This is a genomic window from Azospirillum canadense (genome assembly GCF_025961225.1).
Taxonomy (GTDB): domain Bacteria; phylum Pseudomonadota; class Alphaproteobacteria; order Azospirillales; family Azospirillaceae; genus Azospirillum; species Azospirillum canadense.
On the sequence record NZ_JAOQNG010000001.1, the window covers coordinates 950,546 to 1,007,011 of the forward strand.

A 56,466-nucleotide genomic window follows, 5' to 3' on the forward strand; every position below is an offset into this window, starting at 1 on the left:
TCATGCCGGGGGGTGTGGGCAGCGGCCGCGGCATCGCGCTCGTCGTCGGCCTGCTCGCCATCATCTGGCTGGCCAGCGGCATCTACCGCGTCGAGGCGGACGAGCAGGGGGTCGTCCTTCGCTTCGGCCAGTGGACCCGCACCGAGCAACCGGGCCTGCGCTACCACCTGCCGGCGCCGATCGAATCGGTGCTGCTGCCCAAGGTGACGCGCGTCAACCGCATCGAGGTGGGCTACCGGTCCGCCGGAGACGGACGGCGCGGCGACCGCGACGTGCCGGACGAGTCGCTGATGCTGACCGGCGACGAGAACATCATCGACATCGACTTCACCGTCTTCTGGGTGATCAAGGACGCGGGCCAGTACCTGTTCAAGATCCGCGAGCCCGAGGTCACCGTGAAGAAGGCGGCGGAAAGCGCCATGCGCGAGGTCATCGGCCGCACCGAGCTGCAGCCGGCCCTGACCGAGGCGCGCCAGCAGATCGAGACCTCCACGCGCCAGCTCCTTCAGGCCATGCTCGACGACTATCAGGCGGGCATCGAGGTGACGCAGGTGCAGTTGCAGAAGGCCGATCCGCCGGCGCCCGTCATCGACGCCTTCAACGACGTGCAGCGCGCCCGCGCCGACCGCGAACGCGCCCGCAACGAGGCGGAAGCCTACCGCAACGACGTCATCCCGCGCGCCCGCGGCGACGCGGAACGCCTGATCCAGGAGGCCTCGGCCTACCGCGAGCAGGTCGTGAACCTGGCGCAGGGCGACGCGGAGCGCTTCCGCAAGGTCTACGACGCCTTCTCGCAGGCCAAGGAAGTGACCGCCAAGCGCATGTATCTGGAAACCATGGAAGAGATCCTGCGCGGCGCCCACAAGGTCATCATCGACGGCAACGCCCAGGGTGCCCAGGGGGTCGTCCCCTACCTGCCGCTCGGCCAGCTCCAGCCGGCCCCGGCGGCCGTGCCGCCGTCTCCGGCCCGGCCCGGACAGCCCGCGTCGCAACCCGGCCCGGTGATGTCCGGCCAGCAGACCCGCTGAGGAGGCGACGACCATGAACCGCAGTCTCTTGATCGTCGGCATCGGCATCCTGCTGGCGGGCGTCATCGCCTCCGCCTCGCTCTTCACCGTGAACGAGGCGCAGCAGGCGCTGGTCCTCCAGTTCGGCGAACCGGTGCGCGTCCTGCGCGATCCCGGCCTGAAGGCCAAGATCCCCTTCATCCAGGAGGTGCGCATCCTCGACCGGCGCGTGCTCGACCTCGACCCGCCGGTGGAGCAGGTGATCCTGGCCGACCAGAAGCGCCTGGACGTCGACGCCTTCGCCCGCTACCGCATCCTCGACCCGCTGCGCTTCTACCAGACCGCCGGTACGGAAGCGGTGGCCGAGACGCGCATGAACGCCATCGTGAACTCGGCGCTGCGCCGCGTGCTCGGCAGCGTGACCCTGCTCGCCATCCTGTCGGACGAGCGTCCGCGCGTCATGAACGACATCCGCGGCCAGGTGAACGACGAAGCGAAACGCTTCGGCATCGAGATCGTCGACGTCCGCATCCGCCGCGCAGACCTGCCGGAGGAGACCAGCCAGTCGATCTTCGCCCGCATGCGCTCCGAGCGCGAACGCGAGGCGGCGGAGGCCCGCGCCCAGGGCCAGGAGCAGTCGCAGCAGATCCGCGCCCGCGCCGACCGCGAACGCACGGTCATCCTGGCCGAGGCGCAGCGCGACTCGCAGATCCTGCGCGGCGAAGGCGACAACCAGGCGCTGAAGCTGATCGCCGAGGCGACCTCCCGCGATCCGCAGTTCTACAGCTTCTACCGGACGCTGGAAGCCTACCGGAAGGCGCTGAACAAGGACGACACCACCATGGTGCTGTCCCCGACCGGCGAGTTCTTCCGCTACTTCGGCGACATTACGGGCAAGGGCCAGCAGGGGCCCGCGCCGACCAACGCGCCGGCCACGCCCGGTCCGGCGAACGCCGGCGCCGCGACGGCCCAGCAATAGGCAGACATCTTACCTAGCCGCCAACCACCTTCCACCGTCATTCCCGCGAAGGCGGGAATCCAGGGCACATCTGTCGCTTAGCGGCGGCGTTTCCTGGATCCCAGCCTTCGCTGGGATGACGGTGGAAAGGGGCTTTGCGTCCTATACGGTCCGATTTGTTGACGTAGGCGCCGGCCGTGGAGGTAGGGTGGAGACGTTCCGACCCTCCCACCCGAAATTCCTCTCCATGACCGACCTTTTCACCGCGCTCGCCCTCGTCCTGGTGATCGAGGGCGCGCTCTACGCGCTGTTTCCGAACGCGATGCGGCGCGTGATCGCCGAAGCGCTGTCCCTGCCGGAGAACCACATGCGCGCCGCCGGCCTCGTCGCGGCGATGGCTGGGGTCGGGCTGGTCTGGCTTCTGCGCGGGGCTTGAACGGGTCCGCGCAATAGGGGGAATGGGGGCCGAATCGCCGCGCGGTCTCTGGACCAACGCGCCATTTTCCGGCCATACTCGCCCCCCTATACTCAACCAGAGTATATTTGACCTTTTATATTCGCCGGCCGTCCTTGGCCCGAGGCGAGGTGGGCCGCGTCGAGGGGAGTGTGAGAGTTCGCGAAGCGCTTGGAGCCCTGTTTGCTTGAAGCGCCGTCGCGCACGGCTTACATCCGCTTCACACGGATCGGGTGGGCGCCCTCGGCACGCACGCCAAATGGAACAAGAAGCGGCCGGACGTCCGGCAGGGAGAGCTGAGTTGAACCCTAACCTTTGCACCAAGCGCGCCGTGGTCGCGGCTTCCGCCGACCGGCGCAACCGTCTGTCCACGCGGGCGGGTGTCGTTCCCCTGATGGCCGCTCTCCTGTGGGTGCTGACCGCCGTCGTCGGCAACCCCGCCGCCGCGCAGGCACGGCAGGCCCCCGGCAGCTTCGCGGACCTCGCGGAGAAGCTGTTGCCCGCCGTGGTCAACATCTCCACCAGCCAGGCGGCGCCGCAGCGCCCGCAGGGCTCGCGGCCGGAGCTGCCGCAATTCCCGCCGGGCTCGCCCTTCGAAGAGTTCTTCAAGGACTTCTTCGACCGCCAGCAGCAGGACCAGCCGCAGGCGCAGCGCAAGGCGACCTCGCTCGGCTCGGGCTTCATCATCGACGCCAAGAACGGGCTGGTCGTCACCAACAACCACGTCATCCAGGACGCGGACGAGATCACCGTCATCCTGCAGGACGACACCAACATCAAGGCGGAGCTGGTCGGCAAGGACACCAAGACCGACGTCGCCCTGCTGAAGATCAAGACGAACCACCCGCTGACCGCCGTCCCCTTCGGCGATTCGGACGCCATGCGCGTGGGCGACTGGGTGCTGGCCATCGGCAACCCGTTCGGTCTCGGCGGGTCGGTGACCGCGGGCATCATCTCGGCGCGCCAGCGCGACATCAACGCCGGCCCCTACGACGATTTCCTGCAGACCGACGCCTCGATCAACCGCGGCAACTCCGGCGGCCCGATGTTCAACCTGAACGGCGAGGTCATCGGCATCAACACGGCGATCTACTCGCCGTCGGGCGGCTCGGTCGGCATCGGCTTCGCCATTCCGGCCAACCTCGCCAAGCAGGTGGTGGCGCAGCTGCGCGACTACGGCAAGACCCGCCGCGGCTGGCTGGGCGTCCGCATCCAGGCGGTCACGCCGGAGATCGCGGAGAGCCTCGGCCTCCAGGCCCACAAGGGCGCGCTCGTCGCCTCCGTCACGCCGGGCGGCCCCGCGGCCAAGGCCGGCATCCAGGCCGGCGACGTGGTGACCAAGTTCGACAACCGCGACATCGGCGAGTCCCGCCGCCTGCCGCGCGTCGTTGCCGAGACCGGCATCGACAAGTCGGTCCCGGTCGAGGTGTGGCGCAAGGGCAAGGCCGTGACCATGCAGGTCAAGGTCGGTGAGCTTGAGGCCGCCGAAGAGTCCGGCCTGCTCGCCGCCGTGCCGGACGAGCAGCGCCGCCAACCGCAGCAGGCCCCGGCCCCGAAGCAGACCGAGGCGCTGGGCCTGAAGCTGACCGGCATCACCCCGGAACTGCGCCAGCAGTTCGAGATCAAGCCCGAGCTGAAGGGCGTGGTCGTGACGGAGGTGTCGAACAACTCGACCGCGTCGGAAAAGGGCATGCGCCCCGGCGACGTGATCATCGAGGTCGGCCAGGAGGAAGTCCGCAAGCCGGAAGACGTCGCCACCAAGATCCAGAAGGCCAAGGAGCAGGGCAAGAAGTCGATCCTGCTGCTGGTCGACCGCAAGGGCGACCTGCGCTTCGTCGCCATCCCGCTCGGCCAGGGCTGACGGGGTCTGTGTTCTAACGGGGGCGCTCCAGCAAAAAGGCACCGGCGGGAAACCGCCGGTGCCTTTTTCTTTTTCGTGCCTGCCCGGTGTTACCCCTCCACGATCTCGCCAGCGCGGTAGCCCTGGGCGTAGAGCAGTGCGGTCAGGTCGCTGTGGTCCACACGGGCGCGGGCCTGGGCGGCGACCGTCGGCTTGGCGTGGTAGGCGACGCCGAGCCCGGCGGCGAGCAGCATGGGCAGGTCGTTGGCGCCGTCGCCGACCGCCATGGTCTCCGGCGTCGGGACGCGGCGCTCGCCGGCGTAGGCGAGTAGGGCCTCCAGCTTGCTGTCCTTGTCGAGGATCGGCTCGACCACCGCGCCGGTCATGGTGCCGTCCACCACCTCCAACACGTTGCCGCGATCGTCGTCGAAGCCGACCCAGCTCCGCACCCGCTCGGTGAAGCAGCGGAAGCCGCCGGAGACCAGCACGCAGGTGGCGCCGTTGGTGCGCATGGTGGCGACCAGCGCCTTGGCGCCCGGCATCAGGGTGGCGCGCTGCCACACCTCGTCGATGACGCTTTCCTTGAGACCCTTCAGCAGGGCGACGCGCTCGCGCACCGCGCCCTTGAAATCGATCTCGCCGTTCATGGCGCGGGCGGTGATGTCGGCGATGTGCTGCTTCAGCCCGACATAGTCGCCCAACTCGTCCAACATTTCCTGCTGGATGATCGTCGATTCCATGTCGGCGACCAGCAGGCGCTTCTTCCGGTTGGCGGGGGCTTGCGCGATCACATCCACAGGCACGGGCACCGGCAGTTCGCCGAGCGCCCGGCGCACGGCAGCCTCCGCCTGTTCCGGGACCAGCCCGCGAAGCGCGATGTCGCAGGCCCGCCCGGGGGCCAGCCAGTCAAGCGTCACGGAATCCGCGCCCAGCGGGCCGAGGGCGGCGCGCGCGGTCTGCGCGGTCTGCTCGTCGAGCGCGAAGGACGTGGCGGCGATCAGGGTGACGACAGCGCTCATGGGGGCGATCCTGGAGAAAGTCCTGCGGGGAGGGCGCGCGCGCTCCCTACCACAGCCGGGGCACTCCGCCAACCATCGTGGCGTTGCATTCCGGCGCCGTCCCCTGCCATACGCTGTTTCCCCAATGGGGTATTGGTGGGGAACACGGGCAGGCGCGATGACGAAGGACATCGGAACGACGGGGGACGTGGTGGTGATCGGCGGGCCGACGGCGTCGGGCAAGTCGGGCATGGCGCTCGACATCGCGGAGGCGTTGGGTGGCACGGTGATCAACGCCGACAGCATGCAGCTTTACGCCGACCTCGACGTGCTGACCGCCCGGCCCGGCCCCGCTGACCTCGCGCGCGTGCCGCACCGGCTCTACGGCGTGCTGCCGGCCAGCGAGCGTGGCTCGGCCGCGCGCTGGCGCGACATGGCCCTGGCGGAGATCGCCGCGGCGCACGCGGCTGGTCGGCTGCCGGTGGTCGTCGGCGGCACCGGCCTCTACCTGCGCAGCCTGATGGAGGGGCTGAGCGCCGTTCCCGCAATCCCCGAGGGAATCCGCCGGGCCGCCCACGCCCGCCTGCAGGAGTTGGGCGGCGAGGCCTTCCGTGCGGAGCTGGTTGCCCGCGACCCGGCGTCGGCCAAGCTGAACCCCGGCGACACCACCCGCCTGACCCGCGCCTGGGAGGTGCTGGAGGCGACCGGACACCCGCTGTCCCACTGGCAGACCCAGGCGGCGGACGGCGCGCCGGAGGGGTTGGCCTTCACCGTCCTCGTGCTCGACCCGCCGCGCGACGCGCTCTACGCCAACTGCGACCGCCGCTTCGAACTGATGATGGGGCAGGGGGCGCTGGAGGAGGTGCGGCGGTTGGACGCACAGGCCCTAGAAAAATCCCTGGGCCCCGACCTGCCGGCCATGAAGGCGCTTGGCGTGCCGGAGCTGCGGCGATACTTGCAAAAGGAACTGTCACTGGAGCAAGCAATTTCACTGGCACAACAATCCACGCGGCGTTATGCCAAGCGGCAGGTGACGTGGTTCCGCCACCAACTCGCTGCCCGCCCTCCGAACTTTGTCGAAGGCGGGGTCGGCGGCAAAACCGCGCATGGCAGCCATACGATCAATTCGCTCTATTCAGGATCGCTTAGTGAAGCAATACTGACCTATCTTGAAACGACGTTGCGTCGATGAGCTTCAGGAGGACTTAAAGTGACGGTCGATTGGGGACAGGTGTTTGCCGGCCGCGTCAGCGGCATGGGGGCCTCGGAAATCCGGGAGCTGCTGAAGCTGCTCGAACGGCCGGAGATCATCTCCTTCGCCGGCGGCATTCCCGACCCGGATTTCTTCCCGACCGCGGCCATCGCGCGTGCCTATGAGAAGATCTTCCAGTCCAACGCCGGCGCCGGCGGCGCGCTCCAGTACACGATCAGCGAGGGCTACACCCCGCTGCGCGAGTGGATCTGCGCCTACATGGGCCGCCACGGCATCGAGGCCGGGCTGGACGAGGTGCTGGTCACCAGCGGCTCGCAGCAGGCGCTGGAGTTTGTCGGCAAGCTGCTGATCGGGCCGGGCGACAAGGTGGTGGTGACGCGCCCGACCTACCTCGGCGCGCTCCAGGCCTTCTCCCCCTACGAGCCCCACTACCTGTCCGTTCCCGGCGACGCCGAAGGTCCGGACCTCGTCGCCCTTGAGGCGGCGCTGGAGCAGAAGCCGAAGTTCCTCTACCTCGTTCCGGACTTCCAGAACCCCAACGGCACGACCATCACGCTGGCCCGGCGCGAGGCGATCCTGGACCTCTGCGCGAAGCACGGCGTGCCGGTTGTCGAGGACGCCGCCTACACCGAACTGCGCTACGACGGGGAGCGGGTGCCGCCGCTGGCCGCGCTGGACGCCGCGCGCAACGGCGGGAAGCTCACCAACGTGATCTTCTGCGGCTCCTTCTCCAAGACGATGGTGCCGGCCTTCCGCGTGGGCTGGATCAACGGCCCAGCCGAGGTCATCAACCGGCTGGTGCTGATGAAGCAGGCCGGTGACCTGCACACCAGCACGATCAACCAGATCGTCCTGCACGACGTGGTATCGGAAATTTTCGACAATCACCTTCGCCATCTGCGTACGAAGTACAAGGAGCGGCGCGACGCCATGCTCTCCGCCCTGGAGCAGTTCGCGCCGGCCGGCGTGCGCTGGACCAAGCCGGAAGGCGGCATGTTCGTCTGGATCGAGCTGCCGGAGGGCACGGACGGCGTCGCTCTGCTGGCCCGCGCAATCCAGGACGCCAACGTCGCCTTCGTCCCCGGTTCCGCCTTCCACGCCGACCGGTCGGGCAAGAACACGCTGCGCCTCAGCTTCTCCAACAACAACCCGGAGCGCATCCGCGAGGGCATCCGCCGCCTCTGCGGCCTGCTGGAAACCGTCGCGGCGTAATCACGCCTCTGAGACGGATCGGCCCGAAGGCCCGTCGCCGTTGCCGCGGTGGCGGGCCTTCGGCTTTTGAGCGTTTCCAGAATGCGAAATATTCGGAAAAACTGCGGCAAAAAAGCTTTTCGATCATTCGCAAAATGGGTTGACCACGGACCGGCGGATTGTCTAGGTTGCCGGTCCCGGCTTTCGCCTTTGGGAATAACCCCTTGTATTCACAAGAGGGCTTTTCCCGAGGGCCGTACGCCGGGGTTGAGCGAAGGAACAGGGCCGCCCGTGGAAAGAGGGGCCCTCATTGGAAGGTCGCAAGCTATGCCCGAACAGACGCTGACCGGCGCACAGATCGTCATCAAGTCCCTGAAGGATCAGGGCGTAGACATCATCTTCGGGTATCCGGGCGGCGCGGTACTTCCGATCTACGACGCTCTGTTCCAGCAGAACGACATCAAGCACATCCTGGTCCGGCACGAGCAGGCCGCCGTGCACGCCGCCGAAGGCTACGCCCGCTCCACCGGCAAGGTGGGCTGCGTGCTGGTGACCTCCGGCCCCGGCGCCACCAACGCCGTGACCGGCCTGCTGGACGCGCTGTGCGACAGCATCCCGCTGGTCTGCCTGTCCGGCCAGGTGCCGACCCACCTGATCGGCAACGACGCCTTCCAGGAGGCGGACACCACCGGCATCACCCGTCCCTGCACCAAGCACAATTACCTGGTGAAGGACGTCAACCAGCTGGCCCGCACGCTGCACGAGGCCTTCTACGTGGCCCGCAGCGGCCGTCCCGGCCCGGTGCTGATCGACATCCCGAAGGACGTGCAGTTCGCCGACGGCACCTACGTCCCGCCGACCGAGGTGAAGCACAAGACCTACCGCCCGCAGGTCAAGCCGGAGATCGCCCGCGTCGAGGAGGCGATCGAGCTGATCGCGTCGGCCAAGCGCCCGGTCTTCTACACTGGCGGCGGCGTGGTGAACGCCGGCCCCTTCGCGGCCAAGCTGCTGACCCAGTTCGTGAAGCTGACCGGCTTCCCGATCACCTCCACCCTGATGGGCCTGGGCGCCTTCCCGGCGTCGGATGCGCAGTGGCTGGGCATGCTGGGCATGCACGGCACGTACGAGGCGAACCTCGCCATGTACAACTGCGACGTCATGATCAACATCGGCGCCCGCTTCGACGACCGCGTGACCGGCAAGCTGTCGGAATTCGCGCCGGGCTCGAAGAAGATCCACGTCGACATCGACCCCAGCTCCATCAACAAGAACGTGGCGGTGGACATCCCGATCGTCGGCGACGCGGGTGCTGTGCTGGAAGACATGATGCGCCTGTGGAAGGCCAGGCAGAAGCGCGCCGACCAGGCCGCGCTGAAGGATTGGTGGAAGCAGATCGAGGGCTGGCGCGCCCGCAACTGCCTGAACTACAATCGCACGGAATCGGTCATCAAGCCGCAGTACGCGCTGGAGCGCCTGCGCGAGGCCCTGCGCGGCAAGGAGCACTACATCACGACCGAGGTCGGCCAGCACCAGATGTGGGCCGCCCAGTTCCTGCCCTTCGACCAGCCGAACCGCTGGATGACCTCGGGCGGGCTCGGCACCATGGGCTACGGCCTGCCGGCGGCCATCGGCGCGCAGCTCGCCCACCCCGACGCCATCGTGGTGGACGTGTCGGGCGAGGCCTCCTTCCTGATGAACATGCAGGAGATCGGCACCGCCGTGCAGTACCGCGCGCCGGTCAAGATCTTCATCCTGAACAACAAGTACATGGGCATGGTCCGGCAGTGGCAGGAGCTGCTGCACGGCTCCCGCTACTCCAACAGCTACTCGGAGGCGCTGCCCGACTTCGTGAAGCTGGCGGAGGCCTGGGGCTGCGTCGGCCTGCGCGCCACCACGGTGGCCGAGGTGGACGAGGTGATCGAGAAGATGCTGGCGGTCACCGACCGGCCCTGCATCGTCGACATCGCCGTGGACCCGAAGGAGAACTGCTTCCCCATGATCCCCGGCGGCAAGGCCCACAACGAGATCCTGTTCGGCCCGGAGGACAGCCCGTCCAACGCCACGCCGGAAGACGGCATGGTGCTGGTCTGATCGCGGCGACCTGGACAAACGGATAAGGCCCTCTGGCGGAGTACGGATCGTGGAAGACAAGATCGAGAAGCACACCATCGCCGTGCTGGTGGACAACGAGCCGGGCGTGCTGGCCCGCGTGATCGGGCTGTTCTCGGGCCGCGGCTACAACATCGAAAGCCTGACGGTGGCGGAGGTGAACAACGCCGACCACCTGTCGCGCATCACGCTCGTTACCTCGGGCACCCGCATGGTGGTGGAGCAGATCAAGGCCCAGCTCGACCGCCTCGTGCCGGTGCACAAGGTCCATGACCTGACCGACGAGGGTCCGTCGGTTGAGCGCGAGCTGGCGCTGCTGAAGGTCGCCGGCACCGGCGAAAAGCGCATCGAGGCGCTGCGCCTGGCCGACATCTTCAAGGCGAAGGTGGTGGACGCCACGCTCACCTCCTTCGTGTTCGAACTGACCGGCACGACGGCGGAAGTCGACGACTTCGTCGGCCTGATGGCCCAGCTCGGCCTCGTCGAGGCCAGCCGCACGGGTGTCGTCGCCATGTCGAAGGGAGCCACCGGCTTCTGATCCGGCACCAGGGGCGGTCGGCAATGACGGCCAACAATGACGGGGGGGACAACCCAGCCCGCCGTCCTTTATCAGCCGGCCGAACAGTGTTCTGCTTGACGCGGCCCAAGCGCCGGTGGAGTAATTCCGCTGCGCAAAACTCGCACCACCAGATCGAAAAATCCAAGGAAGCACACCATGCGCGTCTATTATGATCGTGATGCCGACGTCAACCTGATCAAGGGCAAGAAGGTCGTCATCGTCGGCTACGGCAGCCAGGGCCACGCCCACGCCAACAACCTGCGTGACAGCGGTGTGAAGGACGTGCGCATCGCCCTCCGCCCGGGTTCGGCCACCATCAAGAAGGCCGAGGCCGCCGGCTTCACGGTCATGTCCCCGGCCGAGGCCGCCGCTTGGGCCGACGTGGTGATGATCCTCACCCCGGACGAGCTGCAGGCCGACCTGTACCGCGACGACCTCGCCAAGAACATGAAGCAGGGCGCGGCGATGGCCTTCGCGCACGGCCTGAACGTGCACTTCAGCCTGATCGAGCCGCGCGCCGACCTCGACGTGTTCATGATCGCGCCGAAGGGCCCGGGCCACACCGTCCGCGGTGAGTACCAGCGTGGCGGCGGCGTGCCCTGCCTCGTGGCCGTGCACCAGAACGCCTCCGGCAACGCGCTGGACATCGCGCTGTCCTACGCCTCGGCCATCGGCGGCGGCCGCGCCGGCATCATCGAGACCACCTTCAAGGAAGAGTGCGAGACCGACCTGTTCGGCGAGCAGGCCGTGCTCTGCGGCGGCCTGACCGAGTTGATCAAGGCCGGCTACGAGACGCTGACCGAGGCCGGCTACGCCCCGGAGATGGCCTATTTCGAGTGCCTGCACGAGGTGAAGCTGATCGTCGACCTCATGTACGAGGGCGGCATGGCCAACATGCGCTACTCGATCTCCAACACCGCCGAGTACGGCGACTACAAGACCGGTCCGCGCATCATCACCCCGGAGACCAAGGCCGAGATGAAGCGCGTGCTGGAGGACATCCAGACCGGCCGCTTCGTCCGCGACTGGATGCTGGAGTGCAAGGCCGGCCAGCCGTCCTTCAAGGCCATCCGCCGCCGCAACGCCGAGCACTCGATCGAGCAGGTCGGCGAGAAGCTGCGCGCCATGATGCCCTGGATCGCCGAGCGCCGCCTCGTCGACAAGAGCAAGAACTAAACCGTTCTTGGCTTTGAGTCAGGAAAAGCGCGCCGCAAGGCGCGCTTTTTCGTTGTGGGGGGGCATCCGCGCCTTACTTCCCGCCGCCTTCCGCTGCTGTGGGTTTCGGCAGCTTCTCGGCGATGCCGTACAGGGTTTCCCGCCGGCGGATTTCGGCGAAGACGTCGTCCGGGGTGATGCCCATCGTGGCCCACAGGACAGACAGATTGTAGAGCAGGTCGGCGCTCTCGTTCACCACGCCCTGGCGGTCCTCGTTCATCGCGTCCAGCGCCACCTCGACCGCTTCCTCGCCCACCTTCTTGGCGATCTTCTTCGGCCCGGCCGCGAACAGCCGCGCCGTCCGGGAGGAGGACGGGTCCATCCCCTGGCGTTCCAGGATCGCGGCGTAGAGGCGGAACAGGTCGTCGGACATGACGGGACCAGACATAACGGGGCCGGGCAGCCTGTGGTTGATCCGATAACCTGACGCTTCCAACCGGCTATTTCCATTCCCCAAGCGGCTGGCGCCGTTTTCTGCGGCACCGAGTCGCGGGAATTGGCGGCCGCCCGCGCTCAGCCGGCGTCGCGGGAGCGGTCGGCCTTCGGCCGTTCCTCCAGCAGGGGGCGGCCGGTCGACACGAAATGCACCACTTCCGCGATGTTGGTGGCGTGGTCGCCGATGCGCTCCAGGCTCTTGGCGATGAACAGCAGGTGCATGTTCGGCGTGAACAGGCCGGGCTCATTCTCGGCGGCGCGGGTGATGCCCTCGCAGATGCTGGTGTACAGCTCATCCACCTCGTCGTCGGTGCGCCAGACCCCCATGGCCATCTCGACGTCGTTGTCCACATAGGCGTCGATGGCGGTGGTCAGCCGCTGGCGCACCAGCCGGCCGAGGTTCGGCAGGGCATGCGTGGCGGAGGTCTCGGGATAGCCGGCGATGGCCGCGGCGCGGCGGGCGGTGTTGGCGGCGTGGTCGCCGACCCGTTCCAGGTTGCCGGCGATCTTCAGCGCGGCAATGACCTCGCGCAGGTCGTCGGCGACCGGCTGGCGCAACACCAGCATGCGCATGCAGTTCGCCTCGATTTCGTGCTCGAACGAGTCGAGGCGGGCGTCCGATTCCACGATGGCGCGCGCGAGGTCCGGGTTGCGCTGGGCGATGCAGGCCAGCGCCTCGTCGATCTGGGTCTCCGCCGCGCCGGCCATCTGCACGATGCCGGACTTCAGCCGCTTCATCGCGTCTTCGAAGGCGGAAACGATGTGCGGGGCGGGGTTCCTCATGGGGGTGACCTTTCGGCGACAGGCCGGGCGGCTCTGACCATAACAGGGCAGGGCGGCGGGGCGGAAAATCGCGGAACCGTACAATGCCGGGCCCGCCAAGGCCAGCCCCCACCGCATCGGAAACAGCCGGCCACGCGGTTGATTTCATCCCCCGGCGATGGCAGAACGCAGCCGCAGCAAAAACGCCCTCCCTCTCTCCGACGCAACACGGATGCCGCCACCATGATCGAACGCCGCTTCGAGCAGATCATCTTCGCCAGCCGCTGGGTGCTCGCCCCCTTCTACCTCGGCCTGGTCATCTCGCTGGTGATGCTGCTGGTGAAGTTCACGCAGGAGATCCTGCACATTGTCCCGCACGTGCTGGAGATGCAGGAGAAGGACGTCCTTCTGGCGGTGCTGACGCTGATCGACCTGTCGCTGGCCGGCAACCTGCTGCTGATGGTGATCTTTTCCGGCTACGAGAATTTCGTGTCGAAGATCGACGTCGCCAACCACGAGGACCGGCCGGACTGGATGGGCAAGGTCGACTTCGGCGGCCTGAAGCTGAAACTGATCGCCTCCATCGTGGCGATCTCGGGCATCCACCTGCTGAAGGGCTTCATGAACATCGACCACACCAACAAGGACGAACTGATGTGGATGGTCATCATCCACATGACCTTCGTGGTGTCGGGCGTGCTGCTGGCCCTGATGGACCGGCTGGAAGGCGACCACCACGGCGCCAAGATCGCCGCCACGATCGCCGCCCCAGGCGAGTCGAAAAACGCGCATCACTGATGCGCGCCGGCGGCCCCCGGCTGTGCCGGCGACGGGTCATAAAGCCGTTGCGGCGGGGTCTGAATCAGCCTAGAGATACCGCCCTGCGCAGGCAGGGCCGATGGCCGGCCGGCGGGGCTTTCGGCCTTTGCCGTTGACGGAAAATTAACCCTGTTCAGCCAGTGTGACGGGCACCGGAGCACGGCGGATCGCCGGCACTTCGGGGCCTGACGGTCACCTGAGGGACCAGTCCTTTCCAAAGGCCGGTTCTCCATGGACAACCATCCGGATTGGCTGCGGCACCCGCCCCGCGGGTGGCCCCGGACCGGTTCGGTCAGGCGAGCCGGTTGCACTCTCCGCTTGAGCGCGAAGGGGCATTCGTCTATGGAACCGTTGGCGGGCGTGAGCTTCCCCACTGGGGCCTGCATGACCGTCGGCAAGGCCGTCTCAACCGCATTGAAGAGTTAGTCGGGTCCATGCTTTCCAAACTCCTCGGCGTGCTTTCCGCCGACATGGCGATCGATTTGGGGACGGCCAACACCCTGGTCTACGTCAAGGGCCGTGGCATCGTCTTGAACGAGCCCTCGGTCGTGGCCATCGCCAACGTCCGCGGCAAGAAACAGGTGCTGGCCGTCGGCGACGAGGCGAAGATGATGCTGGGCCGCACGCCCGGCAACATCCAGGCCATCCGCCCCCTCCGCGACGGCGTCATCGCCGATTTCGAAGTCGCCGAGGAGATGATCAAGCATTTCATCCGCAAGGTGCACAACCGGCGCAGCTTCGCCAGCCCGCAGGTCATCATCTGCGTGCCGTCGGGCTCCACCGCCGTGGAGCGCCGCGCGATCCAGGAGTCGGCGGAGGCCGCTGGCGCCCGCCGCGTCTTCCTGATCGAGGAGCCCATGGCCGCCGCGATCGGCGCCGGGCTTCCGGTGACGGAGCCCACCGGCTCCATGGTCGTCGACATCGGCGGCGGCACCACCGAGGTGGCCGTGCTGTCGCTCGGCGGCATCGTCTATTCGCGCTCCGTGCGCGTGGGCGGCGACAAGATGGACGAGGCCATCATCGGCTACATCCGCCGCACCCACAACCTGCTGGTCGGCGAAGGCTCGGCGGAGCGGATCAAGAAGGAAATCGGGTCGGCCTGCCCGCCGGAAGACGGCGAGGGCCGCATCCTGGAGATCAAGGGCCGCGACCTGATGAACGGCGTGCCCAAGGAGCTGATCATCTCCGAGCGGCAGATCGCCGAGTCCCTGGCGGAACCGGTGTCGGCCATCGTCGAGGCGGTGAAGGTCGCGCTGGAGCACACCGCTCCGGAACTGGCCGCCGACATCGTCGACAAGGGCATCGTCCTGACCGGCGGCGGCGCACTGCTGGGCAACCTGGACTTTGTTCTGCGCCACGCCACCGGCCTGCCGGTGTCGATCGCGGACGACCCGCTGTCCTGCGTCGCGCTGGGCACCGGCCGCGCGCTGGAAGAGATGAAGACGCTGCGAAACGTCTTGGTCAGCGCCTACTGATTGGTGTATTCCTCGATTGGATACCTCCGGCGCCTAGAACCTTTTTGTTCTCGGCGCCGGAGCGGACCGCGGATCTCGACGGGAACCTGGACGGGATGATCCTGTGAAGCCTCGCACCTCCGGATCCGTCGTACGCCTCGCCGCCCCGCTGCGGGCCCTTGCGCAGCGATTCTCCTTCCTCTTGCTGGTGCTCGCCTCCATCGCGCTGATGATGGTGGGCAAGATCGACGCGCTGTCCGTGGACAACGCGCGTGCCCGCGTGACCGACGCCTTCGCCCCCATCCTGGACGCCATCTCGCGCCCGGCCGCCACCGCCGCCCATGTGGTGGAGTCGGCGGTGGAGGTGCGCAACGCGTTCGAGGAGAACCAGCGGCTGAAGGCGGAGAACGCGCGACTCCTGCAGTGGCGGCAGGCGGCGCTGCGGCTGGAGGCGGAGAACACCAGCCTCCGGTCCCTGCTGAAGGCGACGCCGGAACCGCCGTCCACCTACATCACGGCGCGCGTCATCGCCGCCCCGGGCAGCTCCTTCCTGCGCACGCTGGTGGTCACCGCCGGCCGGCGCGACGGGGTGCGCAAGGGGCAGGCCGCCATCGCCGGGGCCGGGCTCGTCGGCCGGGTGGTGGAGGTCGGGGAATGGTCGGCGCGCGTGCTTCTGCTGACCGACATCAACGCCCGCGTCCCGGTGGTGCTGGAAAGCTCCCGCCAGCGCGCGGTGATGGCCGGGGACAATTCCGACCAGACCAAGCTGCTGTACCTGCCGCCCGACGCCGCCATCCAGGTGGGCGAGCGGGTGGTGACCTCCGGCCATGGCGGCCAGTTCCCGCCCGGCCTCGCGGTGGGCGTCGTCTCGTCGGTGGGCGAGCGGGGCGTGCGCGTCCAGCCGAACGTGGATCTGGCGCGGGTGGAGCACCTGCAGCTCGTCGATTTCAACATGCCCGGGGCCGAGACGGAACCGTCGCACGAGACGAAGTGACGTTGACGCGGCCATGACGTTGACGCTTTGGCAGCGGCTGGACAAGACGGGCCGCAACCTGGCGCCCTTCGCCGTGACGGTGATGCTGGCGCTGATCGGCCTGGTCCCGGTCCCGGCACCCGCCTATGGGCCGGTGGCTCCGTTCCTAACCGCGATCGCGATCTATTACTGGGCGATCCACCGGCCTGACCTGATGCGGCCGGGAACCGCCTTCCTGATCGGGCTGCTCCAGGACCTGCTCACGGGTGGTCCGCTGGGCGTGAACGCGCTGGTGCTGGTGCTGATCCACTGGACGGTGATGAACCAGCGCCGGGTGCTGATGGCCAGCAGCTTCGGCATGATGTGGGTCGGCTTCGTCCTGGTGATGCTGGGCGTGGCCTGCGTGCAATGGCTGGCCTTCTCGGCGCTGAACGCGACGGTACTGCCGTTCAACCCGGCGCTGTTCCAGGCTCTGTTGACGGTGGCGATGTTCCCGGCCGTGGCCTGGATCCTGATCCGCGTCCACCGCGCCTTCCTGCAGGGATGATGGGCTGTTGAGTTCCATGGACCGCGACACCGACCGCTATCGCCTCCTGACGCGCCGCGCCGCGGTGCTGGGGGGCATCAAGCTCGCCGGGCTGGCGACGCTGGTCGGCCGCCTCTATTACCTGCAGGTCGTGGAGTCGGCGCGTTACACCATGCTGGCGGAGGAGAACCGCATCAGCCTGCGGCTGGTGGCGCCGTCCCGCGGCACCATCGTCGACCGCTTCGGCACGTCGCTGGCGATGAACCAGCAGAATTACCGCGTCGTCGTGGTGTCGGAGCGTACGCGCAACATCCAGGACACGCTGGACAAGATCTCCAAGATCGTCCCGCTGACCGACGGCGACCGCCGCCGCGTGATGCGTGAGATGCACCGCAAGCGCCGCTTCGTGCCCGTCACCGTGCGCGAGAACCTGACCTGGGAGCAGGTCGCCACCATCGAGATGAACACGCTGGACATCCCCGGCGTGGCGATCGAGGTGGGCGAGATCCGCCATTACCCCTACGCCGACGCCACCGCGCACATCCTGGGCTACGTCGGCGCGGTGTCGGAGGCGGAGTTGAACGGCGACCCCGTGCTGTCGCTGCCGGGCTTCCGCATCGGCAAGGCGGGCATGGAGAAGTTCCACGAGAAGGCGCTGCGCGGCACCGCCGGCACCAGCCAGCTGGAGGTGAACGCCGTCGGCCGCGTCATCCGCGAGCTGTCGCGCGACGAGGGCCAGCCGGGCCGCGAGGTGCAGCTGACCATCGACATCGGCCTGCAGAAATTCGTGCAGCAGCGCCTGTCGCAGGAGGTCAGCGCGGCGGCTGTGGTGATGGACGTGCACACCGGCGGCATCTACGCGCTGTGCTCCCACCCCAGCTACGACCCAAACCAGTTCACCATGGGCATCAACGCGGAGCTGTGGGAAGAGCTGCTGTCCAACCCGGCGACCCCGCTGAACAACAAGGCGGTGGCCGGCCAGTATCCGCCGGGCTCCACCTTCAAGCCGGTGGTGGCGCTGGCCGCGCTGGAATCGGGCATCATCAGCCGCACCCATTCCGTCTTCTGCCCGGGCCACATGGATCTGGGCGACCACCGCTTCCACTGCTGGAAAAAGGGCGGGCACGGCACGGTGGACGTGGTCGGCGCGCTGCGCCATTCCTGCGACGTGTTCTTCTACGACGTGGCCCGGCGCATCGGCATCGACCGCATCGCGGAGATGGCGAACCGCTTCGGCATGGGCGCCCCCACGGGGCTCGACCTGCCGCACGAGCGCGGCGGCCTGATCCCCTCGATCGAGTGGAAGAAGGGCGCGCTCGGCAAGTCCTGGTCGCCCGGCGAGTCGCTGATCGCGGCCATCGGCCAGGGCTATGTGCTGTCCACGCCGCTCCAACTCGCCCTGATGACCGCGCGGCTGGCCAACGGCGGCTTCGGCGTGAAGCCGCACCTGACCAAGCAGATCAAGAACCTGATGACCGAGGCCTCCTCCTGGCCGGCGCTGGGGCTGAAGAAGGAGAACCTCGACCTCGTCATGCGCGGCATGTTCGAGGTCAGCAACGCGCCCAACGGCACGGCCTACAAGTCGCGCATCACCGAACCGGGGTTCGAGCTGGCCGGCAAGACCGGGTCGGCGCAGGTCCGCCGCATCACCATGGCGCAGCGCAACGCCGGCCTGAAGAAGCAGGAGGACATGCCCTGGCGCGACCGCGACCACGCGCTGTTCATCGCCTTCGCGCCGGTCAGCGCGCCGCGCTACGCCTGTTCGGTCTTTGTGGAGCATGGCGGCGGCGGTTCGACCGCGGCCGCGCCCATCGCGCGCGACATCCTGCTGGAAACCCAGAAGCGCGACCCCGGCCGCGCTGCCGTCGCCGAAGGCGTGCCACCCCCGGTCCCGCCGCTCGACCGCACGCGCGGGTGATCGCGCTTACAAAATTCCCAGGCGCTTCAGCACCGGGACGCGCCGCCGGCTGAAGCTGCCGAAGCGTCCGCGCAATTCCGCGACATTCTCCTCGGCGGAGGCCAGCCGCACGCCATCGCGTGACAGGGCCAACCCGTCGGTGGACAGGCGTTCCCAGGCGAAGGCGGCCGGGTCAAGGCCGCGGCGCTGCGCCACCAGGAACAGCGCCTCGACGCGCGACACGGCGACGCCTGACCCGATGACGGGGGAGGCGAGGGTGCCCAGCGTGTCGTCGGTGCGGTTGCGCTCCAGCACAGCGTCGTTGAAGCGGTCGGCGTGGGCCTTGCGCGCCGCCAGTCCGTCCTCCGGCAGGGCGGGGGAGGCCAGCGCGAGGCTGGTCAGCATCATCAGCGCGCGCAGCACCGCCTCCTCGCCATGGCGGGCGAGGGCGGGAAGCGCCGTCAGCTCCTCCAGCGACGGCACGCCGTCGGCCAAGGATTCGGCGAGCGGGCCGTAGAGGTCGGGCGGGAAGGGGAGGCGGCCCACGGGGGTGATCGCCACCTCCGGCACGTCCTCAGCCGGTACCAGCAGGGTAAAGCGCGTGGCGCGCAGCCGCTCCGTCCGTTCGGCCGGAGTCAGCCGCTCCGCCCCCTTCACGAACAGGTCGCGGCGGAAGGCGCGGTTGGTCAGCACGTCGCGCAGGGTCTCGCGGTAGGCGGGGTCGCGCGCCTCCTGGATTAGGGCGATGGCGGCCGGGTCCAGCGCCAGTTCGTCGATCTGCTCCATGGGCACGGACGGGCCGGCGAAGTCCAGCTTTGCCCCGGCCAACTCCCGCGCCACGTCGGCGTGGTAGAAGGCGGTCCAGTCGCTGTTCAGGTACTCGTGCGCGATGTAGTTGGGCGACTTGCGGGCCAGCGACTCCAGCCGTGCTGGCACCTCGTCCGTTTGCCGGAACCAGCCGGCGTTCAGCGCGGCGAGCCGCCCGGCGAAGCCAACGGCCTGCTCAATCTTTTCCGCCAAGTCGCCTGACCGGCCCCCAAGCTGATTGGCCGTGTGCTCCACCAGGATGCGGCGCAGCGGCATGTAGGCCAGCGTGCCGGGCAGGGCGTTGTAGCTGACGAAGACCAGCCCGCCGGGCTTCAGCCGGCGGCGCAGCAGGTCGACCAGAATCGCCCGGTTCTCCGCGCTGACCCAGGACCAGACGCCGTGCAGGGCGACCATGTCCAGGTCCTTGACTCCGGAGGCTGCGTGGTCCGCGAAGTTCTCTTCCAGGAAGGCGGCGTTGCCGAGCCCGGCCTCGGCGGCGAGGCGTTGGGCGCCGGCGATGTGGGCGGGGTTGAAGTCCACCGCCTCGAACCGCGCGGCGGGGTGGGCGGCGGCCAGCACGGCGCTGCTGACCCCGTGGCCGCAGCCAAGCTCCGCGTAGGCGAAGGCGCCGCCGAGGTCCGCCGGCGGGCGCCAGCCGCGCAGCAGCAGTGCGAAGGACAGCAGCGACGGCGACAGCTCCCGATAGAAGGCGCGGATGTAGTCGATCCCGCCCACGTACCCCTCGGTCCAGCCCGTCATGCCCAGCTCCCTCCATCGCCCTCCCATGGGTGATATCGCCGGCCGCTGAGCCTGTCAAAACAAGGCGGATTCCGCGTTGATCCGGGGCCGGAACGGACCCGTCAAAAAAATGCGGGCCTATCCATTTTGGTATCGACAAGGCCGGGGGCCTTCGCTATAAACCGCGCCACACCGGCCGGGACGACGGCTTGGCCGGACGGGAAGCTAGTCGATACCGCTTGGTGGAGACGACGCCTCCTCCGCCGGTGTCGATCATGTGATGGGCGCATAGCTCAGTTGGTAGAGCAGCTGACTCTTAATCAGCGGGTCCAAGGTTCGAGTCCTTGTGCGCCCACCATCACATGCTTCAGGGAATGGGCGCATAGCTCAGTTGGTAGAGCAGCTGACTCTTAATCAGCGGGTCCAAGGTTCGAGTCCTTGTGCGCCCACCATTCCCGCTCCAAAACACTCCGTGCACGAACAAGGCCGCCGTTGAGCGGCCTTTTGTGCGTTCGGCGGCCCGCCTATTCGGCCGGGGCGGTGGCGTCGACGCGGCGCGGTACCAGCAGGTTCGCCGTCATCACCTGCACCGTCTCGTTGTCCTGGTTGAAGGTCGTGGTGCGGACGCGGGCGATGCCGCGGTCCGGCCGCTTTTCGGAAACCCGAACCTCCAGCACCTCGCTTTCGATGCGCAACGTGTCGCCAGGGCGCGTGGCCTTCGGCCAGCGAAGCTCCTCCACCCCCATGCCGACGAACCCGCCGGCCAGCCGGCCTTCGCCGTTCACGATCATGCGCATGGTCAGCCCGGCGGTGTGCCAGCCGCTGGCCGCCAGCCCAGCGAATACGGTGTCCTTCGCCGCCTCGGCGTCGAGGTGGAAAGGCTGCGGGTCGAACTGCCAGGCGTAGGCGACGATGTCCTCCGCCGTCACCGTCACGGGGCCGCCGGCGAAGCGGTCGCCGGGCGTCAGGTCATCAAGATAGCGCATGGGGCGGGCGTCTCCCTATTTTGGCATCAGGGATGAGACAGGTCTGTCTCATTCTTGGCGATGGTGAGACAGACCTGTATCATTGTCAACCGGCCAGGAGTGGCGGCCAAGAGCGGCGGCCAGCAGCGGTGGCCGTGATCGTCGGGAAAGGAAACGGCATGGCGGAGGTGGGGCGCAAGACCGCGCGGGAGCGAATCCTGGAGACGGCGGCGGACCTGTTCTACCGGGAGGGCATCCGCGCGGTCGGGATCGACACCATCATCGCGCGCTCCGGCGTCGCGAAGATGAGCCTCTACCGGAACTTCGCCTCGAAGGACGAACTGGTCTGCGCGTATCTGGAGGACATCGGCGGCTATTTTTGGGCGTGGTGGGACCGCATGGCCGCGCGTCATCCCGACGACCCGCAGGGGCAGCTGGTGGGCCTGTTCACGTCGCTCGGCCACTGGATCGGGCATCCGAAATTCCGCGGCTGCCCCTTCATCAACACCGCGGTCGAGTTCCGCGACCCGGACCATCCCGGCCGCGCCCTGGTCATCGCCCACAAGCGCCGCGCGCGGGACCGGCTGCGCGCCCTTGCGGAGGCCGCCGGCGCCGCCGATCCTGATCAACTGGCGGCCCAGCTTCAGCTGCTGATGGAAGGCGCCTATGCGGGGGGGCAGACCCTGGGGTCGGACGGAACGGGGGAGGCGGCGGCTTCCGCGGCGGCGGTGCTGATCGACGCGGCCTGCGGTCGGCCCCGACAAGGATAAGACCGCCAAAAAAAATCGACGCCGCAGGATGGACCTGCGGCGGACGAATTCGACGGGAAGGATGGACCGGGACGGCTATTCCGCGGCCGTGCTGGCCATGCGCGAACGCACGGGCACCGGCTGGTTGCCGCGGTAGTCCTGAAGCCGCGTGGCCCGCAGGCCGCGCATGCCGTGGCTGTCGATCAGCCGCTGCCAGGACAGGAACTCCTCGACCGACAGGGTGTAGCGACGGCACGCCTCCTCAAGGCTGATCAGCCCCGAGCGCACACCCGCCACAACCTCCGCCTTGCGCCGCATCACCCAACGCTTGGTGTCGGGCGGGGGCAGGTCGTTTTCCGTCATCGGCCGTCCTGCTGGACCGATGATCGACGCTCCACTGGAGCCATCGTCGCTTAATTCAAGCTCGCGAGATGACATGCGCGGACGCTCCACCATCAGCAGTGTATTCCACGATTTCGTGGTAACCTACCTCTTCTCCGCTTAACAAAAACCTAAACGATAGGGTTAATGTTGCGCGCGTAAAGCATTGAAGGTGGTGGTGCTTTTGCCCGCTTTCAGGCGGTTCCAGCCCCTGCGCCACGCCGATTTGTCAAGGCGTGGCGGGTGTTGGGCGGTGCTGTGGTTGCGGCGGAGAGCCCGGCAAAGCCGGCCCGGGGAAAAAGCTGCCGGGCAGGAATTTCGGCGAATTCTGAATTTTCAATAGACTTTCGTCACATCGGACAGCGGGATGTCCTGGCTGCCGACGCTGACCACCGTCTCGCCGTCCTTGTTGGCGCCGACACCGTTGACGGTGCCGAAGGTGTAGGTGGTCGCCTTGATGATGTCGTCCTTCTTGTCGGACACCGGGGCGATGTTCAGGCGGTAGGTGCCGGGCTGCACCGCGTTGCCGCTGTTGTCCTTGAAGTCCCAGTTGACGACGTGCTTCTCGCCGGCCTTGGTTTCGCCGGTCATGGACCGCACGGTCTGGCCCTTGCTGTCCAGGATGTCCACGCGCACCGACTTGGCTTCCTTCTCCAGCTCGTAGGCGAGCGGCGCCTGGGTCATGCCCTGCGTGTAGTCGAAATTGTCGCCCTTGAAGCTGATCGTGCGGCCGAGATAGGCGAGGTTGGTCGACGCGGTGGAGGCGCCCTGCAGCTTCAGCAGCTTGTCCAGCCGGCTGTTGGTGCCGATGTTCTGCTCCACGTTGGCGAAGTCGACCAGCTGCCGCGTCATGTCGTTGGTGTCCATCGGCTTCAGCGGGTCCTGGTTCTGCATCTGCGTGGTCAGCAGCTTCAGGAAGCTCTGAAAGTTGTCGCCGAGGCCGGTCGCCGCCTTGTCCAGCGCCTGCTCGTCCGTCGTCTTCGACGTGCTGGACGAGTTGGTCGTCTTGTCGGTCGTCTTGTTCGTCGTGCTGTTGGTCTTGGTGGTGCTGTTGGTGTTCCAGCTGCTGCCGTAGTCGGTGTTGGTGGTGGCCATGGCGGGTGTCCTTTGGCTTGGCTGGAACAGATGGTTTAAATCAGGCGTGGATGTCGACGCGGCCGGGGGCCAGCGTGACGGTGTAGGCGGCCTTCACATCTTCGACTTCATCGCCGCCGCCAGAGCCGCCGCGGCCGCGTCGGCCATAGCCGCCGCCCTGGCGTCCCTCGTCCTGGAACGGGCTTCCGCCCTCGCCGCGCAGGCTGAAGTTGAGGCTGTTGCTGTCCGCCTTCAGTCCAGCGTCTTGCAAGGCCCGTTCCAGGTTGCGGCTGTCGCGCTGAAGAAGCTCCAGGGTCTGCGCCTTTTCCACGGCGACCTGGGCGCTGACCCGGCCATCCGACGCGATCTCCAGCCGGATGTCGATGCGGCCAAGCTCGGTCGGGCGCAGGTTGATGGTGAAGCTGTCGTTGCCGTCCGCGACGTTCTTGCGCATGTGGACGGCCACCTGCTCCTGCACGCCCATGGGCAGGCCGGCCGACCCGCGCGAGGGGCGCAGGTGCGCCAGGGCGGCCGGCGCGTCCACGCCCGCCGCGGCGCGCGGCGCTTCCATGGCGGCGATGACCGGGTGCGTCGGGGTGGCGGCGGCATCGGCCGGCTTCGCGGCGTCCGGCGCGACCGCGCCATCGGCTTTCGCGGCTTCGGCCGCAGCGGCGAGGAAGGCGGACTGGGCCGTCCCCTTCGTCGAGTCGGGGCTCGGCGGCGGTGTGGGCTGGGCCTGCATCGCCGCGTTGTTCGGGGTCTGGCCGTCGCCCTTGGCCCCGGCGTCGGACTCGCCCTTGCTGCCGGGCTTCGCCGCGGCCTTCGCTTTCGCCGCGGCGGCCAGTTCCGCCAGCGATTGGGGAAGGGGCGTGTCGTCGGACGGCAGGGCGCTCGACGCCCCATCGCCATCCGTCGTCCCGGTCGCCGCCCCATCCGCCGTCGTGGCCTTGGCATCGGCCGTTGCGCCATTTGCCGTGGCGGGGGTCTTGGCGTCGGCGCCCGCGGCTTCGGCGGCCTTGGCGAGCGCAGCCTTGAGATCCTCCGGCTTCAGGCCGTCGCCCTGGTGCGGATGCTTGCCGGCCTTGGTGCCGGCAACCCCGGTGGTCCCGTCGGTGGCCTGCGCCGCGGCTGCGCCGGCTCCGGCTTGGTTCTGCGTGGACGGCGTCCCCGCCAGGGCGGCCTGCTGCGCCGCGGCCAATTGCGCCGGGGTGAGCGGGGCGGCCGCGCCGGCTTCCCCGACGGGCGCGACCGCGTCCTTCTGCGCCGTCGCGGCATCGCTCGCGTCGGCGGTGCCCGTATCATCCACCGCCGCGCCCGGAGCCATCGCGAGCCCCAGGGCCAGCGCGGCGTTCGTGTCGGTCGCCGTGCAGGATTGGTCCGCGGAAACGACGGTGACCGTGGTTTCGGTGATCGTGAGGTTGACCTCCACCACGACCGCATCGTCACTGTCATCGTCCTGGTCCGCGTCCGTTCCGCCGTCGTCTTCGGACGCGGCATTGGTCTGCGGAGCGACGGCGCCCGTGGCGTCCTGCGAGGCTGCCGCATCCGCGTCCTCATCGTCGGCGTCCTGGGCATCCTTGTCCTTGGCGACCTTCGCGGCCTTTCCGTCCTTGACCGCCTTCGCGTCGTTGGCCGCAGCGGCGTCCTTGGATCCCGCCTTCGGGTCCTTGCGGGCCGGCGGCTCTGCCTTGTCGGCGACCGGCCGTGCGGAGTCGCGCGGGGCGGCGTCCGCCGCAGCGTCCTTGGGGTCCGCTTTCGGCTCGGGGCGCGGCGGCTCCTCGCGGCGCACGGCTTGCGGCGTGGCGGCGGCCGGGCGGGGGCGGGCCGGTTCCAGGCGGGCTGCCCGTGTGTCTGCTGCCCGTGTGTCTGCTGCTCGTGTGTCCGCCGCCTTGCGGTCGGCGGCCTTGCGGTCGGCCGCTTCCGCGGCGGCCTGCTCCTGGTCGCGCTTGCGGGCCGCGGCGTCGCTGAGGATGCGGTCCATCATCGACGCGAATGCGTCGGTGCGGGCGTTGCCGCCCTGGTGGGCGCCCTGGCTGCTGGCTTGGCCGGCCGCCTGGCTTTGGGCAAGGCTGTCGAACGCGGACGCGATCTTCGAGGGGATGTCCATGGGCCAGGTTCCTTGCGGGAGCAACGCTTCCCCGGGACTAAGCAACTCTGGGGCCAACTGGGAGGAGCGCCGGTCCCCGGTGTTTCAGCGAAAATCCGCCGCCGGCCGGCGGTGCCCGGCAGTTCCCGCCGGGAGTCGGCAAATTCCGCCGGGTCGGCCCTGCCGTTTCTGCCGCCCGGACGCCTTACGCGGACATAAAAAAGGGGCCGCCCTGGAAAGGCGGCCCCTGGTCTCGGTGCGGGCCTTGCTCCGGCGGTGTTTCCGGCTACAGCCGCGTGTTCAGCGTGGCCGAGGTGGCCGGCCCGTGGGTCGGGACGACGTAGGTGCTGCGCGGCGGGATCGGGGAGCCGTAGGCGACCGTCGTCACCTGGCGGGCGTGGTTGATGGCGTTGACGACCGTGTCCACCAGGATCTTCTGCGCCCCGCTGTTGCGGCGCAGAACGTCCGCATTCTCGGCGGAGGCGTCGTACAGGTCGCGCGTCGCGCCGCGCAGCTTGGCCTTGGTGTCGTCGGGCAGGTTCGCCATGCCCTCGCGGTCCACCCGCAGCAGGCGCGAGACCTCCTCGTAGACCAGCATCATCGGCTGCTTTTCCTTGGCGAGCCGGGCCAGTTCCGCCGTGTTGCAGCGGCGCTCCACCGCCTCCGCCTCGCGGCGCAGGTTGGCGCTCAGGCGGCCCATCAGCTCGATCAGGGCAGCCGCGCGCTCCTCGGCGTTGTTCGGCAGGTTGGCGGACGGCGCCTTCTTGCCGGGCTGCGGGAAACGGACATCGACCTTATCCATGGTTGACCTCCTGGGCGCGCAGAAGCTCGCGGTAGACCTGGTCGGCGATGCCGAAACCGCCGCGGTGGTTGACCTGCTTGGCGTATTGCTCGGTGAGCATGGAGCGGAACATCTCTTCGCCGTGCCCGCCGCCGAAGGTCTCGTCGACCTCGATGCCGTCAAACATGTGGCCCAGCATCTGGGAGACGAAGACGTTCTCGAAATCGTCGGCGGCCTTGCGGATCTGGGCGTGGGTTTGGGCGCGCTTGGCGGGATCCGCCTTGCTGTCGTCCAGAACGGCGCTCCGGGCACCCTGCGCGGCGCGCTCGGCCAGCGCCGGCATGCCCAACGCCGATATACGGGGGGTGGGAAGGCTGGGAAGGGGGAGGGCCGTGTCCATCAGATCACCTCGATTTCCGCTTGCAGGGCGCCGGCGGCCTTGATCGATTGCAGGATGGCGATCATGTCGCGCGGGCCCACTCCCAGCGCATTCAAGGATTGTACCAACTCCTGGAGCGTGACCCCGGAATTCATCACGGCGAGGCGGTTGTTGGACTGGTCGTCCACCTGGATGTCGGTGCGCGGCACCACCGCGGTCTGGCCCTGGCTGAAGGGGCCGGGCTGGCTGACCTGCGGCGTCTCGGTCACGCGGATCGTCAGGTTGCCCTGGGCGATGGCGACGGTGGAGATGCGGACGTTCTCGCCCATCACGATGACGCCGGACTTCTCGTCGACCACCACGCGGGCGACCTGGTCCGGGGTGATGCGCAGCTGCTCGATCTCGGTGATCAGGCCGACGATGTCGCCACGGCGGGCCTCCGGCACGGTCAGCAGCACCGACGACGGGTCGGTGGCCTGGGCGCGGTTGCCGCGCAGCTGCATGTTGATGGCGGTCGCCACGCGCTGGGCCGTGGTGAAGTCGGGGTTGCGCAGGGACAGGCGCAGCACCGGCAGCTCGGCCAGCGAGAACTGGATCTCGCGCTCCACGATGGCGCCCGACGAAATGCGACCCGAGGTCGGCACGCCGCGCGTCACGCTGGCGCCCTGACCCTGGGCGGAGAAGCCGGACACGGCGATCGGCCCCTGGCCCACGGCGTAGACCTCGCCATCGGCGCCCAGAAGCGGGGTGACCAGCAGCGTGCCGCCCAGCAGGCTCTTGCTGTCGCCCATGGCCGACACCGTCACGTCGATGCGCGTGCCCTGGGCGGCATAGGGCGGCAGGGTTGCGGTCACCATCACCGCCGCCACGTTCTTGGTGCGCAGGTTGGTGCCGCGGGTGTTGACGCCCATCCGTTCCAGCATGCCGACCAGGCTCTGCTCGGTGAAGGGGGAGTTGTTCAGGCTGTCGCCCGTGCCGTTCAGGCCGACCACCAGGCCGTAGCCAATCAGCATGTTGTCGCGCACGCCCTCCACGTCCACGACGTCCTTGATCCGCGCCGACGAGGCGACGGCATGATGCGGCAGCGCCACGAGCGCGGCGATCAGCAGGGCGGCGGCCAGCAGTTCGGTGGCGGAGCGGAACAGGGCAGCGGCTCGGGTCGGCATGGCGGGGGCACTCCACAACGGGTGCCCGGGTCCATACAAAAGCCGTGCCAGATCAGTGGGGCGCAGACCAACCAAGGGGAGGCGGTGCCTCTTCCCCGGGCGCCATGGAGAAGTCCGGAAAAACGCACCGCGGATCACCGCTTTGTGTCACACAAACGAGGCAATTTTTGCCGGATTGCGGCAAGCCTTGACCAGATGTTAATGTCAATCCATCTAGAGTGTCAGAATTACCGAAACCGGTTGCACGGAACATGAAAGTCGAAGGCCCCGGAAAACTTCGCGGCAGCTCCTCGGTCCGGCGCACCGGAAAGTCCGAGGGCTCGTCCGGCGCATCCTTCTCAAAGCAGCTCGTCGGCGAGACGGGGGCTGCGGCGGGGGTGCATGCGTCGGCGCCGCTGGCCGGCATCGCCAGCGTGCTGGCGCTGCAGGAGGTCGACGACGCCGCGGCCCGCGAGTCGCGCGGCAAGATGCGCGCGGAAGACATGCTCGACAAGTTGGAGGAGATCCAGCACGGCCTTCTGGCCGGCACCCTGTCGGCGCAGAAGCTGATGGATCTCGCCAAGGTGGTCCAGTCGCGCCGCGCCCAGGTCGACGACCCCAAGCTTGCCGAAATCCTGGACCAAATCGACCTGCGCGCGCAGGTCGAGTTGGCGAAATTCACGCCCTGACCGCGAAGCCTACGCCCGGCCGTTCCGCATCGGCCATTCGGCCGGGCCCGACGCGTCTGCCAAGTCTTTGCATCTCAAAGAGTTTGTTCGCGTTCCGCAGGGCGAACCGCGGGGTTGCGATTGCCGATCCGGCTACCTATACTCCGCGCCGCCCGGATCACCCTTTTGCGTTGGATGCTCTCGGATGACGTCGCCGCTTCTGCCCAAGGACTACACTCCGTCGGAAGACGAAGAGTTCATGAATCCCGTCATGCGGGAGTATTTCCGCCAGAAGCTGCTGCGCTGGCGCGCTGAGCTTCTGCAGGAATCCAACGAGACGCTGAACAGCCTCCAGGAAGGTGGCATTCAGGAGCCGGACATCGCCGACCGCGCGTCGGCGGAAACCGACCGGGCGTTGGAACTCCGCACCCGCGACCGCGAGCGCAAGCTGATCTCCAAGATCGACGCGGCGCTGGAGCGGCTCCAGAACGGGGAATACGGCTACTGCGAGGAAACGGGGGAGCCGATCGCGGTCCGCCGCCTCGACGCCCGTCCCATCGCCACGCTGAGCCTCGAAGCCCAGGAGCGCCACGAGCGCCTGGAGCGCACCCAGCGCGACGACTGACGGCGGGTTTCCGCCAGTTGATCCGAAGAGCGATCAGCCCTCCGCCGGCACCGGCGGGGGGCTTTCTTCGTGGGCGAAAACCGTGCCTCCGCTGGCAAGCGCGTCGATCCGGCGCAGGGTGTCGGCGTGCCGTTCGCCGGCGCGCAGTCCGGCGCGCGCCAGCCCGACGAATCGCGGCCCGAAGTCCTGCCGCTCCTCGCACTCCCGCAAGGCCTCCTCGATCGCGGCCAGCTCGGCGTTGAGCCCGGCCAATTGGGCGCGCAGGGCGCGCAGGTCGGTGGTCGCCGGCAGGTGGCAGGCGGCGCTGCGCTCCAGCGCGGCGAGGTCGGCCTCCAGGCTGTGCCGGATCGCCGCATCGTCGGTGTCGGCCAAGCGCAGTTCCAGAGTCGTGATGCGGTCCAGCAGTTCCCCGGGGCCGACCGCGACCGTGATCGTGGGGGGCTTGTTCCCCTCCTTGGCCCCCAGCTTTGCGGACGCGAGTCGGGCCAGCTTCTTGGCCATCCGGGCGAACACCGCGTCCCAGTCCCCGATGGCCGGCTGCCGGAACAGCCGCATGGACGGGTACCAGGGGCTGTCCTCCCGGTCGCGCAGCCAGCGCCAGTCCGCGGCGAAAGGCAGCAGCATCCAGACCGGCCGGCCGAGCATCCCGGCCAGATGGGCGACCGAGGTGTCCACGCTGACCAGCAGATCCAGCGCGGCCAGCGCTGCCGCCGTGTCGGTCCAGTCGCGGAGGTCGGGGCCGAGCGGCGTGACGACGTCGCCCAGCGCCTCAAGCACCGCCGTGTCGGTTGGGCGCACATCCTTCTGGAGCGCGTAGAAGCGGACGCCGCGAATCCGCAGCCAGAGCGCCAACCGGTCGAGCGGGATGGACCGGTTGTGGTCGTTCTTGTGCGATGGGTTGCCCGCCCAGACGATGCCGACGCGCAGCGGGCCATCCGGTATGCGGGCGCGCCAGCGGTCCACGCGGTCCGGCGCGGCGCCCATCAGGGGCAGCGGGGCGGGGATCGTCTCCAGCGTCGTGGCGAAGGCGCGCGGCAGGCTCATCAGTGGGCACTGGGCGTCGCAGGGGGGCAGGGGATCGCCCCCGGCTACCAGCGTCACGCCAGGCATCGGGCTGAACAGGCCCTTCAGCGGGGGCGGCACCTCGAAGACGACGTTCCAGCCACGCTCCACCGCCATCGGGACGTAGCGCGCGAACTGGATCGTGTCGCCCAGCCCCTGCTCGCTGTGCAGCAGCAGCGTCCGGCCCTCGCCGCGCTCCCCGGTCCACAGCGGCTGCGCGAAGCCGCGCGCGTCGAGGCCCGTGCGCGGCCGGCGCCATTCGTAGGCCTCCCAGCCCTCGGCGAAGCGTCCTTCCAGCAGCAGGGTAAAGGCGCGGTTCAGATGCCCGTCCAGGTAGTCGGGGCGGGCCGCCAAGGCCCGGTGGTAGAACCGGAGGGCACCGAGGGAGTCCCCCAAGGATTGCAGCGAATTGGCGACATTGTTGAGAACCTCCGGCAAGTCGGGGTTCAGCAGCAGGGCGCGGCGGTGGGCGTCCAGCGCCGCGCTGCTGCGTCCCAGCGCCTGCAGCGTGTTGCCGAGGTTGTTGGCCGTCTCCGAGGCGTCGGGCTTCAGCCGGAGCGCGGTTCGATGGGCGGTCAGCGCCGCGTCGAAATCGCGCCGGTCCTGCAACGCGGTGCCGAGCAGGAAATGACCTTCCGCGTGGTCGGGGCGTAGGGCGAGCGTCCGGCGAAAGGCGGCGACCGCCTCGTCGGGGCTCTTAAGGTCGCGGAACACGTTCCCGAGGCCCTGCGCGGCGTCCGCATGGTCGGGTCGCAGCGCGAGCGCGGCGCGGAAGGCCACGACGGCCTCTGCCGGCCGCTTCAGCTTGCGCAGGGAGACGGCGAGGTCGTGATGGGCCTCGGGGTTGTCGGGAAAATGGCGCGTGGCTTCGCGGAAGGCGTCCGCCGCCTCTGCGATCCGGTCCAGCCGGAAGAGCGCGGTGCCGCGGTTGAAGAGGATGCTGGTGAAGGCGGGCTGGAGGGTCAGAGCGCGGCCGTAGGCGACAGCGGCCTCCTCCAGCCGATCCAGCGCCTTCAGGGCGTTGCCGAGGTTGTTCTGGGCTTCGGGGTAATCGGGGCGAAGGGCCAGCGCGTCCCGGTAGGCGGCCATCGCCTCCTCTGCGCGGCCTGCCCCCTGGAGTGCGTAGCCGAGATTGAAGAAATAGGCGGGGTCCTTCCGGATGGCGATGGCGTCGGTGATCAGCACGGCCGAGCGCTCGAAGTCCCGGCGCTGGTAACAGGCGACCCCCAGCAGGTGCAGCGCCTCGCTGTTGCGCGGGTTCGTCTTCAGCAGCCGCGCGTAAATGGCCTCCGCGCCGGCGATGTCGCCAGCCCGATGGAACTCGATCGCCTGCGCAAGGTCGCGTGATTGCCTGTCCGTCGCCCGCATGTCCTGTTCCGAACCCCATCCGCCGGCCGCACCACCCAGGGGCGAGCACCTTAAGCCAGCCGGCATCGGGAGTCAGCGGACAATTGCATGGCGTGGGAAGGGCCGCGCTACGCCGTCGCCTCGTCCCACACCACGCGGTTCCGTCCACCGTTCTTCGCGCGGTACAGGGCCTCGTCCGCGCGCGCCAGCAGGGCGCTCACCGCCCCCTCTCCAGCCTTCTCCCTGGCTTTCTCCCCTGGGCGCAGCGCGCTGACGCCGATGCTGACGGTGAAGGTCACCGCCCCGCCGCCGGGAAGCCGCACCTCGGTCGCCGCCAGCGCCACGCGCAGCCGTTCGGCCAGCAGCGCCGCGCCCTGTTGCGGCGTGTCCGGTAGCAGGATGGCGAACTCCTCGCCGCCCAGGCGGCCCAGGATGTCGGCGCCGCGCACCAGCGTCCGGCAGACGCGCACGACGCTGCGGATCGCCTCGTCGCCGGTGGCGTGGCCATGGGTGTCGTTGATCTTCTTGAAATGGTCGATGTCCAGCATGATCGCCGACAGCGGCTGGCCGGAGCGCTGCGCCCGCGCCACTTCGCCCGCCGCCCGCGTCATGAAGCGGCCGCGGTTCAGCGCGCCGGTCAGCGAATCGGTGGTGGCGAGGCGTTCCAGCTGCCGTTGCATCTCCACCACGCGCGACGCGGCAAGCAACCGGGCGCGCAGCCAGACCAAGTCCAGCGGCTTGCGCAGGAATTCGTCGGCGCCGTTCTCCACCACCTCGAAGAACTGGTTGGTGATGCTGCCGGGGATCATCAGCATGAGGTAGAGGTGCTTCGCCCCCTGCGCCGCGCGCAGGTGCCAGCACACTTCCACGCCCTCCATGGCGCCGACGCGGAAATCGACCAGCGCGACGTCGAAGGACTCGTCGCGGCAGCGGGTCAGCGCTTCCTCGTCGCTGGCCGCAAAGGCCGTCTGATGGCCCAGGCCTTCCAACTGCTGGCACAGCACCATGCGCGCCATGCGCGAATCGTCAACGACCAGGATCCGCATCCCGCCTCCATGCCCGACAGCCCAGTGAAGCACAGGGTCTTGAAGGAAGCGTTACAGCGGTATGGAATTCTGCGGAACGTGAAGACGCGAGAGCCCCGACCAGTGAGGGACCGTTCGGGGCTCTGGTGCGACGTAAGGAAGCGGCGTCAGCGCTGGATGCCGAAGGCGTTCTGCTTGGCGAAGTTGCCGATGCCGGCGGCCAGGTTGTTGGCCTGGAACTGGTTGCCGCCGCCGAAGGGAACGCCGAGCGGGCCGACGCGCGCGGACTTCTGCAGGACGGTGCCGTTCTGGACCGCGAGGTTGCCGACGCCGGCCGCGGTGTTGCCCATGCTGATGATGTTCGGGCCGCCGAGGAAGCCGCCGCCCGACTGCTTGGTGAAGGCGTTCTGCACCGCGACGTTGCCGACGCCCGCGGCGGTGTTGTTCAGGCTGGTGATGTTCTGCGCCATGGCCGGGGCGGACAGCAGGGCGAGCGTGGCGAAACCGGCGAGCAGCGAGGTGCGGATCATGGTGGTCTCCTGGGTGTGAGGCCAGGGCCCGCGCCCCGGCGTTGTCGATGACCAGACCCTACCCGCAGCCGCCCGGCCGGGCTGTGAGCCGGTCCACACCGGGTGCGCATTTCCCTCCGGAGGCGGAAAGCGGCAAAGGGGGCGCGGCAGAAGTGGCCCACCGGCAGGAACTTCCCACCCGGACACGCGAAGGCAGGGCGGGAACCGGAATTCCCACCCTGCAATCCCCAGACTTTTGAAAGGCGTGCTTTAGAACGGCATGATGATGTCGAACAGCTGCTGGCCGTAGCGCGGCTGCTGCACGTCGGTGATCTGGCCACGGCCGCCGTAGGAGATGCGGGCCTCCGCCACCTTCTCGTAGCTGATGGTGTTCTGGGCGGTGATGTCCTCCGGCCGGATGACGCCGGTGATGATCAGGTCGCGCACCTCGTAATTGACGCGCACCTCCTGCCGGCCCTGGATCACCATGTTGCCGTTGGGCAGCGTCTGGGTGACCAGCGCCGCGACCTTCAGCGCGATCTGCTCCTTGCGGTTGACGCTGCCCTTGCCGTTGTTGGAGGTGGTGCTGGACAGGTCCACCAGGCTGTCGGCGCTCACGTCGTCGGGCAGCACGCTCTTCAGGGCCTTGGTCTGAAAGCCGAGGAAGGCGGGCAGGCCGGCCTTGTCGGAGTTGTCGCGCGACCGCTTGCTCTCGTTGTTCAACTGCGCCTGGTCGTTGATCTGGATGTCGACCGTCAGCAGGTCGCCCACCTTGCTGGCGCGCTGGTCCTTGAAGAAGGCCTTCGACCCGTTGCGCCACAGCGAGTTCGGGTTGCGCTCCGTCGGCAGCGGGGTCGGCATCGGCAGGCTGACCGGCTGGTAGCCGGGCTGGGCGTGCGGGTCCTGGATCTTGGTCAGCTCCGGCGCGGAGCCGATGTCGGCCACGCGCTGCATGGCGTTGCAGGCGGGCAGGCCGGCCGCGACGGCGGCGAGCAGAGCGATGCGGAGGGCTCCTTGAATCCCAGGCTGAATGATGCGCGGGCGGGACACGGACGGATGGGCGGTCATTGGAGCTTTCTCCTCACTTCATCGCGATCACGCCGGGCTTTGCCACGGCGACGATGTTGGGGCCGGCGACCGTCGCTTCGACGATGCGGTTGGATTGGGTGTTGACGACGCGGATGACGTCGCCCTTGCCGCCGTCCTGCAGGGCCTTGCCCTGGGCCGACAGCGTGATGTTGGCGGTGACCAGCGTGATGGTGACCAAGGCACCCTTGTCGATCAGGCGCGGCGACTGAAGGTCGCGCAGGCGGACCGGCATGTTCACCGGCACGCCGCGCTTGGGCGTCATGCCGATCAGCTGCGCGTCGGTGGCCGCAATGTCGCTGCCGGTCTGGTCGGTGCGCACGTCCTGCCAGTCCACGTCGGCGGCGCCGATGATGTCGCCGGGGACGACGCGGCGGGCCAGCACCGGCACCTGCACCACGCCGAAGGCGCGGCCGGCGACCGGCAGGCGCACGGCCGGGCGGGTGTCGGTGATGACGATCTCCGCGGCGAAGCGGCCCTGGATGGGGTTGTAGTAGAGGTTCTCCACCGTCAGGCCGCCGGCGCCCTGCGGAGCGCGCATCTCGATGGCGCGGCTGTCCAGCTCCATCTGCAGGCGGCCCACGGTGATGTAGCGGGCCAGCGCCTCCGACAACACCGCCTCGACGTGGGTCGGGCCGTAGACGGCGGCCTGCGGCTTCTGCGTCTCGCCCACCATGGCGTCCGACGGCATCTGCGCCAGGGCGGACGGGCCGGCCAGGACGGTGGCCGCAAAAACGGCGGCGCGGGCGGTGCCGAGGAGGAGGGAGGCGAAGCGGGGCATGGCGGTCGGTCCTTACGGGTGCGGGAGCGAAATGTCTGACGGCGTCAGCGCATCTGCGCGGCCTGCTGCATCATCTCGTCGGTGGTCTTGATGATCTTGGAGTTCATCTCGTAGGCGCGCTGGGCGGAGATCAGGGTGGTGATCTCCTGCACGATGTTGACGTTCGACGTCTCCAGCGCGCCCTGCGTCACGCGGCCGAAGCCGGGGTTGCCAGGGTTGCCGGTCACCGACTGGCCCGACGCCGGGGTCTGCAGGAACAGGTTGTCGCCGACCGCTTCCAGGCCGGCCGCGTTGGCGAAGGTGGCGAGCTGGAGCTGGCCGGCGTTCTGCGTCTGCACCTGGCCGTCCAGCTTCACCAGCACCTCGCCCGACGGGTTGATGGCGACGTCCACGGCTTCCGCCGGGATGGTGATGTTGGGCTGCACCGGGTAGCCGTCGGCGGTGACGATGATGCCTTCCGGCGACAGCTTGAAGTTGCCGGCGCGGGTGTAGGCGGTGTCGCCGCTGGGCAGCGTCACCTGGAAATAGCCCGACCCGTTGACCGCCAGGTCCAGCTTGTTGTCGGTGACCGTCAGGTTGCCCTGTTCCAGCACGCGGGCGACCGCGGCGACGCGCACGCCCGCACCCACCTGCACGCCGGTCGGCACGATGGTGCCGGCGTCCGACGAGGTGGAGCCGATGCGGCGGAAGTTCTGGTACAGCAGGTCCTGGAACTCGGCGCGCTGCTTCTTGAAGCCGGTCGTCGTCGCGTTGGCGATGTTGTTGGAAATGGTTTCGACGTTCAGCTGCTGGGCGATCATGCCGGTGGCGCCGATGGCGAGGCTGCGCATGGTCCGTGCTCCTAAAACTCGTTCGGTCAGGCTGTCGGATCGATCCGTTGGATCAGACCGTGCGGCCCAGCTTCTGGATGGCGTTGCGGATGCGTTCGTGCTCGTTCTCGATCATCCGCTGGTTCGACTGGTACTGGCGCTGGATGTCGATCATCGCCGTCATCTCGACCACCGGCTTCACGTTGGAATTCTCAAGCATTCCCTGTGCCACTTTCGTGTCCGCCGGGGCCGGCTGCGGCTCCTCGTCGCTGACGTACAGGCCGGACCCGACCTCGGTCATCAGCTGCTCGTTCTTGAAGGTCACGATGTTCAGCTTGCCCACCGGGCCCAGCTCCGTCGCGACCGTGCCGTCGCCGCTGACCTTGATGTCGCGGGTGCCTTCCGGGATGGTGATCGGCTGGCCATTGTCGGCCAGCACCGGCAAGCCGCCGCCATCCACCACCTGCCGCTGGTCGTTCAGCTGGAAGTTGCCGGCCCGCGTGTAGCGGGGGCCGTTCGCCGTATCGACCGTGAAGTAGCCGTGACCGGTCAGCGCGACGTCCAGCGGGTTGCCGGTCTGCGTCAGGCCGCCGGTGGCGAGGTCGCGCACCACGGCGCGGTCCTGCACGAAGCTGACCTGCTCGTGCATGCCCGGCCGCTCCAGGAACTCCGTGAACAGCATGCGCTGCTGCTTGAAGCCCGTGGTGTTCATGTTCGCGATGTTGTTCGAAATCACGTCCAGCTGACGGCGCAGGGTCATCTGGCGCGACAGGGCGACGTAAGTCGGGGTTTCCATCGGCGACCTCACCTCATCTCGGGCCGGCGGGCCTTCCCGGCCGGCGTTTGAGGCATTGCACGGCGCGTGCCAACCGTACCGGTACGCCCTTGGGGCTGGAGTCCTGGCGTGCGCCGTCCTTTCGGCGCCGCCGCGGCAGCGCCTGCCGGGCAATTCCTGCCGCGGGGTCGGAAAGCCCTGCCGGTGGGCGCCGGGCAAAAGGATCCCGGTCCCGCGACGCCGGAACGGCGTGCGGGGGCTCCAAGCCTTCATCCGCCGAGGGCGGAGAGGGTGGTATCGGGTGCGAAAAGCGTGGATCAGGGGCGTGGTGCCTGCGCGGTCCTCCGGCTGGAATCGGTTCTCCGCCGCAGCCCCAATCAAGTTTCGTGCCGAAGCACAGGTTGCCGCACGGTCACAGGCTCGCCCAGTCGTTGTAAGGCTTTGTTAACTATCCGAAAGATAGGGTGTCACATGCCGGTAAAGCCGCCGGCAAGGCCATCCACCGCCACCGCTCGCGCTTAGGACTCCATGACCGCGCACGCTGAAGACGACGCCGGCGATGTTTCGACCGATGGCCTGCCGCGCAAGAAGTTCAGCGGCAAGAAGCTGGTCCTGTTCATCGTCCTTCCGCTCGTGCTGCTGATCGGCGCGGGTGCGGGCGTGTATTTCAGCGGCCTTCTCGACAGCCTGCTCGGCAAGAAGGAAGAACACGCGGAGCATCCGGCGGAACCTGCCCAGCCGGACCCGCACGCGGCCCCGGTCTTCTACGACCTGCCGGACATGCTGGTGAACCTGAACAGCAGCGGCAAGCGTCCCGCCTTCCTGAAGATCAAGATCTCCATCCAGCTGACCAAGGGGGAGGACCAGCCGGCGGTGGAGCATGTCCTGCCGCGCATCATCGACAACTTCCAGGTGTATCTGCGCGAACTGCGGCTGGAGGACCTGAAGGGGTCGGCCGGCATGTACCGCCTGCGCCAGGAACTGCTGATGCGCATCAACGCCGCCACCTTCCCGACGAAGGTGAAGGACGTTCTGTTCAAGGAAATGCTGGTCCAGTAGGCGGGGCGGCGGGGACGACGGATGAGCAACACCGAAGAACTCAGCGAAGAGGAACGGCTTGCCGCCGAATGGGCCGCCCTCGCCGAAGACAGCGGCGACATGGCCGACATGGGCGACATGGGCGGCGGTGGGGGCTCGACGCGCGTCCTGAACCAGGACGAGATCGACAGCCTGCTGGGCTTCGACCAGGGCGGAGCCGGGGACGGCGACAACTCCGGCATCATGGCGCTGGTCAACTCGGCGCTGGTCAACTACGAACGCCTGCCCATGCTGGAGGTGGTCTTCGACCGCCTCGTCCGCATGATGTCCACGTCGTTGCGCAACTTCACCTCCGATAACGTCGAGGTCAGCCTCGACCAGATCTCGTCGGTGCGCTTCGGCGACTACCTGAACTCCATCCCGCTGCCGGCCATGCTCTCCGTCTTCAAGGCGGAGGAATGGGACAACTACGGCCTGATGGTCGTGGACTCCGCGCTGATCTATTCCATCGTGGACGTGCTGCTCGGCGGCCGGCGCGGCACCGCGGCGATGCGCATCGAGGGCCGCCCCTACACGACCATCGAGCGCAACCTCGTGGAGCGCATGGTCCATGTGGTGCTGTCCGACCTGTCCGCCGCCTTCGACCCGCTGTCGCCGGTCACCTTCCGCTTCGACCGGCTGGAGACGAACCCGCGCTTCGCGACCATCGCCCGCCCGGCCAACGCGGCGGTGCTGGTCAAGCTGCGCATCGACATGGAGGATCGCGGCGGCCGGCTGGAGCTGATGATCCCCTATGCCACCCTCGAACCCGTCCGTGAGCTTTTGCTCCAGATGTTCATGGGTGAGAAGTTCGGCCGCGACTCCATCTGGGAAACCCACCTGGCGTCAGAGCTGCTGGTCACCGACGTTGACTTGGCCGCGGTGCTGGACGAGGTGACGATGACGCTGCACGACGTGCTGAATTGGCGGGTCGGCACGCGCATCCTCTTGAACGCGACGCCCGACGGCGCGATCGAGCTGCGCTGCGGCGACGTGTCCATGTTCCAGGGGCGGATGGGGCGCAAGGGCGGCCACATCGCCGTGCGCATCGAACGGGAATTGCCCAAGCAGGAGGTCATGCGGCTATGAGTCCGATCATCACGATCATCCTCGATCTGGTGATCGTCGGGCTTCTGGCCGCGACCATCGCCTACGCGATCATCCTCAACAAGCAGATCATCCGCCTGCGCGAGAGCCGTGGCGAGATGAACGACCTGATCCAGGGCCTGAACGAGGCGATGGGCCGGGCGGAGACGGGCGTGCGCGGCCTGAAGAAGACCGCCCACGACACCGGCGAGGATTTGCAGCGCACGGTCGCCAAGGCCCAGACCCTGCGCGACGAGCTGGAATTCATGATCGAGGCGGCCGACGCGCTGGCCAACCGCCTGGGCGCCGTCGCCGGCGACCGGCAGAAGCCGGGCGGTGTCCCGCAGCGTCCTGCCGCCGGCCGGCCCGGCCTGTCCGTCCGCCCGACGATGGCCCCACGGCCGCTGATCGAGGATGACCACGACGACCACGAGGAGGACCACGACGACGGCCCCCTCGGCGGTCCGCTGGGCGGGCATCTGGGCAATGGACTTTCCTTGCGCGGGGAACCGCTGCGCGCCGACCCGCCGATGCGGCGGCCGGCGCCGCCGGCCGAACCGCGCGATCCCATCGTGCGCGAGGGCGAGAGCCTGTCGCGCGCCGAGCGTGAACTGCTGCAGGCGATCGAGAACGCCGGCAAGGGGGTCGGATGAGCGACGCATCCTCCGCAAAGGGCAGGCCCGCCGCCTTGGGCGCGGGAGCCGCCGACGAGAAGGTGGTGATCCGCCCGGCCGGCGCGGTCCCGACCGGCGTGCGGCCGGGGCCGTCGGTGACGTCCCAGGGCGGCGCCCCCCAAGGCGCCGCTGCCGCCACAAGCAGAACGGCCGCCCAAACCGCGGCGAAGCCGGCTGCCAAGGGGAAGCCGAAGGCGAAATCCAAGGCGAAGGCCCGCAAGCCCGCGGTGCCGCGCCGGCCGTTGTCCGAACGGCTGCGGGAGCGGATGCGCGGGCTGCGCTTCCGTTTGCTGCCGCTGACCATCTTCGTCGCCGTCCTGATGCTGGGTGTGCGGGTCGGCGACCTGTGGCGCGTCGCCACGCGCGAGGCGCGGCTTCCCGACTTCCCGGCGACCTTGGCGCAGGGGCAGGGAACCGTGGCGCCCTCGCTCCAGATCGCCGCCAACACGCCGAAGACCAACCCGCCGCCCGCAGCCCCGTCGCCCGGCGGCTCCAGCGGCGGCCCGGCGCCGTCCGCGGCCCCGCCGCCGGACAACGCGGCGCTGGGTCCAGTGAAGAATGAGGAACTGCTCCAGCACTTCGCCGAGCGCCGCGCGGAGATCGAGAAGCGCACCAAGGAGATCGAGCAGCGCGAGGCGCTCCTGAACGCCGCGGAGAAGCGGATCGACCAGAAGGTCCAGGAGATGGAGAAGGTCCGCGGCGACATCCAGAAGCTGATGCGCCAGGGCGACGAGAAGCAGGCGGCGCAGCTGGAAAGCCTCGTGAAGATTTACGAGACGATGAAGCCCAAAGAGGCCGCGCGCATCTTCGAGGAGCTGGACATGTCCGTGCTGCTCGGCGTGATCGAGCGCATGAAGGAAACCAAGACGGCCCCCATCCTGGCCGCCATGGATCCGGTGAAGGCCAAGGAAGTCACCTCCGCCCTGGTGGAACGGCGCGGCCTGCCGTCGGCCCCGACGAAGTGAACCGGTTCGATCCTCCGGTCTGAACATTTGGTCGCAGCTTGTGCCGTAAAGTGCCGAATTGTTTCGGCTTAACGGCGTGTTAACCGTCCGAAACTAGGTTAAATCAGGCTGACAAAGCTCCGAGTCGGCGGCTGCTGCGCAAGGGCGCGACGTTGGGTCATTCCAGCGTCGGCGGGCCGTGCCTGGACCATGCCGACGGACCCGAATGGAACGCCGGCCCGACCAGATATCGGAACCCACATGCCCCCGACCGTCTCCTTCTCGCTCGCCGAACAGAAGCATCTGCGCCAGCAGATCGACGCCGCCCACGCCGAAGCGGCCCAGCCGCTGTCGCGCGAGGAGGTGACGGACATCGTCCGCTCCATCCTGTCCACCATGGACGGGGATATTTCCGTCACGGACCTGCGCCTCTACAAGGAGGTGGTGGACCTCGCCCGGTTCATCGAGAACGCCAAGGGTGAACTGGCAGCGCTCCAGCCCGCGGAGATCCGCGACCAGCACATCCCCAACGCGACGGATGAGCTGGACGCCGTGGTTGGGGCGACGGAGCAGGCGACCTTCGCCATCTTCGACGCCTGTGACGCCATCTCCGGCATCGCCGGCCAGATCGAGGCGGAACAGGGGGCGAAGCTCACCGACCAGGTCACCAAGATCTTCGAGGCCTGCAACTTCCAGGACATCACCGGCCAGCGCATCTCCAAGGTCGTGCGCACGCTGAAGCACATCGAATCGAAGGTCGACATGATCGTCGCCGCCTTCGGCGACGAGGTGCGCCAAAATCATACGCCGGGCCACACGCGGCCAGCCGCCGCCGCCGTGCCGCACGCCGACCCGGCACCGAACTTCGCCACCGACCGACCGGCCGATGACCCGGAAGCGGTGCTGCTGCACGGCCCGCAGAAGACCAGTGCCGCCATGGACCAGGACGAGATCGACCGCCTGCTGGCGAGCTTCGACTAGTCCATGGCAGCGCCCGGCCACAGACATCTCGCCACGACCAATCGTCCTGGGTCGAGCAGCCGGCCGAACCCGAACAACGGCAGCATCGTCCTTCTGCTGTCCTTGTTCCTGCTGCTTCTCGTGTTCTTCATCGTTCTAAACGCCCAGTCGGTGCAGACCACCCACCGTGTCCGCACCGTCCTGGGATCGCTGGAGCGCAGCTTCCAGGCCTTCTTCATCGACCCTCGTCTGCGCGAACGGACCGACCCCGTGGCGTCGCGCGCCGGCACGGTCTTCGCCGTGCAGCGGCTGGAAGGCGTGGGCAACCTGTTCGCCACCGCGGTCGCCGTGGCGAAGGTGGAGGCGGTGACCCCCGGCCGTCTGCTGGAGGTGCGCCTGCCGGCGGACGAGCTGTTCGTGCCCGGCACCGCCGACCTGCGGCCGGACCGCCAGGGACTGATCGACCGCGTTGCGGCAAGCTTGCTGGAGTCCCGCCCCGGCGAGCGGATCGAGCTGGATGCGCTGCTGGCCATCGGCACCACCTCCGTGCCCAGCCAGCCGCCCGGCCCTGTGGTGCGCGCCGGCGCGCTTGTCCGCGCCCTGGTCGCCGACGGCGCCCCGGCCGGATCGGTGACGGTGGGCATCGAACGCGGCGACCCTGGCGCCGTCCGCCTGCTGTTCAGCCTGCGTTTGGCCGACGAGCCGCGCGGGGAGGGGCGTCGATGATTCGCCTGCCGAAGCTCCCCAAGGCCGAGGACAAGAGCGGGGGGCACAACCGCACGATCTGGCTGATCAGCTTCACCGACCTGATGTCGTTGCTGCTGGCCTTCTTCGTGCTGATGTATTCCATGAGCGAGCCGGAGGCGCAGCGCTGGACCGGCCTGTCGAAGTCGCTGTCGTCGGCCCGCTCCACCGCCACCAGCCCGTCCGGCGCCGCGCCGGAGCCGAAGGCGGCCTTCAACGCCGCGACGGTGGAAACGCAGTCCGCGATGAACCTCGACTATCTCGGCGCGCTGCTGCGGACCCAGACAGGCACCAACGAGGACTTGGCGTCCGTGGAAGTGCGGCGCGAGGACGATCGCGTGGTGATAGGCCTTCCGGGCAGTCTCATGTTCGACGCGTCCGGGGTTACCTTTACGGATCAGGGGCGCCGCGTGCTGTATCTCCTGGGCGCGGCGGTCGGCCGGATCGGCAACCGCATCGAGGTGGTCGGCCACGCCGAGCGCGAGGACCAGGCCGACGGGCGGGCCTGGGAGCGGGCGCTGACCCGCTCGGTCGCCATCGCGGCGGCCCTGCGCGAGACGGGGTATAAGCGCGACCTCGTGGCACGCGGGGTGATGGCGGCGTCCCCGACCTCGACGGGCGGGGCGCGGGTCGACATCGTCGTGCGCGACGAGGCCGAAGGTTAGGGTGTAGTATCAGGGGCGAAGGGGCAGGTTTATGGGTGGTGGTCCGGCATACCGGCGGTGGCTGTGCGGCTTTGTGGCCGCCACGGCTTTGCTCGCCGTCACGCCGGCCGTGCAGGCGGTGGAACGGGCAGTGGATGTGCCGGTGCGCGCCGCCGCGCACAAGACCTTCGGGCGCGTCGTCTTCGATTGGCCGCAGCAGGTCGGCTACAGCGCGACCCTGGAGGGCGACGCGCTGGTCGTCACCTTCGACCAGCCGATCAACGCCGCGCTGGACCGCGCGGTGTCGGCGCTGCCCGCCTATCTGTCTGGCGTGCGCATCGGCGGCGACGGCAAGTCCGTCACCTTCGACCTGAAGCGCCCCGTCGCGCTGAAGAGTTTCCGCAACGGCAACGCCGTCGCCCTCGACCTGACCCCCGCCACCGAATCCAAGACCGCCGAGTCCAAGACCCAGGCCGCGAAAGGCGACCCCGCGAAGACCGAGCCTCCGGCCCCGACCCAGGTGGAGTTGCAGGCGCAGCTCGGTGGCTCGTCCGCATCCCCAGCGGCGGGAAAGGAACCCACGGGATCCGCGGCGGCGCCGTCTGGCGGCAAGGTGGCGGTGCGCGCCGCCGACACGCCGGCCGAGAGCCGCATGACCTTCACCTGGCCGGGCAATGTGGATTACAAGGTCCAGCGCGAGGGTTCCGCCGTCACCGTGCTGTTCGACCGCGCCGGAACCTTGGACCTCGCGCCGCTCGCCAAGGCCAAGCTGCGCAACATCGATACTGTGGAGCAGTACCGGCAGCCGAACGGCGCGCTGGCCGTCACCTTCGCCGCTCCGCAGGACGCTGAGATCAGGGATTCCAAATCCGGCAAGGCGGTCACGCTCAACGTGCTGAACGCCGGCACGCGCAAGGCGGCACCAGCCGAGGGCACGCCCACGGCGGCCCGCCCGGACCAGCCGTCGCAGCAGGCCGCCTCGCCGGCCGTCGCGCCGCCCGGCGCCACGACCACGACGGTGCGCCCGCAGCCCGCCAACACCCCGTCGGCCAACACCCCGTCGGCCAACGCGCCCACCGCCCCCGCGCCGACCGCACCCCCGCCGCCCAAGGAAGCGCCGAGCCTCGCCTCGGCCACGTCCGGTGCCGCCGCGACTGGGGCCAACGCCGCGGTGGCGACCAAGCCCGCGCCCGCCGTCGCATCGCCCGCCCCCGCGCCTGCCCAGGGTCCCACGCTCGTGTTCGACGCGGGCGGTCCAGCCTCCATCGCCGTCTATCCGCGCGCTGGCCACCTGTACGTCGTCTTCGACAAGCCGCTGCCGATCGGGGCCGGCAAGGCGCTCGGCGGCGGGACGGAGATGCTGGGGGCCATCGAGCCAGTGCCGGCCACCGGCGGCAGCGCCTTCCGCACCCGGATCGGCCAGATGATCTGGCCGAACATCGAACGCCAGGGGACGATGTGGCGGATCACGCCGACGACGCGCCTGACCGGCACGCCGCCCTTTGAACTGCGCATCGACCCGGAGCCGGACTTCCTGCTCGGCGCGCGGCTCGTGGTGCGGGCGGGGGATGCCGCCTCGGTGGTGACCATCTCCGACCCCGACGTCGGCGACCGTTTGCAGATCGTGCCGCTGCCGGTGCCGGGGAACGCCATTCCCGAAGCGCACCGCTACCCCGACCTGGAGGTCCTGCCGTCCTACCAGGGCGTCGTGGTGCGGCCGGTCGCCGACAACGTCACTGTCCGCCCGGTCAAGGAGGGCGTGGAGCTGACGACGGCCGGCGGCCTGCACCTGTCGCCCATGGCCGACACCGGCACGCGCCCCGGCGGCTCCTCGTCTTCCCCGCCGACTCAGATGGCCGCGGCTCCGCAGGCCCAGGCGCCCTCGCCGGGCGGCGCCTCGCCGCGCGCGCTCACACCGCCGTCCGATCCCAAGCCGTCGCCGTCCGGCCGGCGCCTGTTCGACCTGCCGGCTTGGCGGAAGGGCGACCTCGACCACTTCACCGACAGCCGGCAGGAGCTTCAGCTCGCCATCGTCAACGCCCCGGATTCGGACCGGCCGAAGGCGCAGCTCGACCTCGCGCGCTTCTACTTCGCCAACGGCTTCGGGCAGGAGGCGCTGGGGCTGATGGAGGTCCTGCTCCAGAACCAGCCGGACCTGGAGGGCTGGCCGGAATTCCGCGCCCTGCGTGGGGCGGCTCGCGTGCTGGCCGGTGACGACGACGGAGCGGCAGAGGATCTGGGCCACCCGACGCTCGCCAACAACAGCGAGGCCGCCCTGTGGCGCGCCGCCATCGCCGCCGACCGGGCCGATTGGCCCACGGCCCAGGCCGGCTTCAAGGCGGCGGCGCCGATCCTGAATTCCTACCCCGACCCGATTCTGACCAAGCTGGCGGCCCGCGCGGCCGAGGCGGCGCTGGAAACGCGCGACGCCCCCTTCGCCAAGCGCCTGCTCGACCGCATCGTGGAGCGCGGCGGCGCCGACACGGAGGAGCGGCCGGACATCCAGTATCTCCGCGGCCAACTCCTCGCCCAGACCGGCGAGACCGACCGCGCGGTGGAGCAGCTGAACGCCGCGTTCAACAGCCTCGACCGCTTCTACCGGACCAAGGCCGGGCTCGCGCTGGTGAACCTGCAGTTGGCGGAAGGTCGCATGTCGCCGCCCGCCGCGGCCGAGCAGCTGGCCGGCCTGACCTTCACATGGCGCGGCGACGACCTGGAGATGAAGGTACGCCAACGCATGGGCGAGGTGCTGATCGCCGCCGGTCAGTTCGCCGACGGCTTCAACGCCATGAAGGAAACCGCCGCGCTGGTTGCCGACACACCGCGCGCCGAGGCCATCACGCGCGAGATGTCGCGCGTCTTCGCCGACCTCTACAAGGACGGGGCGCAGCGCCTGCCGACCATCGACGCGCTCCAGCTCTACGACCAGTTCCGCGAGCTGACCCCGGTGGGGGAGGCCGGCGACGAGGTGATCCGGCAGTTGGCCGAGCGGCTGATCTCCGTGGATCTGCTGAACCGCGCCGCCGACCTGTTGCAGCATCAGGTCGAATACCGCCTCGCCGGGCAGGACAAGGCCCGTGTCGGCACGCGGCTGGCCTCCGTGCGGTTGCTCGACAACAAGCCGGACGACGCGCTGAAGGCGCTGGAGCTGTCCAACGTCCCGAACATCCCGCCCGACCTCGCGGCGGAGCGCCGCCTGATGCAGGCCAAGGCTCTGGCCGAACTTGGCCGGGGGGACGAGGCGCTGCTGTTGCTTGCCCAGGACGACAGCAAGCCCGCCAACCTGCTGCGGGTGGACATCGCCTGGCGCGGCCAGAAGTGGGAGGCGGCGGCCTTCGCGCTCAACAAGATCATCGGCGCGCCGCCGTCCGGCAACCAGCCGCTCGACCCGTCCACCTCGCAACTCGTGCTGAACCGCGCGGTGGCGCTGGCGCTGGCCGGCGACGGCACGGGCCTGAACCTGCTGCGCAAGGATTTCGGCGTCGCCATGGCCGCCGGCCCGGACGCCGACGCCTTCCGCGTCCTGACCCGGCCGGAGCAGGCGCTCGGCCTGATCGACGTGAACACCGTCCGCTCGCGCGTGGCGGAGGTGGACGTCTTCCAGAAGTTCCTGAAGAACTACAAGGGCAAGCAGAGCGCCGCGATCAATTGAAGCCCGGACGGGATCCGACTTTCGTGATTCGACCGAAGGCTGAAACGCTTCCGTCCTTGCAACGCTGTACGCGCGTTGCCCGCGGAGACAGGCTCCCACCGCCTGAGTGCAGTTCGTAGTTCGTAGGTTGGGTAGAGCCGCAGGCGCAACCCGACATCGTTTGCCCTGCGGCCTGTGTTGGGTTGCGCTGCGCTCCACCCAACCTACGTGCCCGTGGCCTCTCACCGCTTCTTCTTTCCCCGGCCGGACGCGTGGCCGTCCATGAACTCCGGGGATTTGCGGGCAACCCAGCGGACGAAGGACGCGATCTCCGGATGGGTCCGCAGGCTCTCCACGGTGTGATAATGGTCGCGCAGGTCCTGCTCGGTCAGCACCGCGTGGATCTTGGCGTGGCAGATGCGGTGCATGGTCACCGTCGCGCGCCCGCCATAGGTGCGGGGCACCAGATGGTGTTCGTTCAGGCTCGGCCCCGGCACCATGGGCCGGCCGCAGAGCGGGCAGGGGGGCAGATACGGCTCGGCAACGGGCATGCGGTCTTCATTGCGCCGCCAGGACGGACGGAGCGGCCAGCGTGCCGCGGATACGGGCCAGCAGCTCCTCCGCCCGGTAGGGCTTCTGCACGATGACGAGGCCATCCACCGAGGCGGCCTTCGGGATCTCGGCGTAGCCCGTCACCATCAGCACCGGCAGATCCGGGCGGCGGGCGCGCAGCGCCCGAATCAGCTCCAGCCCGGTCATCCCGGGCATCGCATAGTCGGTCAGCACGAGGTCCACCTCCGGCTCCCGCTCCATCACCTCCAGCGCCTCCGGCCCACTGGAAGCCTCCATGATGCGGAAACCGGCTTGCTCCAGGACCGTCGCGGTGCCCATGCGCACCAGCACCTCGTCCTCGACGACCAGGATGGTGGCGGAGCGTTGCGGCGGCGGGCTTCTCGCCAGGCTCACCTCGCCGGACACGGTCGCGTCCTGCGCGTCTGCGCGCGGCAGGTAGAGCGTCACGGTTGTCCCGCGGCCGGGTTTCGTGTCGAGCGTGACCGTCCCGCCGGACTGCGCGGCCAGCCCGTGCACCATGGACAGGCCGAGGCCGGTGCCGTGCCCGACACCCTTGGTGGTGAAGAAGGGCTCGAAGGCGCGGGTCGCGACCTCCTCGTTCATGCCCTGGCCGGTGTCGGTAACGGCGATGCGCACGCAGTCGCCGGGCGCGAGATCGGCCGGGCGGCCGACGAAGCCGTCGGGGCAGTTGGCGGTGGCGATGGTCAGCGCGCCGCCGTCGGGCATGGCGTCGCGCGCGTTGATGGCCAGGTTCAGGATGGCCATCTCCAGCTGGTTCGGGTCGACCCGCGCCGCCCACAGGCCGGGCGAGGACTCCGTTGCGATGCGGATGGTCCCGCCGAGCGTACGTTCGAGCAGGCCGCTCATCCCCTCGACCAACTCCCCGACGTCCACGGACTTCGGCTCCAGCCGCTGGCGGCGCGAGAAGGCCAGCAAATGCTGGGTCAGCGTGGCGCCCTTGCGGACCGCTTCGGTCGCCATGTCCAGAGCCTTGGCGGTCCCGGCCCCGGCGGATCCGCCGTTGATTCCGCCGTCCTGGCCAGCCTGGATCAGGTAGAGGGCCGACCCGATGGCCTGAAGCAGGTTGTTGAAGTCGTGGGCGATGCCGCCGGTCAGCTGTCCGATCGCTTCCATCTTGCGGATCTGGTGCAGCGTCTCCTCCGCCTGACGCAGCGCCTCCTGGGTGCGCTCCCGCTCGCCGACGTCGCGGGCGACGCGGAAAGCGCCGATGCGCCGGCCGCTGGAATCGACCATGGTGCCGAAGGCCAGCTCAAAGCGCTGGCGGCGAAGGGTTGGGTTGCCGATCTCCTCCACGGTCGTGAAGGTTTCGCCGGCCAGGGCGCGGCCCCACAGGAAGCGCGCCCGCTCGACGGCGTCGGGCACCCCGTCCATCAGGTCCAGAAGGGACCGGCCGATCTCCGGGCGCCGGCCGTACAGCGACTCGATCTCGCGCTGGTAGGCGCCGTTGAACAGGAGGATGCGCAAGTCCTGGTCCACCGCGACGATCAGGTCGGTGGAGCTTTCGATGATGGCCGCGAACAGGCGGCGGTCGGCGGCGTGCCGCCCCGCCAGCTCGCCAAGCTGCTCCTCGTGGGCGCGGCGCCGCTCGGTCACGTCTTCCAGGATGCCGACGGCGCGGGCGGCGCCGGGCGCGGCCTCGGCGAGGAAGGCGCCGCGCATCACGAGCCAGCGAACCCGACCGTCGGGGAAGCCGACCGGGAATTCCGTCTCGAACTCGCCGGTGGCTGGACCGTCCCGGTAGAACGCGCTGCGCAGGCCGCTGCGATGGTCGGCGGACACGTTGCGGATCCAGGCTTCGATCGACGTTCCGTCAGCGGCGGCGCTGCCGAGCAGCTCCGCCGTCCGGTCCGACCCATAGAACCGCCCGCCGCGGGCGTCGAAACGCCAGATCCCGAGACCGACCGCCTCCATGGCGAGGCGCTGCTGGGCCTCGCTGTCGCGCAGCCGCTGGGCCGTGCTGGCCAGCGCGCCGGCGACGTCGTTCACCTCGCGGATCGGGGTGCGCTCGATGATCCCCGTGGTGGCCGACGGGCCGTGCCGCCCCAGCGCGCGGGCCGAGTCGGCGAGTGCTGCGACCGGACCGGCGATGCGCCGCCCGACGGCGAGCGCCATCATCAGGCTGAGCGTCAGGAGGATCCCGCCGCCGGTCAGGACCAGCAGGACGGACTGGGTCAGCGGCTCGCTGATCACCGCCTGGGGAACGCCGACGGTGACGGTCCAGCTGGACGCGCCCGAGCGGGCGAAGGCGTTGAAGAAGCGGACGCCGTCCCGCGTGACGAAGGGAAACGTTCCCGACGTCGCCGCGGCGGTGACGCGGAGCACATCGGGCGGGACCGGCGTGCCGGCGCTGGACTGCGGCGCGGCGGTGCGCGTGATGAACAGACCTTCCCGGTCCCACAGGCCGGCGATCCAGCCGTCCGGCAGTTCCTGGCGCTCCAGGACGCCGGCCAGCACGTCGGTCGGCACGCTCATCGACAGCACGTGGGTCGCCTTGCTGTCCTGCACCACCGGAACGGCGACGGCGACCAGGAGCTGGCCGGCGACGGCGCCGCGGAACACGCCGGAAATCTGTGTCTGCCCGGTGTCCGCCGCGCGGCGGATCAGTCCGGCGATGGCGGCGTGCGGAAGCGGCTCCCCATAGGGGCGGCGGGTGTTGGCGATCTGCTGGCCGTTGGCCTCGCTCAGAACGATGTGGATGCCCTCACGCCGAACATCCTTGCTGCGCAGAACCTCGATCGCCGTCGCGTGGAAGGCGGCGTAGTCGCCGGACCGCAGGGAGGGGGAGGTCGACAGCACCTGGAGCGCCGTCGCCATCGCGGTCAGCTCGCGGTCGATGGCGACCGCCAGCATGCGCGCGGTGTCCTGGCCCGACCGCTCGATGGCCGCGCTCTGCGTCTCGGCCATGCGGACGACCATCCAGCCGACGAAGGCAAGGACCGGGAGCATCGCCGCGGTCACCAGTAGGACCAGACCGGCACGCAGCGACAGTCCATCCGATCGGCCGCCCACCCTTCCGCGATGAATGGGGGGACGTCGGTCGGGCTTGGGGCTGCTGTCTTTGTCCGCCTGCGGCGCGGGCACCGGTTGCATACTCCCGTATTACTGGTGAATTATGCTTTGTTTACCATCGCAGACTTCGGGTTCGAAGGACACACCTTTAATTGCACGTACCCAAAGGATTCGGAACCGTGCGGGAGGCCCGCTGTTGGCGGAAGGAGGGGCAGCCGAACGATGGGGGTGCCATCATGAACGACCGAAACCCTGAACGGGCCCGGCCTGAAAGAATTGAGCCTGAAAGAATTGGGCCTGAAGGGACCAGGACCGGCACCGCCGGTCCGAACAACATCGGGGCCGGCCCTGGAACCGGTGACCCAAGGCCCGATTATCCGGGCGGGTCGCCCGTCGACGTCCGGGACGGCACCTTGCGTCGTCACAGGCCGCTCGGCGACACGGATCCGCGCGGCGGCGGGCCGATCCCCGGCCTGTCGTCCGAAGCGGCGTCGCGCAACGCCATCCACTCCACCATCACGCCGTCCTCGACACGCGGCGGCTGGACGGCGGGTGGCATGGCGATTCCGGCGCTGCTGATCGTGGTGCTGATCGTCGCCCTGGCGGCTCTGTTCTTGTGAGGTTGCCTCCCGGAGGAACCGAAGGAGGGAACGAGCATGTCCGAGAAACGAGGCGACGAGCGCGAAGGGCCGATGACGACCCAGCGCCCGCAGCAGTCCGGCGACAAGCCCGAGGGCGGAAAGCCCGCCGGCCACAAAGAGGGCCGGAAGGCGGAATGCGACAACACCGAGTTCGGCCAGGCCGCCGGCGCGCCGGGGGGACGCGGCGGTGCCACGCCCTACGGTGGGATCCAGCGGGTGAAGCCGCGCACCGAACGCTGAATCAGGGGCAAGAACGCGAAAAGGAGCCGAAACCGGCTCCTTTTCTTTGTGCGTGCAGTGGTACGCCGCTTACGCGGGCTTCTTTTCGGCCATCAGTTCGACGAAGCGGTCGAACAGGTAGTGGCTGTCCTGCGGGCCGGGCGAGGCCTCCGGGTGGTACTGCACGGAGAAGACCGGCTTGCTCTTCAGCCGGATGCCCTCGTTGCTGCCGTCGAACAGGCTGACGTGGGTCACCTCGGCGTCGGCGGGCAGGGTCTCCTCCATCACCACGAAGCCGTGGTTCTGGCTGGTGATCTCCACGCGGCCGCTGGCCAGGTCCTTGACCGGGTGATTCGCGCCGCGGTGGCCCAGCGCCATCTTCTTCGTCTTGGCGCCCAGCGCCAGCGACAGCATCTGGTGGCCGAGGCAGATGCCGAACATCGGCAGGCCGGTGTCCAGCAGGCCCTTGATCGTCGGCACGGCGTATTCGCCCGTGGCGGCGGGGTCGCCGGGGCCGTTCGACAGGAAGACGCCGTCCGGCTGGTGGCGCATCACCTCCTCCGCCGTGGCGCTGCCCGGAACGACCGTGACCTTGCAGCCGGCGGCGGCGAGGCAGCGCAGGATGTTGCGCTTGGCGCCGTAGTCGATCGCCACGACGTGGAAGCGCGGGTTCTCCTGCTTGCCATAGCCCTGGCCCATCGTCCAGGCGGCCTCGTCCCAGTCGTAGGTCTGGCGGCAGGAGACGTCCTTGGCGAGGTCCATGCCCTCCAGCCCCGGCCAGCCCTTGGCCTTGGCGACCAGCGCGTCCAGGTCGAACACGCCGTCCGGCGCGTGGGCGACGACGCCGTTGGGGGCGCCCAGGTCACGGATGCGGCGGGTCAGGCGGCGGGTGTCGACGCCGGCCAGCCCGATCAGGCCGTAGCTCTTCAGCCAGTCGTCCAAGTGGCGGGTGGCGCGCCAGTTCGACGGGTCGGTGATGTCGGCGCGCAGGATCAGGCCGCGGGCCGCCGGGGTCACCGTCTCGATGTCCTCCGGGTTGGCGCCGACGTTGCCGACGTGCGGGAAGGTAAAGGTGATGATCTGCCCGGCGTAGCTGGGGTCCGTCAGGATTTCCTGATAGCCGGTCATGGAGGTGTTGAAACACACCTCGCCCACCGAATCTCCCACCGCACCGATGCCTCGGCCCTTGAAGACGGTGCCGTCGGCCAGAACCAGGACACCGGTGTAAGCGCCGGCATCGCCCGCCGGGAGAGTCGATTGAGCCATCCTTCAGACCTTATCAAGAGCCGCCGCGGGCCACACACATCCAAGTTACGGAACGGCGACGGCGCTTTCGTCCCGCGGGCGCACGCGTCACCGTTCGCTCCGGGTTCGGCCGCACCCCCTTGCGGGCGGTCGGCTGGAGCCTGGATCGATTAGTCGGGTCGGGTGGGCCGGTCAACCGTATATGACGATTGGGCTTGCGATTTCCAGCGGTCCGTTTGCATGGGGCGCCTGCGTGGGCGGTGGGAGGCTCCCACCGGGCTCCCGCCAGGCTCCGGCTGGAGCGCCGCGGAATAGCCATGGCAATTCACTGGGAAATCGGGGAACATCCCAGGTTCGCGCCGCCCGGAGTCACACCGGACGCCCGTGTCGGCGCAGGACCGTTGCGATCGAGATGTGAGGATACAGGTATGCTGCGCACGCGGCTGAACGAGGCCCTGAAGGAAGCCATGCGCGCCAAGAACCAGCGCGCGGTGTCCACCGTCCGCCTGATTCTGGCGGCGCTGAAGGACCGCGACATCGCGGCGCGCTCGCGCGGCGTCATGGACGGCATCGACGAGGCCGAGATGCTGTCGATGATGCAGTCTATGATCAAGCAGCGCGGCGAATCGATCAAGATGTACGAGCAGGGCGGACGCCCGGAGCTGGCCGAGCAGGAGCGCGAGGAGATCGCGGTCATCGAGGGCTTCCTGCCCAAGCAGATGTCGGACGAGGAGACGACCGCCGCCATCCGGACCGTCATCGGCGAGGTCGGCGCCGCCAGCATCAAGGACATGGGCAAAGTGATGGCGGAGCTGAAGGCCCGCCACGCCGGCCAGATGGACTTCGCCAAGGCCGGCCCGGTCGTCAAGCAGCAGCTGTCGGGCGGCTGAGGTCCGGCGCCTCGTCCCACCAGCTGCCGATGTTACGGCGGTGTTAGGCCAATCACGGGCGGAGCCGTTGGGGGGACCGGCGGCGTTCCGATACCGGGCTCCGCCACCCCGATGCTTCCTGTCCGTCATTCCCGTCCGTCACCGGTAACGCCCCACCATGGCCTTCCCGCCACAATTCCTGGAAGAGCTGCGCACCCGTCTGGCCCTGTCCGACGTGGTGGGCAAGCGCATGCGCCTGATCCGCGCGGGGCGCGAGTACAAGGCGCCGTGCCCCTTCCATCACGAGAAGACGCCCTCCTTCTACGTGAACGACCAGAAGGGCTTTTTCCATTGCTTCGGCTGTGGGGCCCACGGCGACATCATCGGTTTCGTGATGCGCCACGACAACCTGGCCTTCCCGGAAGCGGTGGAGGCGCTGGCCGGCGAGGCCGGCATGCCCGTCCCCCGCCCCACCGAGGAGGACAAGCAGAAGTACGAGCGGCGCAAGACGCTCCACGATCTGGTCGAGCAAGCCGCCCGCTGGTTCGAGCAGCAGCTCTACGGCCCCGCCGGACGGGCCGGGCTGGAGTATTTCCAGCGCCGCGGCCTGGACACCGACATCATGGCGCGCTTCCGCCTGGGCTTCGCGCCCGGCGATTCCGGGGCGTTGCGCCAGCACCTGCTGAAGCTGAACTATGGCGAGGAGGACATGATCACCGTCGGGCTGCTGCGGCGGCCGGACGACGGGCGGACCCCGTACAGCTTCTTCCGAAACCGCGTCATCTTCCCGGTGACCGACCGGCGCGGGCAGGTGGTCGCCTTCGGCGGCCGCATCCTGGAAGGCGACGGCCCGAAATACGTCAACACCTCCGACACGCCGCTCTTCCACAAGGGCACGCTGCTCTACGGCCTATCGCGGGCGCGGCAGGCGGCGGCGGACGGCAAGCCGGTGATCGTCGCCGAAGGCTACATGGACGTCATCGCACTCGTCCGCGCCGGCTTCGAGGGGGCGGTGGCCCCGCTCGGCACCGCCCTGACCGAGACGCAGGTGCAGGAACTGTGGAAGCTGATCCCCGACGCGGAGAAGGTGCCCTTCCTCTGCTTTGACGGCGACAACGCCGGCCGGCGCGCGGCGTGGCGCGCGGTGGAGCGCATTTTGCCGCACCTCGCCCCCGGCCAGTCCGCCCGCGTCGCTTTCCTGCCGGAGGGCGAGGACCCCGACAGCCTGCTGCGCCTGCACGGCCCCCGCGCCATGCAGGAGGTGCTGGGCGAGGCGATCGCGCTGTCCGAGGCGGTCTGGCGGATGGAGACGGAAGGCAAGCCCACCGACACGCCGGAATCAAAGGCGGCGGTGAAGGCGGCGCTGGAGGCGCGCGTTTCCACCATCGCCGACCGCGACGTCCAGGTCTTCTACCGCACGGAAATGCGCCGCCGCGTGGACGAGGCCTTCGCGCCGCCGCCGCGCCAACGATCAGGCGGCGGCAACTGGGGAGGCCCCTGGGTGCCGGGCCAGCGCCCCGGCCAACCGCTGCGCCGCCATGTGCCGGGAATGCCGGGCCTGCGCACGGCCCCGCCGCCCGGCCACCGCCGCCGCAACCCCGGAAATCTGGCCGCTGCGCGGGAACGCGTGCTTTTGGCCGTGATCATCAACCACCCTGACCTGTTTGATGAGTTGGGAGAGTCCCTCGGGATGCTCCCGTTCGCCGACCCGGCGCTCGATGAACTGCGACGCGCGGTCATAGAAGCGTTGGCCGGCCAAACCGGAAACGACTCGGCTGGAAACGACTCGGGACTTGACGCCGCATCGCTTTGTCGCCACTTGTCATCCGCCGGCTTTGATACCATTGTCGGCGCTCTGCTAAGCGAGTCGACCTATGTCCATGGCGGATTCGCGCGGCCGGAGGCTTCGGCCCTGGAGGCGAAGAAGAAATGGTGGCCGACCTGGAGGCATCTGCATCACAGGCAGGTCATGGTCGATTTGACGGAGGCAAAGGCGGCGTTGGCTCGTGACAACAGCGAAGCGAATTTCGCGCGGGTCGTGGCCCTTCAACAGGAGGTCATCAGGTCCGGAATGGGAATGACGGATGACGAGGATCTCGAGGATGCCTAGCTGCCACGGCGGCTGGGCGGTGGAAGGCAGGGCCAAGGTGGACCCGATCGGGCCGTACACGGTTCCGGGCGGTACACAACCGAGTTAAGCAGGTGCGGATCGTCGGCGGGGGGCCGCCGCGGTGCGCGCTTTGGTATTTTCTTATTGGGGTAATGCGGGGGCATCGATCGCATGGCCACGAAAGCTGCGAACAGCGTGGAAGTTTCGGAAGCCCGGGAAGACACCGGTGACGGTCCGCTCATGGACGGCATGGGTCTTGCCGTTAAGAAGATGATCGCCCGCGGCAAGGAGCGCGGCTACGTCACGTATGACGAGCTGAACGCTGCCCTGCCGCAGGATACATCGTCTTCGGAGCAGATCGAAGACACGATGGCCATGCTGTCCGAAATGGGCATCAACATCGTCGAGTCCGAGGAGCAGGACAACGAAGGCGCCGCCGCCGCCGATGGCGAGGGCGAGGGCCGTTCTGCCGGCAACCTGGACGACGACGACATCGGCCGTACGGACGACCCGGTCCGCATGTACCTGCGTGAGATGGGCTCGGTCGAGCTGCTGTCCCGCGAGGGCGAGATCGCGATCGCCAAGCGCATCGAGGCCGGCCGCGAGATGATGATCGGCGCGATCTGCGAATCGCCGCTGACCATCCGCGCCATCCTTGAGTGGCACGACGCCCTCATGGAAGGGAAGATGCTGCTGCGCGACATCATCGACCTGGACGCCACCTACGGCGGCGGCCCGGACGGTGAAGAGATCCCCGAGGGCCTCGCGGAGGTGGTGGAAGCCGCCGCCGAGACCGAGGAGACCGAGGAGGAGCGTCCGCCGCGCCCCGAGGGCGAAAGCGAGGAGGAGGGCGACGAGGACGGCGAGAACAGCCTGTCCCTGTCCGCCATGGAAGCCGCGCTGAAGCCGCAGGTCATCGAGACCTTCGAGAAGATCAAGGCGACCTACGACAAGCTGCACAAGCTGCACGAGGGCCGCATCGCCGCCATCCAGCGCGGCGAGGACGTGGTCAAGCAGTCGGACAAGAAGTACGACAAGCTCAAGACCGAGATGGTCGAGCTGATGAACACGGTCCGCCTGAACAACCAGCGCATCGAGCAGCTGGTCGAGCAGCTCTACGCCTTGAACCGCAAGCTGACCGGCTTCGAGGGCAAGCTGCTGCGCATGGCGACCGACTGCCGCGTGAAGCGCGAGGACTTCCTGAACCACTATTTCGGCCACGAGCTGGATCCGAACTGGCTGGAGCGCGTCCGCGGTCTGAATCCCAAGACCTGGGGCAAGTTCTACGACAAGTACGAGAGCGACATCCGCAAGACGCGCGAAGGCGTGTCGGGCATTTCGGATGAAGCCAAGCTGCCGATCAGCGAGTTCCGCCGCATCGTCTCCACCGTCCAGAAGGGCGAGAAGGAAGCGAGCCGCGCGAAGAAGGAGATGGTGGAGGCCAACCTGCGCCTCGTGATCTCCATCGCGAAGAAGTACACGAACCGCGGCCTGCAGTTCCTGGACCTGATCCAGGAGGGCAACATCGGCCTGATGAAGGCGGTGGACAAGTTCGAGTACCGGCGCGGCTACAAGTTCTCGACCTACGCGACCTGGTGGATTCGCCAGGCGATCACCCGCTCCATCGCGGACCAGGCGCGGACCATCCGCATCCCGGTCCACATGATCGAGACGATCAACAAGCTGGTCCGCACCAGCCGCCAGATGCTGCACGAGATCGGCCGCGAGCCGACCCCGGAGGAGTTGGCGGAGCGTCTGATGATGCCGCTGGAGAAGGTCCGCAAGGTCCTGAAGATCGCCAAGGAGCCGATCTCCCT

The 56,466-nt window shown here is 68.7% G+C and carries 51 protein-coding genes and 2 tRNA genes (2 of these 53 only partly in view); 32 read left to right on the forward strand and 21 right to left on the reverse strand.

Going from position 1 to position 56,466, the window contains the following annotated elements:
* The 4 genes from hflK to M2351_RS04525 all read left to right on the forward strand — a co-directional run.
* Positions 1-1,028: the 3' portion of an FtsH protease activity modulator HflK gene (gene hflK, locus M2351_RS04510; protein ID WP_264654945.1), read on the forward strand. 187 nt of this gene lie to the left of the window's left edge; only the last 1,028 of its 1,215 coding nucleotides appear in the window; its start codon lies off the left edge, out of view; the stop codon is at positions 1,026-1,028.
* Positions 1,029-1,041: 13 nt separating this feature from the next.
* Positions 1,042-1,986, forward strand: coding sequence for a protease modulator HflC (hflC, locus tag M2351_RS04515; protein WP_264654946.1), 945 nt, complete (start codon positions 1,042-1,044; stop codon positions 1,984-1,986).
* Between the two features lie 226 nt (positions 1,987-2,212).
* Positions 2,213-2,401, forward strand: coding sequence for a DUF2065 domain-containing protein (locus tag M2351_RS04520; protein ID WP_264654947.1), 189 nt, complete (start codon positions 2,213-2,215; stop codon positions 2,399-2,401).
* A gap of 412 nt (positions 2,402-2,813) precedes the next feature.
* Positions 2,814-4,280 (forward strand): DegQ family serine endoprotease, encoded by a 1,467-nt coding sequence (locus M2351_RS04525; protein ID WP_264656836.1) that lies wholly within the window; start codon positions 2,814-2,816, stop codon positions 4,278-4,280.
* A gap of 89 nt (positions 4,281-4,369) precedes the next feature.
* Here the strand turns inward: M2351_RS04525 and serB are convergent, their stop codons facing one another.
* Entirely contained in the window at positions 4,370-5,278 is a 909-nt protein-coding gene (gene serB, locus M2351_RS04530; RefSeq protein WP_264654948.1) for a phosphoserine phosphatase SerB, read from the reverse strand.
* A 157-nt stretch (positions 5,279-5,435) separates the two neighbouring features.
* On the opposite strand from serB, the gene miaA reads away from it, so the two are divergent.
* The 5 genes from miaA to ilvC all read left to right on the forward strand — a co-directional run bounded on the left by miaA (position 5,436) and on the right by ilvC (position 11,505).
* Positions 5,436-6,449 (forward strand): tRNA (adenosine(37)-N6)-dimethylallyltransferase MiaA, encoded by a 1,014-nt coding sequence (miaA, locus tag M2351_RS04535; protein ID WP_264654949.1) that lies wholly within the window; start codon positions 5,436-5,438, stop codon positions 6,447-6,449.
* Positions 6,450-6,467: 18 nt separating this feature from the next.
* Positions 6,468-7,682 carry an aminotransferase-like domain-containing protein gene (locus M2351_RS04540; protein ID WP_264654950.1) on the forward strand — a complete coding sequence of 405 codons (1,215 nt, stop codon included), beginning with the start codon at positions 6,468-6,470 and terminating at the stop codon, positions 7,680-7,682.
* A gap of 306 nt (positions 7,683-7,988) precedes the next feature.
* Positions 7,989-9,752, forward strand: a complete 1,764-nt coding sequence (locus M2351_RS04545; RefSeq protein ID WP_264654951.1) for an acetolactate synthase 3 large subunit — start codon at positions 7,989-7,991, stop codon at positions 9,750-9,752.
* A gap of 49 nt (positions 9,753-9,801) precedes the next feature.
* Positions 9,802-10,308: an acetolactate synthase small subunit gene (gene ilvN / locus M2351_RS04550; protein ID WP_264654952.1), complete on the forward strand. Its 507-nt coding sequence runs from the start codon at positions 9,802-9,804 to the stop codon at positions 10,306-10,308.
* Between the two features lie 177 nt (positions 10,309-10,485).
* Complete coding sequence (gene ilvC / locus M2351_RS04555) at positions 10,486-11,505, forward strand: ketol-acid reductoisomerase (RefSeq protein WP_264654953.1); 1,020 nt, start codon at positions 10,486-10,488, stop codon at positions 11,503-11,505.
* Between the two features lie 73 nt (positions 11,506-11,578).
* On the opposite strand, the gene hisE is transcribed toward ilvC, so the two are convergent.
* The gene (gene hisE / locus M2351_RS04560; protein WP_264654954.1) at positions 11,579-11,917 is read right to left on the reverse strand and encodes a phosphoribosyl-ATP diphosphatase; all 339 of its coding nucleotides are present in this window, start codon (positions 11,915-11,917) and stop codon (positions 11,579-11,581) included.
* Between the two features lie 140 nt (positions 11,918-12,057).
* Positions 12,058-12,762, reverse strand: a complete 705-nt coding sequence (gene phoU, locus M2351_RS04565) for a phosphate signaling complex protein PhoU (protein ID WP_264654955.1) — start codon at positions 12,760-12,762, stop codon at positions 12,058-12,060.
* Between the two features lie 222 nt (positions 12,763-12,984).
* Between phoU and M2351_RS04570 the strand changes: the two genes are divergently transcribed.
* The 5 genes from M2351_RS04570 (at position 12,985) to mrdA (ending at position 18,431) form a co-directional block, all read left to right on the forward strand.
* Positions 12,985-13,539 (forward strand): TIGR00645 family protein, encoded by a 555-nt coding sequence (locus M2351_RS04570; RefSeq protein WP_264654956.1) that lies wholly within the window; start codon positions 12,985-12,987, stop codon positions 13,537-13,539.
* Positions 13,540-13,994: 455 nt separating this feature from the next.
* The gene (locus M2351_RS04575) at positions 13,995-15,035 is read left to right on the forward strand and encodes a rod shape-determining protein (RefSeq protein ID WP_014240000.1); all 1,041 of its coding nucleotides are present in this window, start codon (positions 13,995-13,997) and stop codon (positions 15,033-15,035) included.
* A gap of 103 nt (positions 15,036-15,138) precedes the next feature.
* A complete protein-coding gene (gene mreC, locus M2351_RS04580; protein ID WP_264654957.1) occupies positions 15,139-16,008 on the forward strand; it encodes a rod shape-determining protein MreC in 870 nt (289 codons plus the stop codon).
* Positions 16,009-16,021: 13 nt separating this feature from the next.
* Entirely contained in the window at positions 16,022-16,534 is a 513-nt protein-coding gene (gene mreD / locus M2351_RS04585) for a rod shape-determining protein MreD (RefSeq protein ID WP_209765915.1), read from the forward strand.
* 16 nt (positions 16,535-16,550) lie between these two features.
* Positions 16,551-18,431 (forward strand): penicillin-binding protein 2, encoded by a 1,881-nt coding sequence (mrdA, locus tag M2351_RS04590; RefSeq protein WP_264656837.1) that lies wholly within the window; start codon positions 16,551-16,553, stop codon positions 18,429-18,431.
* Between the two features lie 6 nt (positions 18,432-18,437).
* Here the strand turns inward: mrdA and M2351_RS04595 are convergent, their stop codons facing one another.
* The gene (locus M2351_RS04595) at positions 18,438-19,976 is read right to left on the reverse strand and encodes a class I SAM-dependent methyltransferase (protein ID WP_264654958.1); all 1,539 of its coding nucleotides are present in this window, start codon (positions 19,974-19,976) and stop codon (positions 18,438-18,440) included.
* 261 nt (positions 19,977-20,237) lie between these two features.
* On the opposite strand from M2351_RS04595, the gene M2351_RS04600 reads away from it, so the two are divergent.
* Positions 20,238-20,313: transfer RNA gene (locus M2351_RS04600), tRNA-Lys, on the forward strand.
* An 18-nt stretch (positions 20,314-20,331) separates the two neighbouring features.
* Positions 20,332-20,407: transfer RNA gene (locus M2351_RS04605), tRNA-Lys, on the forward strand.
* A gap of 72 nt (positions 20,408-20,479) precedes the next feature.
* On the opposite strand, the gene M2351_RS04610 is transcribed toward M2351_RS04605, so the two are convergent.
* Positions 20,480-20,941 carry a MaoC family dehydratase gene (locus tag M2351_RS04610; protein ID WP_264654959.1) on the reverse strand — a complete coding sequence of 154 codons (462 nt, stop codon included), beginning with the start codon at positions 20,939-20,941 and terminating at the stop codon, positions 20,480-20,482.
* Between the two features lie 158 nt (positions 20,942-21,099).
* Between M2351_RS04610 and M2351_RS04615 the strand changes: the two genes are divergently transcribed.
* The gene (locus M2351_RS04615; protein ID WP_264654960.1) at positions 21,100-21,690 is read left to right on the forward strand and encodes a TetR/AcrR family transcriptional regulator; all 591 of its coding nucleotides are present in this window, start codon (positions 21,100-21,102) and stop codon (positions 21,688-21,690) included.
* 75 nt (positions 21,691-21,765) lie between these two features.
* Here M2351_RS04615 and sciP read toward each other — a convergent pair whose 3' ends face one another.
* The 6 genes from sciP to M2351_RS04645 all read right to left on the reverse strand — a co-directional run bounded on the left by sciP (position 21,766) and on the right by M2351_RS04645 (position 27,536).
* Positions 21,766-22,125 carry a CtrA inhibitor SciP gene (sciP, locus tag M2351_RS04620; RefSeq protein ID WP_442323819.1) on the reverse strand — a complete coding sequence of 120 codons (360 nt, stop codon included), beginning with the start codon at positions 22,123-22,125 and terminating at the stop codon, positions 21,766-21,768.
* Positions 22,126-22,386: 261 nt separating this feature from the next.
* Complete coding sequence (locus M2351_RS04625; protein WP_264654961.1) at positions 22,387-23,145, reverse strand: flagellar hook assembly protein FlgD; 759 nt, start codon at positions 23,143-23,145, stop codon at positions 22,387-22,389.
* A gap of 40 nt (positions 23,146-23,185) precedes the next feature.
* The gene (locus tag M2351_RS04630; protein ID WP_264654962.1) at positions 23,186-25,231 is read right to left on the reverse strand and encodes a flagellar hook-length control protein FliK; all 2,046 of its coding nucleotides are present in this window, start codon (positions 25,229-25,231) and stop codon (positions 23,186-23,188) included.
* A 265-nt stretch (positions 25,232-25,496) separates the two neighbouring features.
* On the reverse strand, positions 25,497-26,012 hold the full coding sequence (locus M2351_RS04635; RefSeq protein ID WP_264654963.1) for a flagellar basal-body protein: 516 nt from the start codon (positions 26,010-26,012) through the stop codon (positions 25,497-25,499).
* Positions 26,005-26,391 carry a rod-binding protein gene (locus M2351_RS04640; protein ID WP_264654964.1) on the reverse strand — a complete coding sequence of 129 codons (387 nt, stop codon included), beginning with the start codon at positions 26,389-26,391 and terminating at the stop codon, positions 26,005-26,007. The genes M2351_RS04635 and M2351_RS04640 overlap by 8 nt, the downstream gene beginning before the upstream one ends.
* Positions 26,391-27,536, reverse strand: coding sequence for a flagellar basal body P-ring protein FlgI (locus M2351_RS04645; protein ID WP_264654965.1), 1,146 nt, complete (start codon positions 27,534-27,536; stop codon positions 26,391-26,393). The genes M2351_RS04640 and M2351_RS04645 overlap by 1 nt, the downstream gene beginning before the upstream one ends.
* Positions 27,537-27,787: 251 nt before the next feature.
* On the opposite strand from M2351_RS04645, the gene M2351_RS04650 reads away from it, so the two are divergent.
* Positions 27,788-28,204, forward strand: coding sequence for a flagellar assembly protein FliX (locus M2351_RS04650; protein ID WP_264654966.1), 417 nt, complete (start codon positions 27,788-27,790; stop codon positions 28,202-28,204).
* 184 nt (positions 28,205-28,388) lie between these two features.
* The gene (gene dksA, locus M2351_RS04655; protein ID WP_209765904.1) at positions 28,389-28,808 is read left to right on the forward strand and encodes an RNA polymerase-binding protein DksA; all 420 of its coding nucleotides are present in this window, start codon (positions 28,389-28,391) and stop codon (positions 28,806-28,808) included.
* 33 nt (positions 28,809-28,841) lie between these two features.
* Here dksA and M2351_RS04660 read toward each other — a convergent pair whose 3' ends face one another.
* The 7 genes from M2351_RS04660 to flgF form a co-directional block, all read right to left on the reverse strand.
* A complete protein-coding gene (locus M2351_RS04660) occupies positions 28,842-31,238 on the reverse strand; it encodes a tetratricopeptide repeat protein (protein ID WP_264654967.1) in 2,397 nt (798 codons plus the stop codon).
* A gap of 107 nt (positions 31,239-31,345) precedes the next feature.
* On the reverse strand, positions 31,346-32,263 hold the full coding sequence (locus tag M2351_RS04665) for a GGDEF domain-containing protein (RefSeq protein WP_264654968.1): 918 nt from the start codon (positions 32,261-32,263) through the stop codon (positions 31,346-31,348).
* A 146-nt stretch (positions 32,264-32,409) separates the two neighbouring features.
* The gene (locus M2351_RS04670; RefSeq protein WP_264654969.1) at positions 32,410-32,772 is read right to left on the reverse strand and encodes a hypothetical protein; all 363 of its coding nucleotides are present in this window, start codon (positions 32,770-32,772) and stop codon (positions 32,410-32,412) included.
* A gap of 249 nt (positions 32,773-33,021) precedes the next feature.
* A complete protein-coding gene (flgH, locus tag M2351_RS04675; protein ID WP_264654970.1) occupies positions 33,022-33,819 on the reverse strand; it encodes a flagellar basal body L-ring protein FlgH in 798 nt (265 codons plus the stop codon).
* Between the two features lie 13 nt (positions 33,820-33,832).
* On the reverse strand, positions 33,833-34,618 hold the full coding sequence (gene flgA, locus M2351_RS04680; protein WP_264654971.1) for a flagellar basal body P-ring formation chaperone FlgA: 786 nt from the start codon (positions 34,616-34,618) through the stop codon (positions 33,833-33,835).
* Positions 34,619-34,662: 44 nt separating this feature from the next.
* Entirely contained in the window at positions 34,663-35,448 is a 786-nt protein-coding gene (gene flgG, locus M2351_RS04685; protein ID WP_264654972.1) for a flagellar basal-body rod protein FlgG, read from the reverse strand.
* A 52-nt stretch (positions 35,449-35,500) separates the two neighbouring features.
* On the reverse strand, positions 35,501-36,223 hold the full coding sequence (gene flgF, locus M2351_RS04690; RefSeq protein WP_264654973.1) for a flagellar basal-body rod protein FlgF: 723 nt from the start codon (positions 36,221-36,223) through the stop codon (positions 35,501-35,503).
* Positions 36,224-36,730: 507 nt separating this feature from the next.
* Between flgF and M2351_RS04695 the strand changes: the two genes are divergently transcribed.
* From M2351_RS04695 to M2351_RS04730, 8 genes are all read left to right on the forward strand, one after another.
* Positions 36,731-37,261 carry a flagellar basal body-associated FliL family protein gene (locus M2351_RS04695; protein WP_264654974.1) on the forward strand — a complete coding sequence of 177 codons (531 nt, stop codon included), beginning with the start codon at positions 36,731-36,733 and terminating at the stop codon, positions 37,259-37,261.
* 21 nt (positions 37,262-37,282) lie between these two features.
* The gene (gene fliM / locus M2351_RS04700; protein ID WP_264654975.1) at positions 37,283-38,368 is read left to right on the forward strand and encodes a flagellar motor switch protein FliM; all 1,086 of its coding nucleotides are present in this window, start codon (positions 37,283-37,285) and stop codon (positions 38,366-38,368) included.
* Positions 38,365-39,018, forward strand: coding sequence for a DUF6468 domain-containing protein (locus tag M2351_RS04705; RefSeq protein ID WP_264654976.1), 654 nt, complete (start codon positions 38,365-38,367; stop codon positions 39,016-39,018). The genes fliM and M2351_RS04705 overlap by 4 nt, the downstream gene beginning before the upstream one ends.
* Positions 39,015-40,004, forward strand: a complete 990-nt coding sequence (locus tag M2351_RS04710; protein WP_264654977.1) for a MotE family protein — start codon at positions 39,015-39,017, stop codon at positions 40,002-40,004. Before M2351_RS04705 ends, M2351_RS04710 begins: the two co-directional genes overlap by 4 nt.
* Before the next feature lie 240 nt (positions 40,005-40,244).
* Positions 40,245-40,964 carry a protein phosphatase CheZ gene (locus M2351_RS04715; RefSeq protein WP_264654978.1) on the forward strand — a complete coding sequence of 240 codons (720 nt, stop codon included), beginning with the start codon at positions 40,245-40,247 and terminating at the stop codon, positions 40,962-40,964.
* Positions 40,965-40,967: 3 nt separating this feature from the next.
* The gene (locus tag M2351_RS04720) at positions 40,968-41,669 is read left to right on the forward strand and encodes a hypothetical protein (RefSeq protein ID WP_264654979.1); all 702 of its coding nucleotides are present in this window, start codon (positions 40,968-40,970) and stop codon (positions 41,667-41,669) included.
* Positions 41,666-42,352, forward strand: a complete 687-nt coding sequence (locus M2351_RS04725) for an OmpA/MotB family protein (protein ID WP_264654980.1) — start codon at positions 41,666-41,668, stop codon at positions 42,350-42,352. Before M2351_RS04720 ends, M2351_RS04725 begins: the two co-directional genes overlap by 4 nt.
* A gap of 31 nt (positions 42,353-42,383) precedes the next feature.
* Positions 42,384-45,983 carry a tetratricopeptide repeat protein gene (locus M2351_RS04730; RefSeq protein ID WP_264654981.1) on the forward strand — a complete coding sequence of 1,200 codons (3,600 nt, stop codon included), beginning with the start codon at positions 42,384-42,386 and terminating at the stop codon, positions 45,981-45,983.
* Positions 45,984-46,204: 221 nt separating this feature from the next.
* On the opposite strand, the gene M2351_RS04735 is transcribed toward M2351_RS04730, so the two are convergent.
* Together M2351_RS04735 and M2351_RS04740 are read right to left on the reverse strand one after the other, a co-directional pair.
* Positions 46,205-46,513, reverse strand: a complete 309-nt coding sequence (locus tag M2351_RS04735) for an HNH endonuclease (protein WP_264654982.1) — start codon at positions 46,511-46,513, stop codon at positions 46,205-46,207.
* 7 nt (positions 46,514-46,520) lie between these two features.
* Positions 46,521-49,502 (reverse strand): response regulator, encoded by a 2,982-nt coding sequence (locus M2351_RS04740; RefSeq protein WP_264654983.1) that lies wholly within the window; start codon positions 49,500-49,502, stop codon positions 46,521-46,523.
* Positions 49,503-49,978: 476 nt separating this feature from the next.
* Between M2351_RS04740 and M2351_RS04745 the strand changes: the two genes are divergently transcribed.
* Positions 49,979-50,185 (forward strand): hypothetical protein, encoded by a 207-nt coding sequence (locus M2351_RS04745; RefSeq protein WP_264654984.1) that lies wholly within the window; start codon positions 49,979-49,981, stop codon positions 50,183-50,185.
* A gap of 36 nt (positions 50,186-50,221) precedes the next feature.
* The gene (locus M2351_RS04750; RefSeq protein ID WP_264654985.1) at positions 50,222-50,446 is read left to right on the forward strand and encodes a hypothetical protein; all 225 of its coding nucleotides are present in this window, start codon (positions 50,222-50,224) and stop codon (positions 50,444-50,446) included.
* A gap of 69 nt (positions 50,447-50,515) precedes the next feature.
* Here M2351_RS04750 and carA read toward each other — a convergent pair whose 3' ends face one another.
* Positions 50,516-51,691, reverse strand: a complete 1,176-nt coding sequence (carA, locus tag M2351_RS04755) for a glutamine-hydrolyzing carbamoyl-phosphate synthase small subunit (protein WP_264654986.1) — start codon at positions 51,689-51,691, stop codon at positions 50,516-50,518.
* Positions 51,692-52,098: 407 nt separating this feature from the next.
* Here carA and M2351_RS04760 point away from each other — a divergent pair, with 407 nt between their 5' ends.
* The 3 genes from M2351_RS04760 to rpoD all read left to right on the forward strand — a co-directional run.
* Positions 52,099-52,560 carry a GatB/YqeY domain-containing protein gene (locus M2351_RS04760; RefSeq protein ID WP_264654987.1) on the forward strand — a complete coding sequence of 154 codons (462 nt, stop codon included), beginning with the start codon at positions 52,099-52,101 and terminating at the stop codon, positions 52,558-52,560.
* Positions 52,561-52,717: 157 nt separating this feature from the next.
* Positions 52,718-54,649 (forward strand): DNA primase, encoded by a 1,932-nt coding sequence (gene dnaG / locus M2351_RS04765; protein WP_264654988.1) that lies wholly within the window; start codon positions 52,718-52,720, stop codon positions 54,647-54,649.
* A gap of 171 nt (positions 54,650-54,820) precedes the next feature.
* Positions 54,821-56,466, forward strand: partial view of an RNA polymerase sigma factor RpoD gene (gene rpoD / locus M2351_RS04770; protein WP_264654989.1) — the 5' portion only. The gene runs 322 nt beyond the window's last position; the window shows 1,646 of its 1,968 coding nt (coding positions 1-1,646); the start codon lies at positions 54,821-54,823; its stop codon lies off the right edge, out of view.

Coding starts and splice junctions, on each gene's coding strand:
- flgF (WP_264654973.1), bottom strand. CDS start 36,223: ATGGAAACCCCGACTTACGTCGCCCTGTCGCGCCAGATGACCCTGCGC.
- M2351_RS04670 (WP_264654969.1), bottom strand. CDS start 32,772: ATGATCCGCACCTCGCTGCTCGCCGGTTTCGCCACGCTCGCCCTGCTG.
- M2351_RS04715 (WP_264654978.1), top strand. CDS start 40,245: ATGCCCCCGACCGTCTCCTTCTCGCTCGCCGAACAGAAGCATCTGCGC.
- M2351_RS04740 (WP_264654983.1), bottom strand. CDS start 49,502: ATGCTCCCGGTCCTTGCCTTCGTCGGCTGGATGGTCGTCCGCATGGCC.
- flgA (WP_264654971.1), bottom strand. CDS start 34,618: ATGCCCCGCTTCGCCTCCCTCCTCCTCGGCACCGCCCGCGCCGCCGTT.
- M2351_RS04570 (WP_264654956.1), top strand. CDS start 12,985: ATGATCGAACGCCGCTTCGAGCAGATCATCTTCGCCAGCCGCTGGGTG.
- dnaG (WP_264654988.1), top strand. CDS start 52,718: ATGGCCTTCCCGCCACAATTCCTGGAAGAGCTGCGCACCCGTCTGGCC.
- M2351_RS04575 (WP_014240000.1), top strand. CDS start 13,995: ATGCTTTCCAAACTCCTCGGCGTGCTTTCCGCCGACATGGCGATCGAT.
- M2351_RS04520 (WP_264654947.1), top strand. CDS start 2,213: ATGACCGACCTTTTCACCGCGCTCGCCCTCGTCCTGGTGATCGAGGGC.
- M2351_RS04640 (WP_264654964.1), bottom strand. CDS start 26,391: ATGGACACGGCCCTCCCCCTTCCCAGCCTTCCCACCCCCCGTATATCG.
- M2351_RS04660 (WP_264654967.1), bottom strand. CDS start 31,238: ATGCGGGCGACGGACAGGCAATCACGCGACCTTGCGCAGGCGATCGAG.
- M2351_RS04720 (WP_264654979.1), top strand. CDS start 40,968: ATGGCAGCGCCCGGCCACAGACATCTCGCCACGACCAATCGTCCTGGG.
- M2351_RS04630 (WP_264654962.1), bottom strand. CDS start 25,231: ATGGACATCCCCTCGAAGATCGCGTCCGCGTTCGACAGCCTTGCCCAA.
- M2351_RS04760 (WP_264654987.1), top strand. CDS start 52,099: ATGCTGCGCACGCGGCTGAACGAGGCCCTGAAGGAAGCCATGCGCGCC.
- phoU (WP_264654955.1), bottom strand. CDS start 12,762: ATGAGGAACCCCGCCCCGCACATCGTTTCCGCCTTCGAAGACGCGATG.
- carA (WP_264654986.1), bottom strand. CDS start 51,691: ATGGCTCAATCGACTCTCCCGGCGGGCGATGCCGGCGCTTACACCGGT.
- M2351_RS04650 (WP_264654966.1), top strand. CDS start 27,788: ATGAAAGTCGAAGGCCCCGGAAAACTTCGCGGCAGCTCCTCGGTCCGG.
- M2351_RS04645 (WP_264654965.1), bottom strand. CDS start 27,536: ATGCCGACCCGAGCCGCTGCCCTGTTCCGCTCCGCCACCGAACTGCTG.
- M2351_RS04725 (WP_264654980.1), top strand. CDS start 41,666: ATGATTCGCCTGCCGAAGCTCCCCAAGGCCGAGGACAAGAGCGGGGGG.
- M2351_RS04610 (WP_264654959.1), bottom strand. CDS start 20,941: ATGCGCTATCTTGATGACCTGACGCCCGGCGACCGCTTCGCCGGCGGC.
- hisE (WP_264654954.1), bottom strand. CDS start 11,917: ATGTCCGACGACCTGTTCCGCCTCTACGCCGCGATCCTGGAACGCCAG.
- M2351_RS04705 (WP_264654976.1), top strand. CDS start 38,365: ATGAGTCCGATCATCACGATCATCCTCGATCTGGTGATCGTCGGGCTT.
- flgH (WP_264654970.1), bottom strand. CDS start 33,819: ATGACCGCCCATCCGTCCGTGTCCCGCCCGCGCATCATTCAGCCTGGG.
- M2351_RS04615 (WP_264654960.1), top strand. CDS start 21,100: ATGGCGGAGGTGGGGCGCAAGACCGCGCGGGAGCGAATCCTGGAGACG.
- M2351_RS04730 (WP_264654981.1), top strand. CDS start 42,384: ATGGGTGGTGGTCCGGCATACCGGCGGTGGCTGTGCGGCTTTGTGGCC.
- mreD (WP_209765915.1), top strand. CDS start 16,022: ATGACGTTGACGCTTTGGCAGCGGCTGGACAAGACGGGCCGCAACCTG.
- M2351_RS04545 (WP_264654951.1), top strand. CDS start 7,989: ATGCCCGAACAGACGCTGACCGGCGCACAGATCGTCATCAAGTCCCTG.
- miaA (WP_264654949.1), top strand. CDS start 5,436: ATGACGAAGGACATCGGAACGACGGGGGACGTGGTGGTGATCGGCGGG.
- dksA (WP_209765904.1), top strand. CDS start 28,389: ATGACGTCGCCGCTTCTGCCCAAGGACTACACTCCGTCGGAAGACGAA.
- serB (WP_264654948.1), bottom strand. CDS start 5,278: ATGAGCGCTGTCGTCACCCTGATCGCCGCCACGTCCTTCGCGCTCGAC.
- M2351_RS04750 (WP_264654985.1), top strand. CDS start 50,222: ATGTCCGAGAAACGAGGCGACGAGCGCGAAGGGCCGATGACGACCCAG.
- M2351_RS04665 (WP_264654968.1), bottom strand. CDS start 32,263: ATGCGGATCCTGGTCGTTGACGATTCGCGCATGGCGCGCATGGTGCTG.
- M2351_RS04635 (WP_264654963.1), bottom strand. CDS start 26,012: ATGGATAAGGTCGATGTCCGTTTCCCGCAGCCCGGCAAGAAGGCGCCG.
- fliM (WP_264654975.1), top strand. CDS start 37,283: ATGAGCAACACCGAAGAACTCAGCGAAGAGGAACGGCTTGCCGCCGAA.
- M2351_RS04525 (WP_264656836.1), top strand. CDS start 2,814: ATGGCCGCTCTCCTGTGGGTGCTGACCGCCGTCGTCGGCAACCCCGCC.
- flgG (WP_264654972.1), bottom strand. CDS start 35,448: ATGCGCAGCCTCGCCATCGGCGCCACCGGCATGATCGCCCAGCAGCTG.
- M2351_RS04595 (WP_264654958.1), bottom strand. CDS start 19,976: ATGACGGGCTGGACCGAGGGGTACGTGGGCGGGATCGACTACATCCGC.
- M2351_RS04735 (WP_264654982.1), bottom strand. CDS start 46,513: ATGCCCGTTGCCGAGCCGTATCTGCCCCCCTGCCCGCTCTGCGGCCGG.
- ilvC (WP_264654953.1), top strand. CDS start 10,486: ATGCGCGTCTATTATGATCGTGATGCCGACGTCAACCTGATCAAGGGC.
- M2351_RS04695 (WP_264654974.1), top strand. CDS start 36,731: ATGACCGCGCACGCTGAAGACGACGCCGGCGATGTTTCGACCGATGGC.
- M2351_RS04625 (WP_264654961.1), bottom strand. CDS start 23,145: ATGGCCACCACCAACACCGACTACGGCAGCAGCTGGAACACCAACAGC.
- hflC (WP_264654946.1), top strand. CDS start 1,042: ATGAACCGCAGTCTCTTGATCGTCGGCATCGGCATCCTGCTGGCGGGC.
- sciP (WP_442323819.1), bottom strand. CDS start 22,125: ATGGTGGAGCGTCCGCGCATGTCATCTCGCGAGCTTGAATTAAGCGAC.
- mrdA (WP_264656837.1), top strand. CDS start 16,551: ATGGACCGCGACACCGACCGCTATCGCCTCCTGACGCGCCGCGCCGCG.
- M2351_RS04710 (WP_264654977.1), top strand. CDS start 39,015: ATGAGCGACGCATCCTCCGCAAAGGGCAGGCCCGCCGCCTTGGGCGCG.